Annotated in this window: 55 protein-coding genes, 5 tRNA genes and 3 pseudogenes (2 of these 63 running past the window's edge); 22 read left to right on the top strand and 41 right to left on the bottom strand. The window is 44.7% G+C overall.

Annotation, left to right across the window (positions count from 1 at the left end; genetic code table 11):
* The 11 genes and pseudogenes from gspD to OKC24_RS05185 form a co-directional block, all read right to left on the bottom strand.
* Window positions 1-1,287, bottom strand: partial view of a type II secretion system secretin GspD gene (gene gspD / locus OKC24_RS05235; RefSeq protein WP_130144513.1) — the 5' portion only. It extends 954 nt beyond the left edge of the window; the window shows 1,287 of its 2,241 coding nt (coding positions 1-1,287); its start codon is at window positions 1,285-1,287; its stop codon lies off the left edge, out of view.
* A 38-nt stretch (window positions 1,288-1,325) separates the two neighbouring features.
* Window positions 1,326-2,177 (bottom strand): type II secretion system protein N, encoded by an 852-nt coding sequence (locus OKC24_RS05230; protein WP_130144511.1) that lies wholly within the window; start codon window positions 2,175-2,177, stop codon window positions 1,326-1,328.
* Window positions 2,177-2,920 carry a type II secretion system protein N gene (gene gspN, locus OKC24_RS05225; protein WP_265464867.1) on the bottom strand — a complete coding sequence of 248 codons (744 nt, stop codon included), beginning with the start codon at window positions 2,918-2,920 and terminating at the stop codon, window positions 2,177-2,179. The genes OKC24_RS05230 and gspN overlap by 1 nt, the downstream gene beginning before the upstream one ends.
* A 167-nt stretch (window positions 2,921-3,087) precedes the next feature.
* A complete protein-coding gene (locus tag OKC24_RS05220) occupies window positions 3,088-3,414 on the bottom strand; it encodes an H-NS histone family protein (RefSeq protein ID WP_026253436.1) in 327 nt (108 codons plus the stop codon).
* A gap of 141 nt (window positions 3,415-3,555) precedes the next feature.
* A complete protein-coding gene (locus OKC24_RS05215) occupies window positions 3,556-3,984 on the bottom strand; it encodes an acyl-CoA thioesterase (RefSeq protein ID WP_130144507.1) in 429 nt (142 codons plus the stop codon).
* An 11-nt stretch (window positions 3,985-3,995) separates the two neighbouring features.
* Complete coding sequence (locus OKC24_RS05210) at window positions 3,996-5,189, bottom strand: heme biosynthesis protein HemY (protein ID WP_130144505.1); 1,194 nt, start codon at window positions 5,187-5,189, stop codon at window positions 3,996-3,998.
* A 6-nt stretch (window positions 5,190-5,195) separates the two neighbouring features.
* Window positions 5,196-6,035, bottom strand: coding sequence for a hypothetical protein (locus OKC24_RS05205; protein ID WP_265464866.1), 840 nt, complete (start codon window positions 6,033-6,035; stop codon window positions 5,196-5,198).
* Entirely contained in the window at window positions 6,032-6,802 is a 771-nt protein-coding gene (locus tag OKC24_RS05200) for a uroporphyrinogen-III synthase (RefSeq protein ID WP_131277328.1), read from the bottom strand. Before OKC24_RS05200 ends, OKC24_RS05205 begins: the two co-directional genes overlap by 4 nt.
* A gap of 5 nt (window positions 6,803-6,807) precedes the next feature.
* Window positions 6,808-7,725, bottom strand: coding sequence for a hydroxymethylbilane synthase (hemC, locus tag OKC24_RS05195; RefSeq protein ID WP_131277331.1), 918 nt, complete (start codon window positions 7,723-7,725; stop codon window positions 6,808-6,810).
* A 107-nt stretch (window positions 7,726-7,832) separates the two neighbouring features.
* Window positions 7,833-8,573, bottom strand: coding sequence for a LytR/AlgR family response regulator transcription factor (locus tag OKC24_RS05190; protein ID WP_005006948.1), 741 nt, complete (start codon window positions 8,571-8,573; stop codon window positions 7,833-7,835).
* A gap of 54 nt (window positions 8,574-8,627) precedes the next feature.
* A pseudogene (locus OKC24_RS05185) lies at window positions 8,628-9,782 on the bottom strand (sensor histidine kinase).
* Between OKC24_RS05185 and argH the strand changes: the two are divergent.
* Both argH and OKC24_RS05175 read left to right on the top strand, forming a co-directional pair.
* Complete coding sequence (gene argH / locus OKC24_RS05180) at window positions 9,773-11,203, top strand: argininosuccinate lyase (RefSeq protein ID WP_130144495.1); 1,431 nt, start codon at window positions 9,773-9,775, stop codon at window positions 11,201-11,203. The pseudogene OKC24_RS05185 and the gene argH sit on opposite strands and share 10 nt — an antisense overlap.
* A gap of 12 nt (window positions 11,204-11,215) precedes the next feature.
* Window positions 11,216-11,485 (top strand): oxidative damage protection protein, encoded by a 270-nt coding sequence (locus OKC24_RS05175; protein WP_130144493.1) that lies wholly within the window; start codon window positions 11,216-11,218, stop codon window positions 11,483-11,485.
* Between the two features lie 716 nt (window positions 11,486-12,201).
* Here OKC24_RS05175 and pgsA read toward each other — a convergent pair.
* The 3 genes from pgsA to uvrC form a co-directional block, all read right to left on the bottom strand.
* A complete protein-coding gene (pgsA, locus tag OKC24_RS05170; RefSeq protein WP_035361610.1) occupies window positions 12,202-12,789 on the bottom strand; it encodes a CDP-diacylglycerol--glycerol-3-phosphate 3-phosphatidyltransferase in 588 nt (195 codons plus the stop codon).
* 107 nt (window positions 12,790-12,896) lie between these two features.
* A complete protein-coding gene (locus OKC24_RS05165) occupies window positions 12,897-13,691 on the bottom strand; it encodes a thioesterase family protein (protein ID WP_130144491.1) in 795 nt (264 codons plus the stop codon).
* 158 nt (window positions 13,692-13,849) lie between these two features.
* Window positions 13,850-15,649, bottom strand: coding sequence for an excinuclease ABC subunit UvrC (gene uvrC / locus OKC24_RS05160; RefSeq protein ID WP_265464865.1), 1,800 nt, complete (start codon window positions 15,647-15,649; stop codon window positions 13,850-13,852).
* A 250-nt stretch (window positions 15,650-15,899) separates the two neighbouring features.
* On the opposite strand from uvrC, the gene OKC24_RS05155 reads away from it, so the two are divergent.
* Window positions 15,900-16,952 (top strand): AAA family ATPase, encoded by a 1,053-nt coding sequence (locus OKC24_RS05155; protein WP_131277337.1) that lies wholly within the window; start codon window positions 15,900-15,902, stop codon window positions 16,950-16,952.
* A 186-nt stretch (window positions 16,953-17,138) separates the two neighbouring features.
* On the opposite strand, the gene OKC24_RS05150 is transcribed toward OKC24_RS05155, so the two are convergent.
* The gene (locus OKC24_RS05150) at window positions 17,139-17,549 is read right to left on the bottom strand and encodes a PH domain-containing protein (RefSeq protein ID WP_171458881.1); all 411 of its coding nucleotides are present in this window, start codon (window positions 17,547-17,549) and stop codon (window positions 17,139-17,141) included.
* 460 nt (window positions 17,550-18,009) lie between these two features.
* On the opposite strand from OKC24_RS05150, the gene fadB reads away from it, so the two are divergent.
* Window positions 18,010-20,163: a fatty acid oxidation complex subunit alpha FadB gene (fadB, locus tag OKC24_RS05145; RefSeq protein WP_131277343.1), complete on the top strand. Its 2,154-nt coding sequence runs from the start codon at window positions 18,010-18,012 to the stop codon at window positions 20,161-20,163.
* A 12-nt stretch (window positions 20,164-20,175) separates the two neighbouring features.
* The gene (fadA, locus tag OKC24_RS05140) at window positions 20,176-21,348 is read left to right on the top strand and encodes an acetyl-CoA C-acyltransferase FadA (RefSeq protein ID WP_131277346.1); all 1,173 of its coding nucleotides are present in this window, start codon (window positions 20,176-20,178) and stop codon (window positions 21,346-21,348) included.
* 66 nt (window positions 21,349-21,414) lie between these two features.
* Here fadA and OKC24_RS05135 read toward each other — a convergent pair whose 3' ends face one another.
* From OKC24_RS05135 to tehB, 3 genes are all read right to left on the bottom strand, one after another.
* Window positions 21,415-22,251, bottom strand: a complete 837-nt coding sequence (locus tag OKC24_RS05135; RefSeq protein WP_131277349.1) for a DUF3037 domain-containing protein — start codon at window positions 22,249-22,251, stop codon at window positions 21,415-21,417.
* A complete protein-coding gene (locus OKC24_RS05130; protein WP_131277352.1) occupies window positions 22,248-22,811 on the bottom strand; it encodes a HipA family kinase in 564 nt (187 codons plus the stop codon). The genes OKC24_RS05135 and OKC24_RS05130 overlap by 4 nt, the downstream gene beginning before the upstream one ends.
* A 387-nt stretch (window positions 22,812-23,198) precedes the next feature.
* On the bottom strand, window positions 23,199-24,062 hold the full coding sequence (gene tehB, locus OKC24_RS05125) for an SAM-dependent methyltransferase TehB (RefSeq protein WP_131277355.1): 864 nt from the start codon (window positions 24,060-24,062) through the stop codon (window positions 23,199-23,201).
* A gap of 282 nt (window positions 24,063-24,344) precedes the next feature.
* Between tehB and OKC24_RS05120 the strand changes: the two genes are divergently transcribed.
* Both OKC24_RS05120 and OKC24_RS05115 read left to right on the top strand, forming a co-directional pair.
* Window positions 24,345-25,043 (top strand): YidX family protein, encoded by a 699-nt coding sequence (locus OKC24_RS05120; protein WP_130144475.1) that lies wholly within the window; start codon window positions 24,345-24,347, stop codon window positions 25,041-25,043.
* A gap of 279 nt (window positions 25,044-25,322) precedes the next feature.
* Entirely contained in the window at window positions 25,323-25,826 is a 504-nt protein-coding gene (locus OKC24_RS05115) for a hypothetical protein (protein ID WP_130144473.1), read from the top strand.
* A gap of 343 nt (window positions 25,827-26,169) precedes the next feature.
* On the opposite strand, the gene OKC24_RS05110 is transcribed toward OKC24_RS05115, so the two are convergent.
* The 10 genes and pseudogenes from OKC24_RS05110 to OKC24_RS05060 all read right to left on the bottom strand — a co-directional run bounded on the left by OKC24_RS05110 (window position 26,170) and on the right by OKC24_RS05060 (window position 31,119).
* On the bottom strand, window positions 26,170-26,919 hold the full coding sequence (locus OKC24_RS05110) for a hypothetical protein (protein ID WP_130144471.1): 750 nt from the start codon (window positions 26,917-26,919) through the stop codon (window positions 26,170-26,172).
* Window positions 26,920-27,180: 261 nt separating this feature from the next.
* On the bottom strand, window positions 27,181-27,687 hold the full coding sequence (locus OKC24_RS05105; protein ID WP_130144469.1) for a hypothetical protein: 507 nt from the start codon (window positions 27,685-27,687) through the stop codon (window positions 27,181-27,183).
* Between the two features lie 140 nt (window positions 27,688-27,827).
* A pseudogene (locus OKC24_RS20105) lies at window positions 27,828-28,363 on the bottom strand (class I SAM-dependent methyltransferase).
* Between the two features lie 108 nt (window positions 28,364-28,471).
* Entirely contained in the window at window positions 28,472-29,203 is a 732-nt protein-coding gene (locus OKC24_RS05090) for a hypothetical protein (RefSeq protein WP_265464864.1), read from the bottom strand.
* A gap of 20 nt (window positions 29,204-29,223) precedes the next feature.
* On the bottom strand, window positions 29,224-29,676 hold the full coding sequence (locus OKC24_RS05085; RefSeq protein ID WP_171457704.1) for a hypothetical protein: 453 nt from the start codon (window positions 29,674-29,676) through the stop codon (window positions 29,224-29,226).
* Window positions 29,677-29,830: 154 nt separating this feature from the next.
* Window positions 29,831-29,906: transfer RNA gene (locus tag OKC24_RS05080), tRNA-Phe, on the bottom strand.
* A 134-nt stretch (window positions 29,907-30,040) separates the two neighbouring features.
* A tRNA-Phe gene (locus OKC24_RS05075) sits at window positions 30,041-30,116 on the bottom strand.
* A gap of 134 nt (window positions 30,117-30,250) precedes the next feature.
* Window positions 30,251-30,326, bottom strand: a tRNA-Phe gene (locus OKC24_RS05070).
* 134 nt (window positions 30,327-30,460) lie between these two features.
* A tRNA-Phe gene (locus OKC24_RS05065) sits at window positions 30,461-30,536 on the bottom strand.
* A gap of 205 nt (window positions 30,537-30,741) precedes the next feature.
* Window positions 30,742-31,119, bottom strand: a complete 378-nt coding sequence (locus OKC24_RS05060; RefSeq protein WP_130144463.1) for a GNAT family N-acetyltransferase — start codon at window positions 31,117-31,119, stop codon at window positions 30,742-30,744.
* 98 nt (window positions 31,120-31,217) lie between these two features.
* On the opposite strand from OKC24_RS05060, the gene hisB reads away from it, so the two are divergent.
* The 5 genes from hisB (at window position 31,218) to hisA (ending at window position 34,666) form a co-directional block, all read left to right on the top strand.
* A complete protein-coding gene (hisB, locus tag OKC24_RS05055) occupies window positions 31,218-31,811 on the top strand; it encodes an imidazoleglycerol-phosphate dehydratase HisB (RefSeq protein ID WP_005006901.1) in 594 nt (197 codons plus the stop codon).
* Complete coding sequence (gene hisH / locus OKC24_RS05050) at window positions 31,811-32,428, top strand: imidazole glycerol phosphate synthase subunit HisH (protein WP_130144461.1); 618 nt, start codon at window positions 31,811-31,813, stop codon at window positions 32,426-32,428. Before hisB ends, hisH begins: the two co-directional genes overlap by 1 nt.
* Window positions 32,429-32,562: 134 nt before the next feature.
* Window positions 32,563-33,081: a DUF805 domain-containing protein gene (locus tag OKC24_RS05045; RefSeq protein ID WP_130144459.1), complete on the top strand. Its 519-nt coding sequence runs from the start codon at window positions 32,563-32,565 to the stop codon at window positions 33,079-33,081.
* A gap of 106 nt (window positions 33,082-33,187) precedes the next feature.
* On the top strand, window positions 33,188-33,865 hold the full coding sequence (locus OKC24_RS05040; RefSeq protein ID WP_130144457.1) for a 3'-5' exonuclease: 678 nt from the start codon (window positions 33,188-33,190) through the stop codon (window positions 33,863-33,865).
* Between the two features lie 69 nt (window positions 33,866-33,934).
* Window positions 33,935-34,666 (top strand): 1-(5-phosphoribosyl)-5-[(5-phosphoribosylamino)methylideneamino]imidazole-4-carboxamide isomerase, encoded by a 732-nt coding sequence (gene hisA / locus OKC24_RS05035; RefSeq protein WP_265464863.1) that lies wholly within the window; start codon window positions 33,935-33,937, stop codon window positions 34,664-34,666.
* An 81-nt stretch (window positions 34,667-34,747) separates the two neighbouring features.
* Here the strand turns inward: hisA and OKC24_RS05030 are convergent, their stop codons facing one another.
* On the bottom strand, window positions 34,748-35,494 hold the full coding sequence (locus tag OKC24_RS05030) for a hypothetical protein (protein ID WP_130144453.1): 747 nt from the start codon (window positions 35,492-35,494) through the stop codon (window positions 34,748-34,750).
* Window positions 35,495-35,701: 207 nt separating this feature from the next.
* Here OKC24_RS05030 and OKC24_RS05025 point away from each other — a divergent pair, with 207 nt between their 5' ends.
* Entirely contained in the window at window positions 35,702-36,604 is a 903-nt protein-coding gene (locus OKC24_RS05025) for a DMT family transporter (protein WP_130144451.1), read from the top strand.
* A gap of 208 nt (window positions 36,605-36,812) precedes the next feature.
* Here OKC24_RS05025 and OKC24_RS05020 read toward each other — a convergent pair whose 3' ends face one another.
* Together OKC24_RS05020 and OKC24_RS05015 are read right to left on the bottom strand one after the other, a co-directional pair.
* On the bottom strand, window positions 36,813-38,219 hold the full coding sequence (locus OKC24_RS05020) for an NAD(P)/FAD-dependent oxidoreductase (protein WP_171458883.1): 1,407 nt from the start codon (window positions 38,217-38,219) through the stop codon (window positions 36,813-36,815).
* A gap of 42 nt (window positions 38,220-38,261) precedes the next feature.
* Window positions 38,262-39,593, bottom strand: a complete 1,332-nt coding sequence (locus OKC24_RS05015; protein ID WP_131277364.1) for an APC family permease — start codon at window positions 39,591-39,593, stop codon at window positions 38,262-38,264.
* Between the two features lie 98 nt (window positions 39,594-39,691).
* Here OKC24_RS05015 and OKC24_RS05010 point away from each other — a divergent pair, with 98 nt between their 5' ends.
* On the top strand, window positions 39,692-40,051 hold the full coding sequence (locus OKC24_RS05010; RefSeq protein ID WP_005006884.1) for a transposase: 360 nt from the start codon (window positions 39,692-39,694) through the stop codon (window positions 40,049-40,051).
* 348 nt (window positions 40,052-40,399) lie between these two features.
* Here OKC24_RS05010 and OKC24_RS05005 read toward each other — a convergent pair whose 3' ends face one another.
* From OKC24_RS05005 to OKC24_RS04995, 3 genes are read right to left on the bottom strand one after another with little or no spacing between them, the layout of a single operon-like run.
* On the bottom strand, window positions 40,400-40,798 hold the full coding sequence (locus OKC24_RS05005) for a DUF4870 family protein (RefSeq protein ID WP_265464862.1): 399 nt from the start codon (window positions 40,796-40,798) through the stop codon (window positions 40,400-40,402).
* 26 nt (window positions 40,799-40,824) lie between these two features.
* Complete coding sequence (locus OKC24_RS05000; protein WP_131277367.1) at window positions 40,825-41,451, bottom strand: DUF1294 domain-containing protein; 627 nt, start codon at window positions 41,449-41,451, stop codon at window positions 40,825-40,827.
* 24 nt (window positions 41,452-41,475) lie between these two features.
* Window positions 41,476-42,426 carry a homoserine kinase gene (locus OKC24_RS04995; RefSeq protein WP_131277372.1) on the bottom strand — a complete coding sequence of 317 codons (951 nt, stop codon included), beginning with the start codon at window positions 42,424-42,426 and terminating at the stop codon, window positions 41,476-41,478.
* A gap of 113 nt (window positions 42,427-42,539) precedes the next feature.
* On the opposite strand from OKC24_RS04995, the gene hisF reads away from it, so the two are divergent.
* The 3 genes from hisF to OKC24_RS04980 all read left to right on the top strand — a co-directional run bounded on the left by hisF (window position 42,540) and on the right by OKC24_RS04980 (window position 44,287).
* Window positions 42,540-43,298: an imidazole glycerol phosphate synthase subunit HisF gene (gene hisF, locus OKC24_RS04990; protein ID WP_131277375.1), complete on the top strand. Its 759-nt coding sequence runs from the start codon at window positions 42,540-42,542 to the stop codon at window positions 43,296-43,298.
* A gap of 128 nt (window positions 43,299-43,426) precedes the next feature.
* Window positions 43,427-43,807 (top strand): hypothetical protein, encoded by a 381-nt coding sequence (locus OKC24_RS04985; protein ID WP_130144437.1) that lies wholly within the window; start codon window positions 43,427-43,429, stop codon window positions 43,805-43,807.
* Window positions 43,808-43,810: 3 nt separating this feature from the next.
* Window positions 43,811-44,287 (top strand): hypothetical protein, encoded by a 477-nt coding sequence (locus OKC24_RS04980; protein WP_213073139.1) that lies wholly within the window; start codon window positions 43,811-43,813, stop codon window positions 44,285-44,287.
* Window positions 44,288-44,529: 242 nt separating this feature from the next.
* Here the strand turns inward: OKC24_RS04980 and OKC24_RS04975 are convergent, their stop codons facing one another.
* Window positions 44,530-45,147, bottom strand: coding sequence for a hypothetical protein (locus OKC24_RS04975; RefSeq protein WP_130144435.1), 618 nt, complete (start codon window positions 45,145-45,147; stop codon window positions 44,530-44,532).
* Between the two features lie 106 nt (window positions 45,148-45,253).
* On the opposite strand from OKC24_RS04975, the gene OKC24_RS04970 reads away from it, so the two are divergent.
* Entirely contained in the window at window positions 45,254-46,252 is a 999-nt protein-coding gene (locus OKC24_RS04970) for an AraC family transcriptional regulator (protein WP_130144433.1), read from the top strand.
* 93 nt (window positions 46,253-46,345) lie between these two features.
* Window positions 46,346-46,788, top strand: a pseudogene (locus tag OKC24_RS04965) (aquaporin).
* 62 nt (window positions 46,789-46,850) lie between these two features.
* On the opposite strand, the gene OKC24_RS04960 reads toward OKC24_RS04965, so the two are convergent.
* A complete protein-coding gene (locus OKC24_RS04960) occupies window positions 46,851-47,096 on the bottom strand; it encodes a hypothetical protein (RefSeq protein ID WP_130144431.1) in 246 nt (81 codons plus the stop codon).
* Between the two features lie 64 nt (window positions 47,097-47,160).
* Window positions 47,161-48,249, bottom strand: coding sequence for a DNA/RNA non-specific endonuclease (locus OKC24_RS04955; RefSeq protein ID WP_130144430.1), 1,089 nt, complete (start codon window positions 48,247-48,249; stop codon window positions 47,161-47,163).
* Between the two features lie 271 nt (window positions 48,250-48,520).
* Here OKC24_RS04955 and OKC24_RS20100 point away from each other — a divergent pair, with 271 nt between their 5' ends.
* Window positions 48,521-49,195, top strand: a complete 675-nt coding sequence (locus tag OKC24_RS20100) for a hypothetical protein (RefSeq protein WP_130144429.1) — start codon at window positions 48,521-48,523, stop codon at window positions 49,193-49,195.
* Window positions 49,196-49,269: 74 nt separating this feature from the next.
* On the opposite strand, the gene OKC24_RS04945 is transcribed toward OKC24_RS20100, so the two are convergent.
* A complete protein-coding gene (locus OKC24_RS04945; protein ID WP_130144428.1) occupies window positions 49,270-51,150 on the bottom strand; it encodes a potassium transporter Kup in 1,881 nt (626 codons plus the stop codon).
* A gap of 124 nt (window positions 51,151-51,274) precedes the next feature.
* On the opposite strand from OKC24_RS04945, the gene OKC24_RS04940 reads away from it, so the two are divergent.
* Window positions 51,275-51,364, top strand: a tRNA-Ser gene (locus OKC24_RS04940).
* A 183-nt stretch (window positions 51,365-51,547) separates the two neighbouring features.
* A complete protein-coding gene (locus OKC24_RS04935) occupies window positions 51,548-52,753 on the top strand; it encodes a tyrosine-type recombinase/integrase (protein ID WP_265464861.1) in 1,206 nt (401 codons plus the stop codon).
* A gap of 120 nt (window positions 52,754-52,873) precedes the next feature.
* Here OKC24_RS04935 and OKC24_RS04930 read toward each other — a convergent pair whose 3' ends face one another.
* The 3 genes in view from OKC24_RS04930 to OKC24_RS04920 are tightly spaced (each overlapping or abutting the next) and all read right to left on the bottom strand, a layout consistent with a single transcriptional unit that may run on beyond the window.
* A complete protein-coding gene (locus OKC24_RS04930; protein WP_265464860.1) occupies window positions 52,874-54,298 on the bottom strand; it encodes a hypothetical protein in 1,425 nt (474 codons plus the stop codon).
* Entirely contained in the window at window positions 54,298-56,520 is a 2,223-nt protein-coding gene (locus tag OKC24_RS04925) for an ATP-binding protein (RefSeq protein WP_265464859.1), read from the bottom strand. Before OKC24_RS04925 ends, OKC24_RS04930 begins: the two co-directional genes overlap by 1 nt.
* Window positions 56,517-57,316, bottom strand: partial view of a DNA cytosine methyltransferase gene (locus OKC24_RS04920; RefSeq protein ID WP_265464858.1) — the 3' portion only. The gene runs 454 nt beyond the window's last position; 800 of the gene's 1,254 nt are visible here — the last part of the coding sequence; the start codon falls outside the window, past its right edge; its stop codon occupies window positions 56,517-56,519. The genes OKC24_RS04925 and OKC24_RS04920 overlap by 4 nt, the downstream gene beginning before the upstream one ends.

Genomic DNA, 57,316 nt, shown 5'->3' with positions numbered 1-57,316 from the left:
ATTGTCAAAATTGATCAAGCCAATCCCGCTGCTTAAATCACCCAGCGCCCACTGCACACCCAGCTGATCCGTATCGCTGCCTTCCACTTCAATAATCGCTGCCTCTATCAGCACCTGCTCACGGCGGGTATCCAGCTGCTGAATCGCGGATTCAACCTCCCGCATCAATGGCGGGTCTGCTTTCACCAGCAGAGAATTCTGTGTGGTATCTGCAATAATGCTGACCCCATTGGCGCTAAAGCTGCTGATGCTGTTTTCATTTGGATTGTTCGAACCTGAGTTCAGGTTGATCCCCGAAGAAGTTCCCATGGATGAGCTGTTGGAACTTGAATTCGAATTATTCAGCAGATTGCTGATGGCATTATTAGAACTGGATGATGAATTGGATGAACCAGAACTAGAACTGGATACTGCCTGCCCGCTTACCAGGCCTTGCAAAATTTCCGCTAAGTTTTTTGCGCTAGCATATTTCAGCCGGAAGACTTTCAATCCGCCTAAACGGTCTGCAGGCGGCACATCCAGCATCTCGATGGTCTGCCGGATGCGCTTCCGCGACTGCATGTCGCCTTTAATAATGATGCGGTTGGTGCGGTTGTCCGCAATAATGCGCACACGCGAGCCTTTTAAATCCTTTGAAGCGCCCGTAGAAGTCATGGCTTCCAATAGGCCAATCATTTCTTCAGCTTGACTGGATTGAAGCGTAACAGCCTCAATGTCATTCTGCCCCGTACCATCCAGATTGCGGATAATGGTTTCCAGCTGATATATGTTGCTGGCGCGGTCAGACACAATTAAAGCATTGGTGCCGCCTACCGCAGATAAATGCGCAAATTGCGGCATCAGCGGGCGTAAAGCAGGAATTAAGTCATTGGCGTTGGTATTTTCCAGCCAAATCACCCGGGTCACAATTTGATCCCCCGTTGCGCGGTGGCGGGAATCATAGGGAATGCCTGAGCTTTTCACATTGCTGTCCGGCACCAGCTTGACGGTATTGCCCGATGGGATCGCCACGACGCCATTGACGTTCAGCACCCCCAGAAACAAGTCGTAGACTTCACTTTTATTCAGCGGCTTGTTGGAAATCACCGTAACATTGCCGCGGACCCGCGGATCAACTGCAAAATTTTTTCCTGTAATATCAGCAACTTCATTAATAAATGCGGTTAAATCTGCATCCCGCAAATTGATTTTCCACGTCTGCGCGTGGCTTGCCGTGCTCACCATAGCCACCAATGGCGCTAAAGCATATGCCGCAAATACAGCACGATGATTATTTAATAAAGCCATGAACTCTTATGCTTCCCAACCTGCTAGGTGATGACACATCACTTAAAATCCTGCTGCACGGTCATCACTTGATCACCCCGTTTTATTTCCAGCTTCACCTGCCCTTCGCGGCGAGCCTGTTCTAATAATTGCACTTCTGTCTGGCCAGCACCGACACTCTGCCCATTCAGCGACATAATGCGGTCACCCGGCTGCAGCCCCAGCTTATTTCTCAATGCAGCCGGCGTGCGCGCCGTGACTTCAAACCCGCCGCCGGAAGATGCATTCACGCCCATTTCCTGCATATACTGTTCACGGTTTTCCTGCATGCGCTGCACAGCTTGCCCAAGCGCGCTTTGCGTTTGGCTGTTGCCTGTATAGCCTTGCTGTTGCGTATTGTTCATTTGCGGACTGGTGCTGCCACTGGGCGCGATGGGCTGATTCAATCCGTTTTCAATCCCTTTAAAGGCCAGCTCGCGCATTGCGCCATTTGCGCTGCGCAAAAATACTTTATCCCAATAGACTTCCGCCAGCGTATAAGATGAGCCTTCTACCGCCTCTCCCACTCGATAGCGCTCGGCTGTTTCATTGACTTTAATCACCGCTGACGAGTATTGGCTTGGATAGCCGACTACGACCCCCTGCAATACCATGTTCAGCTGTTCATCCGCACCGGATGCCCGCCCTGCTTCCTGAAATAAGGCAAAGGAGCTGATATTCGGCACTTGAGGCTGCTGCGAGCCGAGTTCAACCCGATCCATCTGCATGACTTGCGGCGGCGCCAGCACCAGCCACAGCATAGAAGCCAATTTCCAGCACAAACACATAATCAGCACGGCCAGCACAGCTGGCGCCAGACGGTCTGTATTTTTCCAGTTGTACTGCTTGAGCTTTTCAATCCAGTCATGCATTAGAAACCGCCTTTCAGCATAGGCTGACGGGTACTAATCACATAGGTGTCCAAACCGGCTTTGCCTTCATAAGAAGGAATATTCATTAATAAACGCTGCGTCAGCTGCACATCCAGCATCAATTCCGCATCCAGCTGCAAATTCATCATTTTTTGTTCCCGCGGATCACGGACATCAATCTGCAGCTTGCCCTGATCATCCGCTAATTTTCCAATCAGCGACGGAACATTCATCCGGTCTTGACGCTGCGCAAAGATATACAGAAGCTCTCCGCCCGCCCATTGCAGCTGGCCGTCAGCCTGGCTGAATCCTTGCTGCTTTGTATATTTCAGTGAAAGATCCTTAAGCTGAACCGCATTGTTCGGCCACTGCCAATCTGCGATGGACTTTAAGGTTTCCGGCGCAATCTGCCCATTGAGAGATTTGATGATTAAGGATTTACCCAAGCCGTATCCAACCGCACCTTGCAGCTGTGTATTGCCGCTGTGAATTTCGACATCTGCGCCCAACCGCATCAGCAGCAAATCCAAGGGCCGGCTTTCCCAGCTGATTGAGCCTTTCAGCTGGCCTTTGCTCCAGTCCGCTTGCCCGCGCCAAATATTGCCGCTGACATTTTGCAGCGTCTGATTATTTTTATAAAATTTTGAAATTAGCCATGCTGCTGGAACTTGCAGCATAACAAAAATAAAAAATATGATGACCGCGAATAACAGCCATTTTATTTGTTTTGGCTTACCGCTCATCCCGCCCCAACCAATCTTTCAATTTCTTTCCCGAAAACTTTATTTCTCTTATAAGCACATTATGCACACTTTTTCCACGCAGCCAATTCATAGGGATAAAAAAACCAAGCAGTACTGCTTGGTTTTTTTATCCTAGACTGCTTTTATGACAGCCCAATGACGCTGAGTTAAATTAAGAAGCTTTCCAGCTTAGCGCCTTTTTCCAATTCCGCAACCAGCCAGCGCGGCTGTTTACCGCGGCCGGTCCATGTATCATTTGGATTTGCTTTGCTGCGGTAACGCGGCTCTACTGATTTCCGCGTTGTTTTCTTACGCTTTGTCGCGCCTAGTTCTAAAATTTGATCAATGCTTAAACCGACATTTTCAGCAATCGCTAAAATTTGGTTATATGCATCTTCAACCGCTTGATCTTTTTTAGAAGCGATTAACGCTTCAGCTTCAACTTGAAGTTTTTTAAGTTCTTCAACAGATAAATTACTGATGTCTGGCATGATATTAATTCCTCAACAATGAATATGTATTATTTTGCTTTAAACTCGCTCATCATATTTACATTAATATAAACATTCAATATCAATATGGGGATTAAAAACCAGATTTCTATAGTTTTAACGAATTATTTTTCAGAATTTAAATTAAATAACATGCTGCGCGCGTAATTCAATTTGCTTTATTTTTTGACGGACCATTTCAGGCATAGCTATTTTCTGCATATTTACTTTGTCGACACATACAATAACTGCCTCTGCGGCTGCCGCTATTTTCTGCTGCTGCATGCTCCATATTAAATAACTCATTCGAATAGCGCTATTTCGAAGCTCTTCTACACGCACGCCTATTTTTAATTGATCTGGATAAAGTATTGGGCTGAAGTATTTACATTGATTCGAAGCAACAACGGTAAAAACATCCTGCTTAAAAATATCAAGCTCATCAAAATAGCAAATGCGCGCGCTTTCAATATAGCGGTAATACTGCACATTATTGACATGGCCAAATGCATCCATATCGCCCCAGGCCACATTTTGCTCAAAAATCACCGGACATTCAGAAATATTAATCATTTTATTTTTCACTATATTTTAATTTCTACAAAATTTGCATTATTTTCAAAAATTAAATTTAACTGTTTAATCAAATCTTCCTGACCTGACAAATTCGATTTAATTCTTAAATAACTCATTAATACATCATCAGGATACTGGTTCAGCAATAAAGCCGCCTCTGCAGCGCGCCCGGTTGCCATATACACATGCCATTTGGCAAAACTGAAGACAGGCAATGCTGGATATCGGCTTTCCCAAGCATTAATCCGCTGTTCAATTTGTTCGTAATCAGGATTCTGCTTCAGCAATTGCTGCTGGAACCACAAATAGAAAGCATCTTGATTAAACTGCTCTGACAACAAATGCACTGCGAGCTGTTCATGCAATGCGCTCATTTCCGGCATGCGAGAAAGCACTTTCAGCCATAGCAGCTTAATATGGAAGGTGCGGTTATAAATTTGATCATTCAATGCCTCATACCGCTCTTTCAGCAGCTGCAAACTGTCTGGGTCTGCCTGATCAAATGCCGCCAGAAGCTGTTCCAGCCATGCCTGTTTGGTTATTTCATCCAAATGCCCATATTTTGTGGAGCGCAAATACATCCATGGAAACTGCAGCGCAAACTGCCCCCATAGTGCGGTTAAACGCTGCTCATACGCTGTGCTGACATTCTGCAGCCAAGGTGAAAGTTCATGCTGATTGAGAAACTCTAAATGCGTTAAGGCTTTTTCGCCATCCTGCTGCGCCAGGTAAACTTCAATCCGCTGCAGTTCCGCCAATTCAAAAGCCATAGGATTGGCATCCTTTAATGCATTCAGCGCATCATTATATTGCTGGCGCATCCAATATAAGCGCGCATCCATAATCCCTTTCAGCAAACCGGATTCAGCAAATGCCTGCTGAATAAACTGACGCTGGTCCTGTGCCGCATTTAACAGCCAAATGACCGCCAATTGCTCATAGGGATGCAGCTTGCTGAAACTGAAAATATTTTCCCGCTTACGCTGTTCTCTGCTTAAGTAACGCTTAATGCCCAGCCAGGCCATTTGCCCAGTAAAACTTAAAAGCGCTAATATAATAAGAAAAAACCAGATATTGGTTTGAATTTGCCATTCGCGCCAATAGATATAGACATATCCGGGACCATAGCCAAAACTGAGCACACTAAATAACGCAACAGCCAACAAACTGATAAATAAATACGCGAGTAAAATTTGCTTCATATGCAATTATCCAATTAAAGCCCGTGTATTTAAACTTGGTACCGGATTGGCTGAAATTTTCTTCAAATCATTTAAATGCTGAATAAAATTCTGTGTTTTTGCATCCGGCAGCTGCTTTAAAATCTGAATTGCTAAAGCTAATTCCTGCTGAAAGGCAATATATTGCCCTTTCTGCAATTGCTGCTGAGCCAGCAATAAACGCAGCTGTGCTTCTTTTAAAATGATACTGCGGTGCATTAATACTGCATTTGGCTGCTGTACCGATTCAATTTGAATCCAGCGCTGCCAAAATGATTTACCTGCTTGCGGCGCCGGCTTTTGATATTGCGCTTTAATTTCCCCACCAATTTCACGGTCGAGCAAATCCAGCACTGCTTTCATTTTATTTTGCTGTTCATTATTGGCATTAATATATTGCATTACCGTATGCCGATCTTTATCAATCACTTGGTGCAAGCTGCTTTTCAGCGCCGGCGCAAGCGGGTATGCATTTATATTCAAATTCAGCTGATTCAATTTTTCCAAAGCCAGCGAATATTGCTGCTGCTGCAAAGCGAACTCAATTAAATCGAGCTGCTGCGCAATTAAAACCGTTGGCTGCAGCGCCGCGGCGGACTGTTGCGCCAAGGCTGGTTCCTCATGCTCTGCATCGGACGAAAGCGCTGTCTTGCTGAACTGCCGGTTTAAAGCAGCCAGCTGATCATTCAAACTGGCCGTTCGCTGCTCCAGCGCATTTTGCTGCTGCATCAGCGCATCCTGCGCCGCATTGAGCCGATATAAATCAAAACTGATTTTTGCAATCCACAGAACACTTAAGGCCAAGGCCAGAACAAGCAGTTTTTTCATGAATTTCCTTGCACAAGCGCTATTTGCTTCAAAATGGATTCCTTCCGCAAATCATTTAACTGATAAATAGAAAAATTATATGGATGAGCTTGCCTATAATGCTGCAGCAGATTAAATAAGCGCTCGCCCAGCACAAAAAAATGCGCTTGATTCAGCACATCCAGATGCGCAGCAATCAGCCTCAGCCAGTTCAGCCAGCTGGCTTCACTGGTCACGAGCATGCAGTAGCCCTGCAGTTCTAAAAGATGTTCCATAAGAATTCTAGGAGCTTGCTCTGGGCACTGCCGCCGGTACAGCACAAAATTCAGCAGCTGAACGCCTTTCTTGCGCAGTGTATCCATCATGAATTGCCTGCCGCCTTCGCCGCGCCAAAAGGCCACTTTGGCAGTATTGTCCAGCTGATGCAGCACAGGCAAATCCAGCATGCCTTCAGAGGTTTCCACCAGCGGCACATGACTGCTTAGGCCATAAGCCTGTAAAGCTTTTGCAGTTGCTTCACCGACGGCAATCCACTGTATGTGCAAAATATTGACCTGCGTTAGGCCTGCGCGCTTTAAGCCTTCCATGCCGTATTGCACAGCAGAAGGGCTCACCGCCACAATCACCTGGACAGATGCCAGCGCTGCATACAGCGCAGCTAAATCTGCCGACCAGGGCATCGGTGACAGTTCCAGCAGCGGCAAGTCCAGCACATCAATCTGCTGCGCCTGCAGGAACTGCGTTAAATCAGCTGCCCGGTCGGCTGGCCGCGTGTTTAAAAAAAGCATGCAGATTAATACAGCGCCTTCAGAAGCTCACCTGCCCCTTGAGCGACCAAATCTTTCGCCAAAGCCACACCAAGCTGTTCAGCCTCTGCCGCTGCGCCCATAGATTCAGCTTTCAGCAAAGTTGCGCCATCAACGCTGCCCACACGGCCTTCTAAATGAATTTCCCCATTTTGCAAAGTTGCGTAGCCCGCGATCGGTACTTGGCATCCGCCTTCCAAATACGCATTGAAAGCGCGTTCCGCCCGCACACACACATCTGTCTCAGCATGCATAAGCGGGAAAATCAAGTCCAGTACAGCTTGATCTGCATCTCGGCATTCCAGGCCCAAAGCCCCTTGCCCAACTGCAGGCAGACTGAGTTCAGGCGCAATCGTATGGCGGATGCGTTCCGCTAAACCTAAACGTTTTAAGCCGGCGCTTGCCAGAATAATGGCATCGTAATTTCCAGCATCCAATTTAGCTAAGCGTGTACCGACATTGCCTCGCAAATCAATGATCTGCAAATCCGGGCGCTGCTTTAAAATTTGGCATTTACGGCGCAGGCTGGATGTGCCGACTTTCGCCCCTTGAGGCAAATCATCAAAATGGCGGTAAGTATTGGATACAAAAGCATCCAGCGGGTCTTCACGCTCACAGATCACGGCCAAAGCCAAACCTTCAGGCAATGCCATCGGCACATCCTTCATGGAATGCACAGCCAGATCGGCGCGGCCATCCATTAAAGCCGCTTCCAATTCTTTAACAAATAACCCTTTGCCGCCAATTTTGGCCAATGGCGTATCTAAAATTTTATCGCCCTGTGTCACAAAGGTCACCAACTCAACCTTTAAGTCCGCATGCAGCGCTTCCAGACGGGCTTTAATATGCTCTGCCTGCCACAGGGCCAGCGGGCTTTGACGAGTTGCGATTTTCAGGGTTTTCATAAATTTTAAACGGCTGTAAGAATAAACATTATTCTAAACTTATCTTGCCGATATTAAAATGCAAGTAAATTTAAGAAAGATGACAGCATTTATTCTTTTCTGCAGCTTTACAATTTCTGAATCCGCTCGCGCAAATTCGGCAAATGCCTTCGGCTCACTGCAAGGCGCTCCTCAAGCTCGCGGCAGCGCACTTGGTATTGCCCTGAACTGACCACTTCCAGACCATCCAAATAATTGACTGAAACCAGCGCATTGCGGTGAATGCGGATAAACTGGTCGCCAAATTCTGTTTCCAGGTCTTTCAATGTTTCATCAATCAGGACACTGCCGTTTTTATGGCGCACGGTGACATATTTTTGATCTGCTAAAAAATAATACACATTTTCAACAGGCACCAATTCAACACCGCGATAGGTCTTAGCCGCGATTTGATGGCGGCTGATTTTAAGTTCTTCCATAGTTTCTTTTTGTTTTAGACAGCTCACCTGAGCTTGGGTTAATCTTATTAAATGATCCAAAACCTGCTGCAGTTCCTGCTGCATCACCGGTTTAAGCAAATATCCTTCTGCGTTTGATTTGAATGCATCCAATGCGTGGTGGTCATATGCAGTGCAAAAAATGATTGCCGGCATCGGTTCAAGCTGGCGCAAGTACTGAGCGCAGGCCAAACCATCCATTTCCGGCATTTGTATATCCAATAGCACAACATCGGGCTCAAGGCTTCTCGCTAATTCAACCGCCTGCTGTCCATGTGTTGCATGCCCCGTCACTTGGTGCCCCAATTGAGTGACTAAACGCGACAAACGCTCTAATGCAAGAGGCTCATCATCACAAATCAGGATGTCCATTTCTCCTCCTTACTCAGCTACCATCATTTTTTTTATAGATTAACTGCGCTGTTTTTACTTATATCGATATTGCACTACAGTCGTAAACATCCCTTCTCCTGCAAAGCTTTGGAATGCTGCAGATGAACCATAATACGCTTTCAGCCGCTGCTGCACATTTTCTACCGCAATACCATGTCCTTGACGTAAAGCTATTTTATCCTGTGCGTATGGGTTAGTAATGACTATATTGACTTGATTTTGCAATATTTCAATCAATATGCTTATCGTACTCTTAGTTAGAATTTTTTCAACTCCATGAAAAATACTATTTTCCACTAAGGGTTGTAAAGTTAGCAGCGGAATTTGTACACGCGCGTACATTTCCGGATTAACCAATTTCCATTCAACCTTTAAGCGCTCTCCCAGCCGGATTTGCTCAATGGCTAAATAACGCCGGCATAAATCAATTTCATCACTCAGCGGCACCAGCTTCAGTTCCTGAAAACTGGCGCGGAACAGGCGCGATAAATTCAGCAGCATTTCTTCGGCTTTATCTGGATCTATACTGATGAGGCTGATGGCGCTGTTTAAGCTGTTAAATAAAAAATGCGGATGAATGCGGGCCTGCATGGCCTGAATGCGGGCATTCAGTTCACTGTTCTGCTGCCGGCTCCATTGTTCACGCAAATATAAATAGCGGAAGCAAAATGCGCCCAGCAGCATGCCAAAACTGAGATTCATGCCTGCGCGGCTGAACACAGTTTCCCAGCTGAGGCCAGCAAAGCTGAAGCTCTGCCCAAAATACATTAAAATATTCAGAACGAGTGTGGTGCCCAGGACAATCAGCTGTAGCAGCAAAAAGCCCAGCAGCAAGGTCAATTTCAAATTTAAAGGCGATAAGCGCTGATCAAAATATTCAGCAATCGCCGCAAAAGCCAGCAGTACCCAATTAATAAATAAAATATGCTGCATCAAGCTGCTGAAGCTTAAATTTGACCATGACTGCGCCTGCGCTAAAGCCAGCACCAGCGCCAAAATATTGCCGGCAGTAAACAGTTCAAGGACATACTGCCAGCGTCCGATTCTGCTGGAAAAAAAAGAAACGTCCATTTGCCCTCACTGCTCAAAAAAGATTGATGAACTTGCACTTCGGCAATAGGGTTCGAATTTGCTATACTCTTGGGCAGTTCTACTGCTTTTTATCTTATTGAGCCGACATGACCACATCTTCTAATTCCTCAAATCCGTCACCAGCCCAAACTTCGGGCATGTGGGGCGGCCGTTTCTCTGAAGCAACTGACGCTTTTGTTGCTGAATTTACAGCATCTGTTCAATTTGACCAACGCTTTTATAAACAAGATATTGCAGGTTCTATCGCGCATGCAACCATGCTTGCCAAAGTTGGCGTATTAACCGAACAGGAACGCAATGACATCGTTAACGGCTTAAATACGATTAAAGCTGAGATTGAAGCAGGCAATTTCGAATGGCGCATCGACTTAGAAGATGTGCATATGAATATTGAGTCGCGCTTAACGCAGCGGATCGGCATAGCCGGCAAAAAACTGCATACAGGCCGCAGCCGCAATGACCAAGTGGCAACAGACATCCGTTTATATGTGCGTGATGAAATTGATGCCATTTTGCAATTGCTTGAAAAACTGCAAAAAGGCATTTTGGGCTTGGCTGCAAAAAACACCAATACCATTATGCCGGGCTTCACCCATTTGCAAACCGCGCAGCCTGTGACATTTGGCCACCATTTAATGGCGTGGTTTGAAATGCTGGTGCGTGACTCTGAGCGCTTGATTGACTGCCGCAAACGCACCAACCGCATGCCATTGGGTTCGGCAGCGCTTGCAGGAACCACCTACCCGATTGACCGCGCCTATACAGCGGAACTGTTAGGCTTTGAAGCCGTTGCAGAAAATTCGCTGGATGCGGTGTCTGACCGTGATTTTGGCATTGAGTTCAATGCTGCGGCATCGCTCATCATGATGCACATGTCGCGCATGTCTGAAGAAATGATCCTTTGGACATCTGCACAATTTAAATTTGTGAACATTCCAGACCGCTTCTGCACCGGCTCTTCAATCATGCCGCAGAAGAAAAATCCGGATGTGCCTGAGCTGATCCGCGGTAAAACCGGCCGTGTGTATGGCGACTTGATGAGCCTGTTGACCCTGATGAAAGGCCAGCCTCTGGCCTACAACAAAGACAACCAAGAAGATAAAGAGCCTTTGTTTGATGCCATTGATACCGTCCGCGGTTCACTCATGGCATTCGCTGACATGATTCCTGCATTGGTTCCCAACATTGAAATCATGCGTGAAGCGGCGCTGCGCGGTTTCTCTACCGCCACCGACTTGGCGGATTATCTTGTGAAAAATGGCGTTGCGTTCCGTGATGCGCATGAAATTGTGGGTAAAGCGGTCGCGCTAGGCGTGCAAGAATCCAAAGATTTGTCTGAACTGAGCCTTGAGCAGCTTCAGCAATTCTCAGACTTGATTCAAGCCGATGTCTTTGAAAAAGCGCTGACACTTGAAGCGTCAGTCAATGCCCGCAACCACATTGGCGGGACTGCGCCAGCTCAGGTAGAAGCCGCCATCGAACGCGCTTATGCCCGTTTGGAAAAACTTTACGCTTAAAGGATGGGCGCCATGACTCGACAAATATTTTGCCGCAAGTATCAAAAAGAAATGGAAGGATTGGATTTTGCGCCGTTTCCCGGTGCAAAAGGCCAGGAGTTATTTGACTCTGTGTCCAAAGAAGCTTGGCAGGAATGGCTGAAGCACCAGACTACGCTGATCAATGAAAAGCGTTTAAACGTGTTTGAGCCGGATGCGAAAAAGTTTCTTGAAGAACAGCGTGAAAAATTCTTTAACAATGATGAGTCATTGGAAAAAGCTGAAGGCCTGAAGCCTGAGTAAAATTTAAAGCAGTGCTTGAAATTTTACGCAAGACAAGCAAAGCGCGTAGTTTTGATTGTCAAAAGGGAATCTGAAAAGATTCCCTTTTTAGTTTAGGAGCACTGCTCTGCCATGCTGCAAGACAAAAAGCTCCGCTGTGCGCAGGCTTTAATCTGAAAAATCCCCATCCTTGGGGATTTTTTATGGGCTGCCTTATTGTTCTGCAAGGCAAGCGAAGCGCGCAGGTCCAAATGCCATCAAGGAATCTGAAAGGGCTCCTTTTTTATTAAGCAAAATACTGCACCGCCTGAACACAAGATTAGTCATTTTGCACCCAACCCTTTGAAACAGCAGAATGCTTAAGTTTTTTAAAGTCTGGCCATCCCTTTGCACAGCATTCTTAAGCTGAGGGGAGTCATAGAATTTTTATCAAAATAAGGAAATGTAAATCTGCGCTACATTCTCCCAATAAAACGCAGCATTACAATACAAGAACCTACATGATTTTGGCTTTGCGAGTCCCTATAATCAGTTTCAAGAAGATGGAAACATCTTCGGATAATAGTGATAAGTATCCCCCGATTTTCTTCCCAGATTTCCCCCAAAATCTGGGAATTTTTTTATTCTAATGCCTGCAGATTCTGCAATCTTTTACTTGAGTCAATAGCCAGCCAGCATCTTTAAATATTCAAGGCGGCATAAAAAAACCCCATAAAGGGGCTTTCAAAGCTTAAAACTTAAGGCTGCTTCAAATACGGCCACGCTGCTTTTAAATAAATAAACATTGACCATAGCGTTAAAATCACTGCGGTATACAGCAACGCATAAGCCAGCATTTCCAGCGGCGGCCAATTCAGCAGAAAGACGGAGATTGCAATCATTTGGAATGCTGTTTTGTATTTGCCCACTGTTGATACCGCAACACTGGTGCGCGCGCCCAATTCCGCCATCCACTCGCGCAGCGCAGACACGGTAATCTCACGTGAAATAATCACAATGGCGGCAAAAGCCATAGAAATCGTGGGCTGCCATTGTACCAGTACAATCAGCGCCGCCGCTACCATCAGCTTATCTGCAACAGGATCCAGAAAGCGGCCAAAGGCTGAAGTCTGGTTTAAGGTGCGCGCCAAATAGCCATCGAACCAATCCGTAACCGCAGCCACTACAAAAATCCCCGTCAGCAGCATATGCCGGCTCATGCCGGCATCATGGCCTTCAACTCCCATGGCTGGCGGCCAATAGGCCACAAGCAAAAAAACAGGAATTAAAGCAATACGCGCTAAAGTTAAAATGTTTGGAATATTCAGGATTCGACCTGCAGTCATAGACACCGCCAATGTTTCCCCTTCATGCACGATGCAAATGCACAATATATTGAGGATTTACCCTTCGTTAATTCTGTTCACTTTATACGAAATGACCTAAAGTGTCACTAGGCAAACACGGTAACTGTTTGCCGTGAAATTGCGATCAGCCGGCCTTCTGCATCCCATAAATGCGCATATTCCGTCGAATAGCCGTCTCCAGCATAGTCGGTAAATACTTTATATTTAAACCAATCCTGTACCTGATGCTGCAGCGGGTGCACATAGGTCAGATGCCACGTCAGCGAACTGGCTGGCGCCATGCGCGTATACATCGGCAGCACACCGGGCGGCCACATATCGAAGGCCACCATTAATTCCGCCACCGTCATTTCCCGGTTTTCATGCCACACAGGATCAAAACGGAACCAGCCGCCAAAATCAGGCTGCTGGGCTGCCGTACAAGGATACTGCCCTTCCGCCCACGCCATTTGCATCTGCTTAAAGCATTCCGGCGCCAAAGGATGATGCTGCGCGATCTGCAAGTCTTCAACAGCAGGATAATCTGGCGCTGCCCGCTCATGGCTCACCTGAATAGATGATTCGCGCTGCGCGCCAAAGCTGGCCAGTAAAATGCTTTGCACCGCGCCACCCTGCCAAAGCCGGACTTCCACGGTGGTCACAGATTTTCCTTCACGCAGGATTTCCGCAGTCAGCTTCACTGAACTTAATTGCACAGGCCCGACAAAGGTCACACTGGCACTGAGCAAGCGCTTATGCTCATCGGCCACCGCCAGCACGGCTTTCTGCATCAGCATGCCCGCCACCAAGCCGCCATAAATCGTGCGACCCTGCAGCCAGCCTTGCGGGATATCGACTGTATCTGACTGCCGAATCTGTTCATATAATGCGGTTAATGACATGCTGCTTTCCTGCTGAACGCCAACGTGATGGCCGATATGCTATCTTTATTGGAATGGCTGCTGATGTAAATGTTCAATGACCCATGGGTCATTGAGCATTTTAGCCAAGCGCTTCCATTTTCAGCACAGCGCTTTAAGTTCGCCTGCGCTCAGGCAATTTATTCATGCAAAATTTTATAAATGGTGCGCGCCATCACCTCACCCAAACCTGGCACCAGTTTCAATTCATTTTCTGAGGCTTTCAGCACGCCTTGAATGCCGCCGAAGTGGGTCAATAAGTCACGGCGGCGTTTCGGCCCCAAACCCGGAATAACTTCAAGCACTGAAGAACCGCGCTTTTTATCCCGCTTAGCGCGGTGTTTGGTAATGGCAAACCGGTGCGCCTCATCACGTACCTGCTGAATTAAATGCAACGCTTTGTGGTCTTCAGGCAGCTGAATTTTCGTGCCATCGGTAAAATGCAGCGTTTCAAGGCCTGGCTTGCGCCCTTCCCCTTTGGACACCCCGATCATAAACGCATCCAGTTCCAGTTCCCGCATTACCTCCATCGCCATATGCAGCTGGCCTTTGCCGCCGTCGATCAGCAGCAGGTCAGGCAGCATGGCTTTTTTATAGCGGCGGGTCAGCGCCTGGCGCATCGCCGCATAGTCATCGCCTTCGGTAATGTCATTGATGGAAAACTGGCGGTAATCGCGCTTGCGTGCGCCGCCTGCATCAAACACGACGCAGGAAGCAACCGTGGCTTCCCCCATGGTATGGGAAATATCAAAACATTCAATGCTGTCAATGGGCCTGCCCGCCACCTGTTCCAGCTGATGAAAGCGTTCATTCAATTCAAAATGATTGGCCAGCTTGCCTTTAATCGCATGCTGCACATTCATCTGCGCCAGCTCTAGCCATTCAGCGCGGGTTTCACGCACACTGTGCTTAATTTGAATCTTTTTCTCAAAGTGCTGCTGCAGCGCCTGCTCCAGCTCTTTGCGGTTGACCGGCTCAACATTCACAATCAATTCAGCTGGAATCTCATCCGCCACCTGAAAATAAAAGTTGGCGATGAAATCTGACAACATTTGCGCCAGATCATCACCCAGCATATCAGGGAAATAGCTTTTACCGCCCAGCATCTTGCCATTGCGCACATGCATAATCTGTACGCAGGTCACCCCCGCATGGTAGGCAATGGCAATAATATCCGCTTCACCTTTGACCTTGTAAATCGCCTGCTGCGCCTGCACATCCCGCAGCAGCGCCATGCGATCACGGTAAAACACCGCTTTCTCAAACTCCAAAGCCTCGGCCGCCTGCTCCATTTTTGCAATCAGTTCTTGATTCAGCTCTTTGGTATCCCCTTGCAAAAAACGGATCGAGTTATCGACATCATTTTTATACTCTTCAGGGCTAATCAGTCCCACACACGGCGCTGAGCAGCGCTTGATTTGATACTGCAGGCACGGGCGCTTGCGCTGTGAAAAATAGCTGTTTTCACACTGGCGCACATTGAACAGCTTTTGCAGCACCAGCAGCGTATCGCGGGCATTGTAAGCGCTCGGATACGGTCCAAAAAACTTGCCGGCCTGATGCTTGCCCTTGCCGCGGCCTGACGCAATGCGCGGATAAGGCTGATCTGCGGAAATGAAAATATAGACGTAAGACTTGTCGTCCCGCAGCATGATGTTGTAGGGCGGCCGGTGCAACTTAATCAGATTCTGCTCCAGCAGCAACGCTTCGGTTTCAGAACGGACGACTAAGGTTTCGATGTCATAAATGCGCGCCACCAACGCCTGCGTCTTCGGATGCTCAATGGTTTTGACAAAATAGCTGGAGACGCGGTTTTTTAATTTTTTTGCTTTGCCCACATACAGCAGCTCGCCGTCCTTGCCCAGCATGCGGTACACGCCCGGCAAAGTCGTCATATGGGCTAGAATTTTTTCAATATGTTCACGCGCGTTTTCGTTCACTGGCGGCCTGTCTTCTGCTGATTCACTGCATTGCTGCGTCTATGCTACATGATGTGATGGTTTAAGGCGGATTTTCAAGCATTCCCTCCTGAATTTTACGGCGCTGGCAATAACATGATTGCTAAAAGCTATTATTGAAAAAACTGAAGTTTGCTATGCTCAAAGCGTGCGGAATGTATTGTTGATGCGCCTGTTTTTTGATGGCTCTTTTCCCAGCCAATCCAGTTTTAAACCCAAGGAATCAAACGGAATGAACACAGCCAATCCAGCCCTCCATGCCTTGAAGCCCAGCACTTCAACACACAGCGCATCGGAAAAAGACCGCTTGATTGGCAAGCCGCGCTTTCATTTTGAACCGCAGGCGGTAATACAAAGCTTAAGGCAGCGGATTATTGGACAGGATGCGGCGCTGAATGAAATTGAAAAAATGCTGCAGGTGGTTAAAGCGGATTTTTCCAGCCCCGAACGCCCGCTGTCGGTGACCTTAATGCTGGGCCCAACCGGGGTCGGCAAAACCGAAACTGTGCGTTTAATTGCTGAAGCTATTTATGGCCGTTCAGACGCCTTTTGCCGCATTGATATGAACACCTTGGCGCAGGAACACTATGCCGCAGCCATTACCGGCGCGCCTCCAGGCTACGTCGGCTCGAAAGAAGGCCACAGCCTGTTTGATGAAGCCGCCATAGCAGGCTCACATACCCGTCCGGGCATTGTGCTGTTTGATGAACTGGAAAAAGCCTCGATTGAAGTGCTGCGCGGCCTGATGAATGTGCTGGACACCGGCACGCTGACCCTGACGGCGGGCACCAAAACCATTGATTTCCGCAACTGCATGATTTTCATGACCAGCAATATCGGCGCGCAGGCAGCGCAGCTGTATTTAGATAAATTGAATTTCCTGCCTAAAAAAATGCAGGATCTGTGTTTAAAGCGCGTACCGACCCAGCGCATTATTGAAAAAGCCATGCAGCGTAAATTCGATCCTGAATTTCTCAACCGCATTGACCGCGCCCTGCACTATCGGCCGGTGCAAAATGATGCCTTGCCAAGGCTGGTCGAAATTGAACTGGAAAAACTCAATCAGCGCCTGCAGCATCAAAAACGCAGCCTTTCCTTAACAGAAAGCGCCAAAGCGCATTTTTGCCAAGGGCATGACATCCGCTACGGCGCCCGGCATTTGGCGCGCAGAATGCGCACCGAGCTTGAACCGATTTTGGCCGTATATTTTCTAAACTACCCCGAGCAGGCCACACTGCATATAGACTGTTCAAACCGTCAGCTGACGGTAAAATCCTCAGCCTGAACAAACAGCAGATTTATTGGCCCAATCCGCAGCAACAGGCCTGATCCATATGTTATGAAGCCTGTGATCAGCAAATCGGTCAGATATTCCTGTCAAGGATAAAACAAGCAGAATGGTTAAATACAGCGAATCAAGAATGCTGCTTTCATGTATGGATCAGGCACTCCAATTGCTGAAATAGATGCGCTAAATCTTTGACATCAATAGGCTGGTGAAACCCTGCTTGTCTTTTGGGGAAACCAGTACAGATTTAATTTTTCCATCTTTCAGATAATCAACTTTCAGACGGTCAAGGGACAGCGCAGGTGATGAAACAGAGTTGGACGTCGGAGAAACCCCCTGAATATCAGCCATAGGAATATTCCTGTTCAGCCACATGCAGCGAATATTCAATTGCCCATTAGCCACTGTATACCGCGTCGTCCAGACCGGCCACCAGATCATTGCAATAGTCAGCACATAAACCGCGGTATGCTCCGGATACTCTTCCATTGTACCCTTCGCATACATGGTCAGCAGCAGCTGTATCAACATACCCGTCAAACAGATTACGAACCCCATTACCCACCAGTCAATTTTACTTCGAAATCTTTGCATAGCCGGAAACCATAATTTTTCAACCCTTATTTTTGCAGTGTAAATTAATCCCATATTTTTTTCATGGATTAATGCTCAACAATGCAAAACTAATCCTCATAAAAAATGCGCCGCAGGGTACTTTGAGCCGCAATTGACTTTTCTGACTGCAAATAAATATCCGTCTACAAAAAAAAACAGTCCATTGATGGCATAAATAATGCCGTTACAAATTTTAAAATATCTTCTGAAACAATCAGTTTCCATACACTATCTGTTGCAGATGCAGGCATGGTGCAGTTCAACAGCCGTTGATGAGAAAAAAAATTGATGACCCTTGCGTCACGGCTTGATACAACTTGTTATGTTCTTTTTAGATATAGTTATCGTAAGATTAGCGAGGCAAAAAGTGCGCAGGAATCGCGTACTCACCGCTTCAAAACATCAACTTAGAAGTCCTCCAAAATAAAGGAGATCAGGCATGATCCACGCTGGCAATGCCATTACCGTCCAAATGCTTTCGGACGGAATTGCAGAATTCCGCTTTGACTTACAAGGTGAGTCGGTCAACAAATTTAACCGTGCAACAATTGAAGACTTTAAAGCTGCAATTGACGCTGTTAAAGCAAACGGTGACATCAAAGGCTTAATCGTTACTTCGGCTAAATCTACATTTATCGTTGGCGCAGATATTACTGAATTTGGCGCAAACTTCGCTCAAGGCGAACAAGCGATTGTGGATTGGGCATTGCCTGTTCACGACATCTTCAACGCATTTGAAGATTTAGAAATTCCTAAAGTTGCAGCGATCAATGGCATGGCATTGGGCGGCGGCTTTGAAATGTGCCTCGTGTGTGACTATCGCGTGATGTCAGAAGCGGCTCAAGTCGGTCTTCCTGAAATCAAACTGGGCATCTTCCCTGGTTTCGGCGGTACGGTTCGTTTAAGCCGTCTGATCGGTATCGACAATGCAGTTGAATGGATGGCGATGGCTAATCCTAAAAAACCAGCTGCTGCGCTGAAAGACGGTGCGGTTGATGCGGTTGTTGCTGCGGACAAACTGCAAGACGCTGCAATTGACTTGGTTAAACAAGCCCTTGCAGGCCGTGTAGACTGGAAAGCAAAACGCCAAGAAAAACTTGACCCAGTTAAATTGAACCCAATCGAACAAATGATGGCGTTCAACTCGGCGAAAGGTGCAGTTCTTGCAAAAGCAAATCCTGCTCAATACCCTGCGCCTAAACTTCTTCTTGACTCATTACAAGCAGGTGCAAGCCTTCCACGTAATGAAGCACTTCAAGCTGAAGCGGCTGGTTTTGCAAAAGCAGCCATTACACCACAAGCAGGCGCACTGATCGGTTTGTTCATTAACGATCAAATCGTGAAAAAAACCTCTAAGCGCTACGAAAAAGGCGCGCACCCTGTAAACCAAGCTGCTGTGCTTGGCGCAGGCATCATGGGTGGCGGTATTGCTTACCAAGCAGCCAGCAAAGGCACGCCAATCATCATGAAAGACATTGGTAACCCGCAACTTGCTTTAGGTATGAAAGAAGCAAATGGTTTACTGACTAAACAAGTTGAACGCAAGAAAATGAAACCTGCGCAAATGGGTGAAACTCTTGCGCGCATTCGTCCTTCATTAAGCTATGACGAGTTTAAAGAAGTGGACATCGTGATTGAAGCTGTAACTGAAAATCCAAAAGTGAAAGGCATTGTATTGTCTGAAACTGAGAAAAAAGTTCGCGACAACACAATCATTGCATCAAATACATCTACGATTTCAATCACGCGTTTGGCTGAAAATCTAGAGCGTCCTGAAAACTTCGTGGGCATGCACTTCTTTAACCCAGTTCACATGATGCCATTGGTAGAAGTGATCCGCGGTGAGAAGACTTCTGCAGAAGCGATTGCGACCACTGTGGTTCTTGCTCAGAAAATGGGTAAAACACCAATCGTAGTAAACGACTGCCCGGGCTTCCTTGTAAACCGTGTGTTGTTCCCTTACTTCGGCGCGTTCGACCTTCTTCTTAAAGATGGTGCTGACTTCCAGCAAATCGACAAAGTAATGGAAAAATTCGGCTGGCCTATGGGCCCTGCTTACTTGATGGACGTTGTTGGTATTGATACTGGCGTTCACGGTGCAGAAGTCATGGCTGAAGGTTTCCCTGACCGCATGAAGCCTGACTTCAAAGGTTCAATTCAAACCATGTACGAAGCAAAACGTTTGGGGCAAAAGAACGACGTTGGTTTCTACAAGTACGAACTTGACCGTAAAGGCAAAAAAGCCAAAGTGGTTGATCCAACGGCTTACGAGCTTGTTGCATCTGTTGCAACTGCAGAAAAACGCGAGTTTGATGCTCAAGAAATCATTGACCGCATGATGCTTGCATTCTGCAACGAAACTGTCCGCTGCCTAGAAGACAACATCGTAGCAACTGCTTCTGAAGCTGACATGGCGATGATTATGGGTGTAGGCTTCCCTCCATTCCGTGGCGGCCCTGCACGTTACATCGACCAAACAGGTGTTGCTGAATACGTTGCGCTTTGCGACAAATACGCACACTTAGGTAAGGCTTATGAAGCGCCGCAAATGTTGCGTGACATGGCTGCTAACAACAAAAAATTCTACGGTTAAGGAGCAACGTGAATGGCTACTTTAAATCCACGTGACGTTGTCATCGTTGATGGCGTACGTTCAGCAATGGGTAAAACCAAAAACGGTATGTTCCGCAATGTACGTGCTGACAGCTTATCGGCTGAATTGGTTCGTGCTTTAGTTGCCCGCAACCAGTTTGACACCAATGAAGTTGAAGACCTGATCTGGGGCTGTGTAAACCAGACTCTAGAGCAAGGTATGAACATTGGCCGTAACATTGCGTTATTGGCTGATTTACCAAAAACTGTTGCAGGTCAAACGGTTAACCGTCTTTGTGGTTCATCTATGCAGTCTATTCATACTGCTGCGGCTCAAATTGCGACCAACCAAGGTGATGTGTTCATCATCGGTGGTGTAGAGCATATGGGTCACGTGGGTATGATGCACGGCATCGACCTGAATCCTGAAGCATCTAAGCATTATGCGAAAGCATCGAACATGATGGGCTTAACTGCTGAAATGTTAGGTCGCATGAATGGCATTTCGCGTGAAGAACAAGATGCGTTTGGTGTTGAATCACACCGCCGTGCTTGGGCTGCAACTCAAGAAGGCCGTTTCAAAAACGAAATCGTAGGTGTTGAAGGTCATGATGCCAATGGCTTCAAAATCCTATGTGACATCGACGAAGTAATTCGTCCAGACGCTAACCTTGAGTCATTCAAATCATTACGTCCTGTATTTGATCCGAAAGGCGGTACAGTCACTGCGGCAACATCTTCAGCTTTGTCTGATGGTGCTTCTGCAATGTTGCTGATGTCTGCTGAACGTGCTCAAGCATTAGGTCTTAAGCCACGTGCTGTAATTCGCTCTATGGCGGTTGCAGGTTGTGATGCTGCAATCATGGGTTACGGTCCAGTTCCAGCAACACAAAAAGCACTTAAACGCGCTGGTTTAAGCATTAGCGACATTCAAACATTTGAATTGAATGAAGCTTTTGCTGCACAAGGCTTGTCTGTCATGAAAGGCTTAGGCATTTATGAAAAACAAGACTTGATCAACTTAAACGGTGGCGCAATTGCTCTGGGTCACCCATTGGGTTGTTCTGGTGCACGTATCACCACGACATTACTTAACGTAATGGAACAACAAGATACGCAAATTGGTCTTGCGACTATGTGTATCGGTTTAGGTCAAGGTATCGCGACTATTATCGAACGTGTTTAATCCTTAATTAAACACTGAGATAAAAAGAACCCCGCTTATTGCGGGGTTTTCTTTACATAAAAATTATTAATAAATATGTAACTTATTTGATAATGAATCAGCCAATTTAACAGATTCATTTTCCATATAAATATGTACAGGAATTTCAGACTTCTTCAAAATACTAATTGCATTATCAAAAGCATGCTGAAGCTTCTTATCAGATGGTGAACTAACCATATAATAAATCTCAAATAACTCATTACTTTTAGAAATACTAGTTACTTTACCTAACCAACTTCTAGCTTTATCCTTAATACCCTCAGATGTAGTTAAATCAAAAGATAATGCCTCCAAACAATGTAAAGAACCATTTTTTAGAGTATGTTTGAAATTTAATTCATCATCATTTGTACTTATTGTATATGGTTTAACTAGAGATAAAATTTTTCTATTTTGGAGATCTTTTTTAAATACTCTCCATACATCATCATCTGATTTATGATCATAAATATTTTTTTCTTCATATTTCATAATGTATTTGTCAAATAAATCATCAAATGTTTTTTCTATATTAATTGATACACCTGAGCCAACAACTTCCCATTGAATACTACTATCATCATGCGGAATAATGTCTAACATCAATTTTTCTAATTTTTCAGAATGTATTAAACTCAAATTTTTTGAATTATTTTTTTCAAATATATTTTCTATATGCTTTAATTGTTTTTTTAACTGAATACTATTAACATCTGGAAATGTTTTTTTAATGCGACGACTAGTAGTTTTACATTTTAAATTTGAGTAATTAATTGATGGCGCAACAACACTTAATCCAACATTAATAAACTCACCAGTTAGGATATCATGTACATATTTAATTAATGCAAATTCATATTTAATAATAGGTTTAGTGTTCATTTTAAAACTTCCCTAATAAGAAAAAGCGCTTGATCAATATTATTCCTAAGAGATTTTATGAAGGTTAATACTTCATCAACCTTATTCTCACAATTAACTAACCATTCAGGAGGAATAGAATTTTTATATTCTGCTAGACGCTCATCAGTTAAACCCTTCCAGAATATAATAAAATCAGAAACTTCTAAACTCTCAGTTTTTCCTTTAAGACTAGAGAAAAAAATATGCTTTTTGACCTCGGGTGATTCCATATAACCACCTTCCCATGGCTCTAAATCCCAAGAGAAAACTTTAGGTCTTAAACTTAAATCATGATCAAAAATCGCAAATGTTGACCCATTGGTCAAACAATTTGGATTACCAATTTTTCGATCAGGATTCTTAATCAACATATCAAAGATAAAAATTTCTAATGCAGATTGCAATTGCTCTTGAGTAAGCGTTAATAAAGGATTCGTTAACGTTGTAAAAGATGGAGGCAACCGCTTTACACCAAAAGCAAATGGTTTACTTTTAGTGATCATATACTTTAAGGGAGGGTCAATATTAATTGCACCCACAAAATCATCCGTTATCTGGACTAACTTATAGACTCTGGAATTGGTAAATTTAAATCACATGCCAAAAAATTAGCAAATGCTTCAATAATCAAAGTAAAAAGACTTTTCTTCACAGCCTTCTGCAAACTTAGTTACAACTTCAACATTTTCAAAATTAGATAGACTATAACCATCTAAGAGACATGGTTTGGTCTTCCCATTGGCCATAGGTTTATGAAACGTCATAGCAACTACTGAATCAAACATTATTATACACTAATATTATAAACACCCCATTAGTGATCATTTTAGTGTATTTCTATCTTTAAATGTATGTTATCTATCCAATTTTTTGAAATATTTTAGCTTCATAAATTAAATATATAGGCACTACCATTACCCTTGACTCTATATCCTCTGCGCCAACAACGTCGCAAAATGCTGTTTAATCCGATTGCCCTCTGCATCAGCCCGATGCAACTCACCAATATTTTCATTGTATTTCACAATGTTCCAACCCTCGTACAAAGCACTTAACTCTCCAGTTTTAAAAGCAAAAGGAAAGTCTGGCTGCGCAGGAATATCATCGGTATCCATCGCACAGACGATCAAGTTAAATCCATTTACATTTGTGGCTTGTTGCATCTGTGCAATCAGCGGTTTCACCGTTTTAGCTTGCAAAAACATCATCACCACCGTACAGCAAATAAAGTCATATGTGCCTGTAATGCTTAGGTCAGCATTTAAATCACGCTGTTGTATATGAATCTTTTGAATACCTTCGGCATCTATAATCTGCTGTAGTTTTTGCAAACTTTGCGAATTCACATCCCAAGCATCCACTTCAAAGCCCTGCTGACTTAAGTACAGCGAATTTCGCCCTTGTCCACAGCCAACATCCAAAGCCTGACCGCCGTGTAAATACGGCGTAGCAGCAAAAAATTCTGAATGTGTGGGTGAAAGCTGATATTTCTTATAAAAATAATCCTGCGGGGTACAGTAAAATTGCAGCTGACACTCTATGTCATCACTGGTCGAAACAATTTTGTGCCATGCTTGAGGCTGAATAAACGGCGGCTGTTGCTCCGCACTAAAGATATGCTCAGACTGCACCACACCTGCCTCATCTAAAAAAGCAAACGTCAATTCACCTTGATAAATCTTTAACTTTGCCCAAGTGCCCGCTTTGGTATTGTGTTTATTTTTAAACCCTTGTGGAATGGTCTGGGCTGTCCACACTGGAAGTTCTTTATAACAAATTAAGTCTTGCATCAGCCGATTTCCCACCTTGTTATGACGTATTCTCTAGTCCATAGTTTTTATCGAAGCTTGTATGATCATATCCAGTTCCTACTCAAATGAACATTCATTCGAGATCTGGAAATAGCAAATAGATAAGAAAAAGAATCTGTCGCCCCACTGCATTGAGCGGCTCATAGAACTTTCATTACTTTAAACTTTTGAGCTTTGACGCCTTTTTGAACATTTTAATGATAGGCTTAAAGACAATAAAAATTCAGCTTAACTATATTTCAAATAATTCGGAGTCTATCGATGTTTGCATCACCTTTAAAAACCATCATTTGCTTAGGCGTCATGGGAACATTATTCACAGGCTGCGCCACCAAAACCCTGATAACCAAAGACAATAAAACCTATACCCGTACCAACAAAGTCACCCTGATCGAAGACCAAGTGGTGGCTTTTGGCAAACCTGCTCAGCCTCTGCCGAATTTACCTGCGCATAGTTTAGTGATTGCAGGACAGCAAAAAAGCTATGTCCTTACCCAAGGCGGGCCTCAATTTGTCAGCTTAATTGGGAAACTGGACCCGAAAAATATTCAAGTTACCCGAGAACTGAGTTTCTATTCAGAAAAGAATGATGGTCATTTTACAGGAACCCTGCCGCTGTCTTATGTGAAGCTCAAAGAAGACATCAGCAAGAAAGATCTGGAATTTTTTATTGAAAATGGCGCGAAGGAATGTTCGAGTTCCAGTGATGAACGCATGTTGGCGCAGCGTTTCTGTTTCGAGATCAAACTGGCAGGTGTGGTCTATCCTGCGGCGAACAATTTAGCGTCTTTAAAAGCCTTGAGTAAGCCTTATCAGGTGAGCATTTATACCCATCACGAGGAAAGTTATAAATCCAAGTCAGGCATGAATCCTTTTGAAAAATTAGTGCTGTTGCCTTTTGCCGTGGCAATCGACGTGGTCAGCCTGCCGTTCCAAGCAGCCGATAAAATTTTTGACTGACAGTCCTATATCCATTTTGCAAAAAATAAAAGCCCCTCAGCATTAGGGGCTTTTATGTTCAGTGATGAACAAGAGCTAATAAATAATATGCAAACACCTGTTTAAAAAATAGACAGTCAAAGTGTAACGGTCCGAAACATCATGTTATGCCTCTGTAAATATAGTTGATTATTCACACAATTTTAGCCTGCTCCATAATCAATAGCCTAAATCCATGTTTCATAAGCATTAACATAGCCAACTCTCTCCAACCGAATCATAAAATTCAGGATGCTACCTATGAATGCGATGAAAACTGCTATGGCGATTGCTCTAGTTGCAGGCACAACTTCTGCTATGGCTGCAGAAGCTGCTCCAGCGGCGAACCCGCTTGCGCAAGTTAAAGCGGATGCAGTTAAAACAGCTTCTGCTGTGAAAACAAATACTGCAGCTGCTGCTAAAAAAGCAGCAGCTAAAACTGTTGCCGTAAAAGATGCAACTGTTAAAACTGCTGTAAACGTGAAAGACGCTGCTGCCGCTGAAACAGCAGAAGTTAAAGACGCAGCTGTTAAAACCGCTGTAGATGTGAAAGATGCCGCTGCCGCTAAAACCGCAGAAGTTAAAGACGCTGTTGCAACTAAAGTTGAGGCGGTAGAAGCGGCTGAAGTGAAAGCTCCAGCAATGACTGCTGAAGCCCAAAAAGCATGTGCTGAAACATGCGCAGAAAAAACAGCTGAAGCTGCAAAAGCGCAAACTGAAGAAAAAAAAGGTTTCTTCTCTTGGTTCAAGAAAAAAGCGGCTTAATTTAAACGCTGCTGTTCAAAAAAGACGCCTGAAAGGCGTCTTTTTTTATAATCGCGGTTCAGGCAAACTGCCGGCTCAATTCTAAAATCAATACTGGCTGCGGGCATCTTCAAAAATACTGCCCCGTCTTAGCTTGAAGCATCACAATCTGCTCTGTATTGTGCCAATCATCCATTGTATAAAAACAGGTGCTGAAGAAAAACCGGCACACGCCTGCGCAATATCATGTATAGCAGAAGCATTTTTCAGAATTTCACCGGCCTGGCGCAAATGAATAAAGGTTCAGCAGCCCTCATCTCAAATGCCATAATGAATACTGCAGGCTGCCTTATGGAAAGGCGGATTAAAGCTTCTCTGCAATCTCTTTGCGATTCTGCACACTGACCTGCTTCATTTGCTGATTCAGCGCCAGTATCTCCTTGTAGAGCGCATTAAACTGCGCCAAAGGCGCATCTTCATAAAACATAAAGGTCTTCCCGCGCTGTTCCCACTTATTGTTTTTCAGCACTGCAAAAATTGCATCGGCTTTGGCCAAACTTTGCTTCTCCAGCTCAAACAGCGCATGCGCATCATCGCTGTGCTGGCTGTCTCTCAGGCTCTGCGCCAGCTGATGGCGGTATTTGCTTTTAATCGGCAAATTCTTGGCCTGCTCCAAACTGTTTTGTTCAAATTGCTGCATTTTCTGCTCATAGCTCTCCACTGCCGCATGCACATTTTTCAGCATTTCTTCAGTTGCTTGATAATTCTGCTTTTTATCGGCTGCGAGACGGTCAATATCTAAAAAATGATCCCAATCCTGCGCTTTAAGTTCACGGATATAGGCATTTCTGGCCTCAGCGCTTTGTATCATCTGCGTCAGCACAAAATTCGCCATCACCTGATAATCGCCCTGCAGCCGCGGATCTGCAACATCGACTTGAATAGGTTTGGATGTATCTTTGGCCTGAGCAAAAATCTGCTCGGTTTTTTCCAGCAGCACAGTTTGATAGGCCTGCAGCTGACCTGCTTCTTTTTGCTGCGCACGGTATTGATAAAACAGCCCGCCAAAGATAATTACGGTAGCAGCAGTTAAAATAATAAAGATACGTGGCATAAAACGCTCCGAATCCAGTTTATTTACAGTTTAAATCTAAAATACACAAATGGCGAATAAATAAGCAGAACCCAGCTTTACCGCTTTTAAATTCAAACTTTTTCTCGCACAGCATCGGTTTTGAATTTAAAAAAATCCGCCTAAAAAATTTGAATTCAAAACGCAAACTCCCTGAAATGACGCAAAAGTCAGGCCTGAAAATTAAAAAATCCGCACATTCATTGCGGATTTTCACGTTTTGAATTTAAAACCATTGCGCGCTTACTTGCGAGGCAGGCCTTCCAGCATTGAACGGTCGATAGTGCCTAAATTGATTTGCTCGCGGCTGATTTGCACATTGGCGGCATCACGGTTGATGCCAAATGGCTGAAGCATGATGTAAAGGCCATTGCGCGGATCCGAAGACTGCAGGCCGCTGGCGATATTCAAGACATGCTGCTGCAGCGCTGGCGGCAAACTGGATAAATTCGGCGACGGCTCTGCTGGCAAAATATCTAGATTGGCCACAATTGAAGGATCGACCACAAATGACTGCGTGCCTTCTTCAATTTGCATTACCCGGTGCTGCAGCGCTTTGCGGCGCGCAGTTTCCTGCTGGTACGGCACCACGCCGGTTTCTTCACGCAATTCGGGTTCAGCCATAACGGTCAGCACAGGCAGGCGCACAGCCTCTTGATGCTCCTGCGGCGACTCTGCAGCAAATGCAGACACTGAAACAGCGCCTGCCAGCGCAAGAACGGTATAGCTCAGCGGTTTAGGGAGATTCATATCACTGTACTCAAATCAAATACGGAAAAGATAAAACATCTTATGAATAGCTGTAATTGTACAATAAACCGCCATGCACATCGTTTTTCTCAGACCAACGGCACCAAAGCGCCACAGCAAAAAATGACCGCAGGCAAAGCTTAACTTTGCGCCTCAGCGCACAGGCCTGCCCGCAGCAGCACAGGAAATTGCACAGCATAAGATGACGCCTCTTGGCTGAGCTTAGAAATATGCCTCCAAGGGCGCCAGTGGACTTTGATTATGCTGTTTTACATAATGCTTTAAGCCAGACCATATATTGAAATAATTCAACAGCTGCGGATCTTGCGCTTCGATCAGGCCATAGCCAACGACCGCCAAACAGCCTTTAGGCTTCAGTACACGGCGCACTTCGGCATAAAAATGCATCAAAATTAAACCAGTGGATGGCTTACGGCACAGTAATTAAATCTGCGCTGTGATCGGGAAGCCCCGAATGTTCTGCCGAAGCGGCGCGGCAAATGACATTCTGCAGCTGCGGCGCCAGCCATTGAGTAAATTGCCCCGAGCCTGCACCGCAGTCCCAAGCCAGCTGGCGTTCAGGCACGTATTTTAAAACCGCCTCTAAAATCTCTGCAGAATAATCTGGGCACGCCTGCTGATACAGCTGGCTGTTATCCGAAAATAAGCCTTTCATTACCGGGATTCATAAGCATATTTTTCAATCAGTGTAACCCAGCAACGGTCAACTGCACTACGATTCAAATGGAGGCCCCAAAGAGCATATTGAAAAACCTTCAGCCGCTCAATTTTGCGGAAGAACCTGCTGGATGTAAAAACTGGTTTGCGCAATAGGCTCCATCTGGTCATTCATTTGGTAGTACTTGACATCATAATGACCGGGATTCCAGCCCGAAACCAGATAAAAACTGACCCAATTTTGCTGATTTTCACTGACTTTGCGCGGTGTAAACAGTAAAATTTCACCTGTATCACGCTGTGTCCAGCGCACCATCACCTGTACATTTGGCGGCACTTTGCCAAACGTATCAAAATGCGCGTATAGCGGCTGCTTCGCATAAATTTCACGAGGCAATACATCTGCCGGGTTCAGCTGAGACTGTGCCGTAACATAAGCCTGCCCAATCAGCTGCTGCTGCGGATCATTCTTGGCCTGCGCAAACTCATTCAGCATCTGCTGTGCAAACTGCTGCTTATTTCTAATTTGATCAAAGGCATAATCAGGAAATGCTTGCTGCAAATACTGCGCGAGCTGCTGTTCAGAAGCATGCTGAATCAGACTTTGAACTTGCTGATATTGGCTTTTGAACTGCCGCTGAGCCTCTGCAGAAGGCATTGACTGCATTGAATCAATGGCCAAGCCAGAAACAGGATTGCCATCCAATGGAGAACTATTCATCGATGGCTTATTTGGCACTGACAGTCCTGTGCTGTCTGCATTGAAATAAGCAGCAGCATAACCCAGCGCAAAGCACAGCGCCCCTACCGCACTGTATTTAACAAAATGCACAGTCATTAGATTGAATTAAATAATGATCAGGAATTGCTGCAGCGTAAAGTTTCTAATGTAGCTGCTGAATTAAACTCACCTGATGCGTATGCAGTACCCTTGTTGCTGAGCTGATTCAATGTATAGCCTGAACCCGTCAACAGCTTAAGGGTGCCTGTAACGCAGTAGCCGGTGATTTTATTGCTGTTTTTCATTGATGCAACGCAGCCAGCATTGGTCACAGCATAAAGCGTCTGTCCAGCATTCACACTGCTTGAACAGGCTGCTGTGATTACTCTATCCAATGATGACTCACACGATGTGCAATTGCCATTTTCACAAAGTTTGGCCGCATTTTCACTCTTGCATTCATAAGTGACGCCATTTTTAATAATGGTTTTAGAATAAGACGAGTTGACATTATCACCACTTCCGCCGCCGCCACATGCACTCAGCAGTACACTGCAAGGAATACCCAAAAGAAGAAATATTTTTTTCATGTTCATAAACTTAACCTTTCTTTTTAATACTTTATTTTTTAGCCAATGGGCAAATGATAAAACTGATTTTAGCAGTTAAATCGCTTAATTTATCACCACTATAAAACATCAGATAAAAAAAAGCCCCAAACAATGTTTGAGGCTTTTTTGAATATGGTGGCGAGACCCAGGATCGAACTGGGGACACACGGATTTTCAATCCGTTGCTCTACCTACTGAGCTATCACGCCGATGCGGTGTATTAAGCCGTAATTGATGGCATTAGTCAATCTAAATCATCAATATTTTTACTGAGTGCGTTTTTTTTAAGCAAAAAAAATCCCTGATGGGATCAGGGATTGAAAATTTAAATAAGTTTTAAATATGGTGGCGAGACCCAGGATCGAACTGGGGACACACGGATTTTCAATCCGTTGCTCTACCTACTGAGCTATCACGCCGATGCGGTGTATTAAGCCGTAATTGATGGCATTAGTCAATCTAAATCATCAATATTTTTACTGAGTGCGTTTTTTTTAAGCAAAAAAAATCCCTGATGGGATCAGGGATTGAAAATTTAAATAAGTTTTAAATATGGTGGCGAGACCCAGGATCGAACTGGGGACACACGGATTTTCAATCCGTTGCTCTACCTACTGAGCTATCACGCCGATGCGGTGTATTAAGCCGTAATTGATGGCATTAGTCAATCTAAATCATCAATATTTTTACTGAGTGCGTTTTTTTTAAGCAAAAAAAATCCCTGATGGGATCAGGGATTGAAAATTTAAATAAGTTTTAAATATGGTGGCGAGACCCAGGATCGAACTGGGGACACACGGATTTTCAATCCGTTGCTCTACCTACTGAGCTATCACGCCGATGCCGCGTATTAAACAGTTTAAGTGTGATAACGTCAAGCATCGGTTTCGATTTTTGCTTCATTTGTTTACTTTTACAGCAAAAAACCCTGATTTGCTTATTTTTTGTTTAAATCTCAAGGCATTATTCAGCTTCGCATCTTATTTAATGTGGATTTCAGCACAAAAAAAGCAGCCCGCAGGCTGCCTGAATGCAAAATCAGATTCAGATTTTATCCAAATGCGCCAAGCAGCGGTGAATGGCGCCGCAGCCCGGTTCAAAATTTTTCACACCTTTTTCTTCTTCTATACGGCACGCTTCACTGACCAGCCTTTCCGCGACCCCGCGGCCGCGGTTGGCTGGGTGCACCACAATATATTCCAAGGTCTTGCTTTCACCCTGCCCCGTGCACCAAATCGCGCCGATCAATTTAGTATTAAATTCTGCGGTATAAACTAAGGTATACTGAGCTAAGTTTTGCTCTAGTTGTTCAATGGCATCTGCACCGTCGCTAAATTCAGGACTGGTGTCGTACAGTCGCTCAAGCTGGCTGCGCACTTCATCATTTTCCAAAGAAGTATAGGCATGTACGGTAATAGGCATTGATAAACCCTCCTGAGCAATCTAATATGCGGTGACTTTTCGTCACAGCGAAAAACATTTTTACATCAATCATTTTGACGTATTTGAGGAACGTGTCTATGACCGACCGTATCAGTGAAGTGGTAAGAAACACTAACGAAACCAAAATTCGAGTTCGCGTGAATCTTGATGGTTCTGGTCAAGGCACTTTAAACACTGGTGTTCCATTTTTAGATCATATGATTGATCAAATCAAGCGCCACGGCTTGTTTGATATCGATATTCATTGCGACGGCGACCTCGAAATCGACGATCACCACACGGTTGAAGACTGCGGCATTACTCTGGGCCAGGCCTTTGCGAAAGCGCTAGGGGATAAAAGAGGCTTAAAGCGCTACGGCCATTTTTATGCGCCGTTAGACGAATCTTTAAGCCGCGTGGTGGTGGACTTGTCCGGCCGTCCAGGCTTATTCATGGACATTCCGTTTACCCGCTCCATGATCGGCCGGTTTGATGTCGATCTATTTTCTGAGTTTTTCCAAGGTTTTGTGAACCACGCTTTAATGACCCTGCACATTGACAATTTGAAAGGCAAAAACAGCCATCACCAAATTGAAAGCGTCTTTAAAGCTTTTGCTCGCGCGCTGCGCATGGCTTGCGAAGTTGATCCGCGTGCGGAAGGTAAAGTGGCTTCAACTAAAGGAACATTGTAATGACCCGTATTGCCCTTCTTGATTACGGCATGGGAAATCTGCACTCTGCGGCCAAAGCTTTAGAGTATGTGGGCGCAGCGGTTGATGTAACCAATGATCCGAAGCTGATTGCGCAAGCAGACAAGATTGTATTTCCAGGCGTCGGCGCCATGCGCGACTGCATGCAGGGCATGCATGAAGCAGGCATTGATGAAGTGGTGCGTAAAGCAGCCTTCAACAAGCCCGTACTGGCCATCTGCGTAGGCATGCAAGCCTTAATGCAGCGTTCCGAAGAAAATGGCGGCGCAGAGGCGCTGGGCATTTTTGAAGGTGCAGTGAAGCGCTTCCCGGACATGGATGGCATTAAAGTGCCGCATATGGGCTGGAATCAGGTGCATCAGGCTGACCCTAGCCACCCGATGTGGAAAAATATTGAACAGGATGCGCGTTTTTACTTTGTGCACAGCTACTATGTCGAACCGAAAGATGCAGGCATTGTGGCTGCAACCTGTGACTATGGTTTAGAGTTCTGCACCGCCATTCATCAAGAAAACTTATTCGCCACGCAGTTCCATCCAGAAAAAAGCCATACAGCTGGCCTGCAATTGCTGAAAAACTTTGTGGAATGGGATATTTAAACCCGCTTCACTCAAAAAGCCCGCATCATGCGGGCTTTTGATCTCTTGGCGGTTTATTCTTTAATCTGCAAGCAAAAACAATTATGATTTGAACACTTATTAAATATTCCAATTAAAAATCAGAGGTCAGAATAATGAATAACACTGTAAATGATTCCCCCCTAAGCGCTGCAGGACGTTTTGGGCGATTGTCCTATTTAGGATGGAATGGCCTGCTGGTGCTTGTCATGATGGTGCTTGGTATTTTTTGTGCAATTGCGCTTCCGGGATTTTCACCAAATATGGAGCAAGGCATGTCTGTGTTTGCCATGCTGCTGCTGGGCATTGTATATGTCACCATGATTTACTTTAGCTTTATTTTTGCTATCCGCCGTTTGCATGACCGCAACCACAGTGGCTGGCTGTCTTTGCTGATGCTGGTGCCGCTTGCAAACTTAGGTTTAGCGCTGTATTTAATCTTTGCCAAAGGCGATGCGCAGGAAAATCAATTTGGCCTGCCAAGAGCCACTCAAACCTGGGAAAAAGTTTTAGGCTGGTTCTATGTGCTGATTTTTCCAATCGGGATCTTGGCTGCAATTGCTGTCCCTGCGTACCAGGACTACGTTCAGCGCGCGCATCAGGCACAAATATCCATTCAGCAGCAAGCAGAATAAATACGGCTGCAGCCGATTAAATTTAAAACCTGCGCCCCGCAGGTTTTATTTTGCCTTTAACCTGAAAAACAGCTAGTCTGCCTGAAAAGATGCCATTTTGATTCAAATGAATGATCTCCGCGCAGCCGCGCTTCCCAGCAAAGAACAGATTCAAGCCTTGCCGCGATTTCAAAATTTGCCGGCTCAGAATATTCAGGTCATTCAGAATTTAGCGCAGTGCCGCGCCATTGAAGCGGAATTAAAAACCGCTGCCCTGCTGGGCTTTGATACCGAATCAAAACCTACATTCAGCAAAGGTGAAATCGCGACTGGCCCGCATTTAATTCAGCTGGCGACCCATGAGCGCGCTTATCTGTTTCAAGTCAGCGATGACATTCTGGATTTTTTAAAGCCTGTATTTGCCAGCCGCGGTCAAATCAAGGCCGGTTTTGGCCTGAAAAATGATGCGCATCTTTTCCGTAAAAAAGGTATTGAACTCAACAGCGTGATTGAACTGTCCAAATGCTTTAAATCTTTTGGCTTAGACAATCCGGTCGGGCTGAAAAATGCGGTTGCGCTGCTGTTTCAGCAAAACTTTCCCAAAAGCAAAAGTGTCAGCACATCCAACTGGGCCAGAAAACACTTGACCGATCAGCAAATTGCTTACGCCGCTGCCGATGCTTACGCGCCGGTATTGATTTTTGAAGAACTGCTGCGCCTCGGCCTATTGCCCAAAGACATTCCGAATACCGCCTTAAAACTGCGCAGCCGCCCGAATAAAATAAAACCGCCATCTGACGCTTAGAAATCTGCCAATATTTTGCTAAGATGGCGGGCAATGAATTCATTGAAAGATTGAGCAAGGAGCGTAAGCATGCTGATCATCCCTGCAATTGACCTGAAAGATGGCAAATGTGTCCGTTTGAAGCAAGGCCGTATGGAAGACGATACCGTATTTTCTGACGATCCTGTTGCAACTGCGCAGCATTGGGTTAATGAAGGCGCGCGCCGCTTGCATTTGGTCGATTTAAACGGCGCTTTCGCAGGCACGCCAATCCATAAGCCTGTGGTTGAAGCCATTGCCAAAGCGCAGCCGGAATTGCCGATTCAAATCGGCGGCGGCATCCGCTCACTTGAAACCATTGAACATTATCTGGATGCAGGCGTTTCTTTTGTCATTATCGGCACAAAAGCCGTGCAGAACCCTGAGTTTGTAGAAGAAGCCTGCAAAAAATTCGCCGGCCGCATCATTGTCGGCATTGACGCCATGAATGGCATGGTGGCGACCGATGGCTGGGCCAATGTCACTAACGTTAAAGCCACGGATTTGGCGAAGCGTTTTGCAGATGCCGGCGTATCCAGCATTGTTTACACGGATATCGCCCGTGATGGCATGATGCAAGGCGTCAACATTGAGCAGACCGTCAATCTTGCAGCCTACTCAGGCCTGCCTGTCATTGCTTCTGGCGGTGTGACCAACCTAGATGACGTCCGCAACTTGAAAGGCCAGTCAGGCATTTTAGGCGCCATCACGGGCCGAGCCATTTACGAAGGCACGCTCAACCTTCGTGAAGCGCAGTCGCTTTGGGATGACCAAGCCATCTAAAGCACGGCGGCAGTCTAAGGAGGCCTTCGGGCCTCTTTTTTATGCTGCTTTTTTCCTCATGTCTTTTAATGCTTTATCTATTTACTTGAAAATAGGTTTATGCAATTGACGTGAATATACTGTTCCAATAGTCCATTTCTTTTGCAAATCTGCCCGAATTTGCTGAGCCAATTCCCCGTGATTGGTTTGTATCGCCCATAAAGCATATTCAGATAATTTTTCAATATCTTGAGATTTTGTCGCAATAATAAAATTTTGCCGCGCGCTTTCCTGCTGATTTAATTGGTGATTCGCCAAAGCGCGGATTAACGCAATTTGTTCAATGTTATAATTGGGGTCAATCGATTTGATTTTATCCGTGATTGCTAAAGCTTGCTGCGCCTGTTGATCCTGCAGATATGCTGTCGCCCATTGTTCTAAGAAAGCAGGATCATTTTCAACAAGGCTTGTGTGCTTCTGCCTTAAAATAGCAATTGCTTCGCTGGCCTTGCCAGACTGTATTAAATACTCGGCATATCTAACGGCATTTTCAACGCTTGGAATGTTTTCATACTGCGTTTTGGCTTGATTGATTGCACGATTCGGCTGCAAAACATGCAGGGCTTTTTTACTCAATATATGGGCTTGATATGGCATTCGCGATTGCGGCAAATACACCGCCATCAAATACACGATACTGCCGAAAAACGGAAAAACAAATAAAATCCACAACCAGAAAAATGGCTGCCCATTGCGAATCGCATGAATTGCAAAACAGAGTGCGATCAGTACGTGAACCCCCACCCCCAAAATAGAAAAATACTGGAAGTACCAAGATAATCCACCCATCAAACAACCTCTTGAATCTATTCTTTTAATCTTTGTTTTATGCTCAAAGATTATACGTGATTGTAAAATTCGAAAGTAGAACTGCAGATTAATTTTTTTATGCTTTGCCTGACCATGGATGGATATTCATAAGCGCCATGAAGTGCAAGTTCATCAGGCACATTCAATGCTAATATTGCGCTCTCCCTCAGTCATAATCCGCTGTACATGCCTCAATTTGCCTCCACGCTCAACTCTAAAACACCGCAGCTCGCTCTGATCCTCATCACCATCATTTGGGGCGGCAGCTTCCTGACGGTGCAGTTTGGACTGAACTACAGCACGCCCATTTTGTTCGTTGCTCTACGCTTTGCGGCTGCCGCCCTTGCCGTCAGCCTGCTTTCCCTGAAAGATTTAAAAAAATTCAATGCCAGCGAAATCTTTGCCGGATTTTGCATCGGCGCAGTGATCGCCATCGGCTACGGCACGCAAACCATTGGCCTGCAAAGCATCAGCAGCAGTGAATCTGCATTTCTAACTGCGCTCTATGTGCCATTAGTGCCCGTTTTACTTTGGCTCTGCTTTCGGCAAACGCCACACTTCATGACCTGGCTGGGTGTCATTTCTGCCTTTGCCGGCCTGGCCTTTTTAACAGGCAATGGTTTTGGCGCCATGCAGCTGAATTTTGGCCAGCTGATTACCCTTTTGGGTTCGGTTGCAATTGCCTTTGAAATTATCCTGATCAGTTATTTTGCAAATAAAGTGAATTTACGCAGGGTCACCGTGCTGCAGCTGGCATTTGCCTCAGTGCTGTGCTTTTTGATTGCGCCTTTCAACGGAGAGACTCAATTGCCAGCCTTTGAGTGGCCGCTGCTGGCGGTACTCTGCGCCTTGGGAATTGCCAGTGCAGTCATTCAATTGGTCATGAACTGGGCACAGCGCATGGTCAATCCTTCGCAAGCCGCCATTATTTATGCCGGCGAACCGGTATGGGCCGCCATAATAGGGCGCATTGCAGGCGAGCGCCTAGCACCTTGGGCATTAGCCGGCGGATGCCTGATGGTGCTGGGTGTCATACTGAGTGAATGGCGGCCTCAGTTTTTAAATAAAGCCAAGGATGTCAGCCCTTAGGCGCATCCTGAACTTGGACTGCGGATGATCCATTCATCAAGATTCTGTTTATGAGGAATTGGCGCCTGCCCAGAAGAAAGAAAATCTGACTGCCCATTTGCCGCCTATCAGGCATCAAAAATGTGCCTGGAATAATGCCTTTTCAAAAGCGTTTGGGACAGCGTGAGTTCCCTTGAAATAACGCTGTCCCGCTGAATCCACATAATTGTCAGAATGACACCATTTTTCCAGGATTGACCATGGCGCCCAAGCTATAGGCGCTTTTGGCGAGAGGCACCACCACCGGCGCCAGCGTCCGGCCAAACGGAATATCCTGATGCTGAATACTGCTCAGCATTTTAAAATCATCGGCTTTGCCGCAAAAATCATCGGCGATGGCTTTGCCAATGCGCACCGTTTGCGCCACGCCATGGCCGCTCCAGCCTTGCACCGCATAAATCGGATATTTGCCATCTGATTTGCGGCTGTCGGCAGCGCCATTCATGGTGAGGTCTGTTGTGCCGCTCCAGACAAAATCGAGTTCCACCTGCTTTAACTGCGGGAACACATGCTGAATGCGCCCCAATAAATAATCATGGGTTTTCTCCGCGGTCCAGCATGAGCCCGTTCCCTCCCCTCCAAACAGCAAGCGGTTTTGGGATACGCCGCGGTAATAGTCAATCTGAAACTGCGTATCATAAACCGGCGCATCTGAAGGCAAAATTTCGCTTAAATCCATTTCAAGCGGCGCCGTGGTGCACACGTAGGTATAAAAAGGAATGGTGGTCTGATTGTGTTCTTGAAGCAATTTAAAGGCAGCATGATGCACCCCGATCACCGCGCTTTTACGCGCTTTGATCATTCCGCCACTGGTCAGGACATAAATGCCGTCCTCACGCTCTTCGACCGATAGCACTTCTGTCTGCTCATACACTGTGCCGCCGTTTTGACAGAAGCCATATACCAGTCCGCGGTTCAATGCCAAGGGGTGAATCTGTCCGCCCAATGTATCCAGCAAGCCTCCGGAGTAGTTGTCAGATTTCACGTATTCAAACAGTTCGTGCTTGCCCATAATGTGCGTATGGTCTTCGCCCAAATATTTGCGCGCATCGGCCCCTGCCGTGAGGGCAACCAAATGCCCCGGATGCACGGCGGCCGTAATGTGGCTGCGTTTGCGCTGCACATCCAGCCCATAGGCATCGCTGATTTGGTCAATTAACACCATCGCTTCGGTCGAAGTAAAATGCCAAAGCCTTTTGGCCTCTTCATGGCTGAAATGCTCAATCATTTCAGCGGCCTCCCAGCGCGCCAGACCGGGTGTCAGCTGCCCGCCATTGCGCCCTGAAGCAGCGCTGCCAATCCGGTTTTTTTCCACCAATACCGTCTCCACCCCCTGCTCTGACAAATGCAAAGCCGCAGAGCTTCCGAGCAGGCCTGCGCCAATCACCACAACATCACATTCAATGTCGGCCTGCAAAGCCTCAAATTCATGCCAAGAGGCCAGTGAACTTTCATAATAGTTGGCAGGAAAATCGAACTGGCCCCGCACTGGATTGAGCCAGTTCCACTCCTTGCCTGTCTGCACATTGACACTGTTTTTAAATTCAACATCTGCAACAAATTTTGGCTTCATCATCATCTTATTTACTCTCTTCAATTCAATTTTAAACGTTCAAACTCAGTAAGCGCTGCCAATCGCAATACTTTGTTTTTTTAATTTTTTATAGGCAAACAGCAATATTCCAACAGCAAGCCAGATGCCGCCGCACACCAAAGCATTGTGTTCTAGGCTCATCCAAAGGCACATAATGGCTGCGACAGAAATGATGGGTAAAATTAAGTTCAGAAACAGGTTTTTCAGCCCTTGGCGCTGGCCATCGCGCACATAGAATTTCATAAAGACTGAAAAGTTCACGGCGGTAAAGGCTATTAAGGCGCCAAAGCTGATCATGCTCACCACTGTGGCTAAATCAAGGGCAATCGCCGCTAAGGAAATAACACCAATCATCAAAACCGCATATAAAGGTGTGCCCAGCTTGCTGTGCACTTGGCCCAGTGTCCCCTTATGGAAAATGCCATCACGCCCCATAAGATGCACCAGACGTGAAGCGCTGGCATGGGTCGCAAGGCCTGAAGCAAAGGTATTCATAATCTGGGCGCAGAGAAAGACCGATTGAAATAAAGCGCCGCCGACATACAGCACAATCTCAGGCAAAGCCTCATCCGGGTTGTTAAAGCGGACATTGCTTGGAAAATACAATTGAATAAACCAGGACGCGCCCAGAAAAATCACTCCGCCGATGAGCGTAGTCAGCATCACAGCGCGCGGAATATTGCGTTTTGGATCGCTGGTTTCATGCGACATTGTGGTCACGGCATCAAACCCCAAAAAGCTGAAACACAGAATAGAAGCGCCTGCAATCAGCGGCAAAACCGACGTATCGCCATTCCATAATGGGGCCATGGTTAATACATGATCATAGCCCTGCCCGCTGCCTATTCCTTGAATCACCAGATAAATAAAGAAGCCCATCAGCAGCACCGGCGCGCAGACAAAAAGCATGCTGAGATTGGCTAAAATATTGATGCGGAAGCAATTGATCAGTGTCACTAGCCCTGTAAACAAGACCACCCATGCCCAGTACGGCACACTTGGTATCACCGCTTCTAAATAAATGCCGGCCAGAAGCGCATTGACCAGCGGCAGCATGATGTAATCCAGCAGCGTGCACCAGCCCACAAAAAAGCCTGCCTGCGCACCGCATGATTCAGCTGTATAGGTATAGGCAGAACCCGGTTTATCCGAATGCCTGCTGAAGCGCGCATAGCTGAATGCAGTCAGCAGCATGGCCCCTAGCGCCAGAAGATAAGCCAATGGCACTCGGCCATCAGTAATGCCTGACACAATGCCAAAAGTATCAAACACCACCATTGGGGTCATATATGCAATACCAATAATGACCACTTGCCATAAAGACATTTTTTTGAAAGAAACTTGCGTTTTTTCCATAATGCCACCTATTTATTCATTTTATTAAAGTTAATTATTTTTTTGCAACAACTATGCCATATAATATAAAAAATATATTTTAAGCTGGATCAGCATAAATGCCGAAATACTCATTAGAGCTGCGGAATGCAGCCATCCAGATGTACAAAAAAACCGACTATAAAGTTGCCGTTTGCAAAGAGTTTAATATCTCCCGGGTGACCTTGGACGCATGGATCAAGCTGGAAGAAGAAACTGGAAGCCTGCATCCAAAAACAGGAAATAAACGGGGTGCGCCAAGCCATATTAAAAACTGGAATGAATTTCAAGTATTTGTAAAAGAAACAAAATTTAAAAACATAAGTGACTTGATCCCGCTTTTTGAAACACGCTTTGGCTATCCTGTTTCTTATGCAGTTTTGGTGCGCGCCATTCACCTTTTAGGCCTGCGCAGGCGCCGTGGGCGCTTTTATGGATAAGCGGTTTTTTTAACTCCAAATACCCTCCGCTTAAGAGCCTGAATTAATCAATTTAAATGTACAAAAATGTAAATTCATTTTTAATAAAATGTAAATAAAAAATATTAAAAACGTAATGTTATTTATTTAATAAAGTAAATTAAATATATTAAAAATGTAAATTTATATTATTAAAAACGTAAATTATAAAAATTTAAAACGTAAATCCTGTTTCTTCAGCCTCACCACAAAGGCGCACTCCATTGCTTCAATCTGGCGCAAGGCTGGAACAGCAGGGCATAAAAAAGGCAGCCAAAGCTGCCTTTTTCAAATTTTACAGCGCCCCAAAGGGCGGCATTCAGCAAATGCTCACTCTGATTGATACATCGGCTGATTGTCATTTACACGGATCAAGCCTTTAATGGCGCGGTAAACAATCCAAATCCAAGACAGGCCAATCACCGCCACACAAAAGGCCGATGCGCCCAAAGCGACGTCAGCGAAGGCATCGGGATTTTCCCCGGTAAAAAATAAAAAAAAGAACGGCACAAAGGCAATGATGTTCCAAAACAGATACCACCAGAAAGTGCGGATTTGCCATGTAAAGTGGCTTTCAAAAATAGATCCTTGCACATCGCTGCGTTTTACATAGTTGATGATCAGCGCTATAACAGCCAACAAACCTGCAGAAAAAATTGCAACGATATAAAGCACATATAGCGCAATCGTTAAGCTGCGGTTCGGATCTTTATCAATGGAATAATTCATGCGCCCTCTCTATTTTTATGCGTCTCTTAACTTTTAAAAGGATTAAATGGCGAAATCAGCCACAAAATCAATAATATGTTAAAAGCTATAGTACAAAAATAAATTTGCCGGAACGGTTGTTTTTGTGTTTTATGACGCAGTCTGTGCTGCGCCAGCCAAGCGGCCGGCCAGCCGCCCAAAAAAGACAGAATATGCAGGGTATTTTCCGGCACACGGCGGTTGCCCAATTGCGCAGCTTCCTTATCCTGCGCATAGAACCAGTAAGTCGCCGCATTGACCAGGCTGATCGCCAGCAGCGCGGTGCCTTTCAGCAGGCCTGCAAAGCTCAAAACAGCCAAAGCCAAAATGTAGGCTATGCAGAGGATTTGCATCGGCGAGGTTTTCTGTGGCATGCGCACGATATTGTCTTTCGCCCGTTTGGGCTTCGGCTGGATTTGCGAAGCTTTTAAATAGGTGACCTGCTGCGCGCGGTGCCGGCCGCGCTCATCCAGAATAATCAGATATTCTAAAGCGCAGCCGACAATCGGGCGCGGCCCAGGCCGGGCAAAATCTTTGATATGCAGAAATACACGCTCTTTGCTGCTGTCAGTAGGCTGAATAAAGCCATAGCCTTTGTCATCAAACCATTCGATTAAGCGGCCTTGATCGCGCATATTTTCTCCTTTAAATGATTCAAATTAAGCGGTGACAAACTTCAGGCGTTCGATCAGCATATCGCGCATTTCCGCTGGGTTTTTCTGCAGAATATCGCCGCCAGTCCGGCCTTCAGCCGCATTTTTCTGCGCCACCTGCAGGCGCATCATCCAGAACCGCCCCGCCGCCATCGCCAAATACAGTTCCAGGCACGCTTTTTCATCCGCTGTCAGCGGGCGCACACTCTCATAGGCATTTAAGAATGCCACCGCTTTGTCTTCATTTAAGGTGACGCTTGGATATTCTGTGCAGAAGTCATTTAAGGTAATGGCAATATCAAATAGCCATTCATCTTTATTTAATTCATAAAAATCTAAAATGCCTTTCAGCTCATCGCCATCGAATAAGGTATTGTCGCGGAACAGATCTGAATGGATAAAGCCTTTGGGGCGGTTCGGATACATTGCCGTCAAGGCATCATAAACACCCAGCAGATTATTCAGCAGCATGGCGTCTGCATCGTTCAGGCTCGGCTTCACCTCACGCGAGACCTGACGCCAATAGGCATGGTCACGGTAAAACGCGCGCTCTAAAGGAAAATCCTGCAGCGCCACATGCATTTTGGCCTGGGCCACGGCAATGGCTTGCGCCTGCGCAAGTGACGCTGGCATAGGATGCTCTCCCTGCATTCGCGGCGCAATCTGCGCAGGTTTGCCTTTTAGCGTGTGAATGGCTTTGCCCTGATAGGATAAAGGCACCGGCACCGCCAGCCCCGCTTGACCCAAATGCTCCAGCACTGGCACCAACTCGCCGGCGCCTTGCTCATCCATCTCTTCAAAGATCGTCAGCACATACTGCTGGCCATTTTCACAGACAATAAAATAGTTGGTATTTTGAATTCCGCCTTGAATCGGAATCAGGTCAGCCACATTTAAACCATACGGCGCTGTGAAGTCCTGAACTTCCTTTAAAGTCAAAGTGGTATAAACCGACATAGAAAACCTGCGAAAAATCTTACTTAAGTTTGATAGAATACCCGCTGAATCTGCCAAGGTGTAGCGCTTGAGCGGGTGAGTTTCATAATCGGCTGTAATTATTGGAAAAAATTATGCTTGCTAAACGTATTATTCCTTGCCTCGACGTCGACAACGGCCGCGTGGTGAAAGGCGTTCAATTTCTTGATATCCGTGATGCAGGCGATCCAGTAGAAGTAGCGCGCCGCTATAATGAACAAGGCGCAGATGAAATCACCTTCTTGGACATCACCGCGACCTCCAGCGGCCGTGACACCACTTACCGGACCGTTGAACGCATGGCGGAGTCGGTTTTCGTGCCGCTGACCGTCGGCGGCGGCGTGCGTAAAGTCGAAGATATCCGCTTATTGCTGAATGCCGGTGCAGATAAAGTCAGCATCAACTCAGCGGCCATTTATAACCCTGAATTTGTGCAGGAAGCGTCGCAGCGTTTTGGCGCGCAGTGCATTGTTGTGGCCATTGACGCCAAAAAAACCGGCGACAATAAGTGGGAAATTTTCACCCACGGCGGCCGCAAGCCCACAGGGATTGACGCGATTGAATGGGCCGTGAAAATGGCGGAATTTGGCGCAGGAGAACTGCTGGTCACCTCTATGGATGCGGACGGCACCAAAGCCGGCTATGACTTGGAACTGATGCGCCACATCAATGACCGCGTCACTATTCCGACCATTGCCTCCGGCGGCGTAGGCAACTTACAGCATTTGGCGGACGGCATTTTAAAAGGCGGCGCAGATGCAGTTCTAGCTGCATCTATTTTCCATTTTGGCCAATACACCATTCCAGAAGCGAAAAAATATCTGGCAGAGCAAGGCATTGAAATGCGCCTTTAATTCACGGCAGCATAAGAATTTGATTTCAAAGAGCGCTTCAGCGCTCTTTTTTATTTTAAATAGAAATTCATACTTAAACTGTTGACGATATAATAAACACAATAAAATGAATATCTTGAAACTAAAAAATGCCTATCACTTCAAAACAGATAGTTGAGTTTTTTATACTTGCGGCCATGGGCGCCGCACTTTATAGCGGCGTCACGCTTTACCATCATTGGAAATATAAACAAGCGTTACAGTCTCCGAATCAAATTCGCCATTGCGGCAAATTCATTGAGCAGACAAAAGTGGTGCATGAGCGTTTTGGCCGATCAGACCGCGTTGAACATATCTATACGTTTTCAAATGAACTGGGCGTTTCATTCAGCTTTACCGGCAGCAGGCCAGTGATTAAACAACTTCCGCGATTAACAAGCTTGCAGCCAGAGCAGCCTATTTGTTTCCAATACACGCTCACCGCTCAAGAGCGAAATGGACGATTCTTTACACTGACTAAAATTGAATAGAACATGTATTTAAACACCGCTTTATTTGCCATCGCCTTCTGCGGCCTAATCGTATTTGGCCTGCTGACTTATGTATTGAAAATCAGGCAGGAAACACAGGGCATCATGGTCATACTGATAATCGCAGGCTATTTATATGCTTATCTCTTCGGGCTAAATCAATATCGTGAAATGCGCTATCAAAAAGCACTGGATTCACATCAGCAGCAAAGCCAATGCGCTGAATTCATCCGGCTGGTTAAATTCAATTGGGGCCGGAAAAGCAGCCATGAAACGGCTGTTCAGTTCCGAATGGATGAATATCAATTTATCGAATTCAATGCTGATCCGCCTGCTTTAAAACATCTTCCGCAGATGGCGCAGCTTCAGCACAGCAAGCGCTATTGTTTCCGCTATGCAGGGGATATCAAAGACTGGAACGGGCGCTGGATGATGACAGCACTGCAAGCTGATCAGCAAAATACATCAATGCCGCACTGAAAGAAAAAACAGCAGGCAAAAAAAAAGGAGTCCTTAGACTCCTATAAACCAAGAAAATTACAGCGCTCGGTTATCTTAAATGACCAGTGAAATATACAAACAGTTTCACGGAGACAGGTGAATGCCTCCGATTAAGCGACTATAAAATAAACACCGCTTCGAAATATTGACAATAAAGCCGCAAATTATTGACCAAACACGACAAGCTATCCTGCGTCATGCCCTTTTCCGGCAGAAATTCTTTAAGCGGCGGCATTTTCAAGCATTGCCGCTTTCTTCTCGACCCATTTTGCAGGACGGATGCGGCTGACTGCCCAATTTAAGCCATCGGACAGCGCCTTCGGCAAAGCGATGCCCAGCGGGTTTAATTCCTGCAGTTCTGGCGATGAAATTACCCGGGTTCCCAAGATGTAGTCAAACCACGGCTTAGTAACACACCAGTTGGCATCCTGATTGGAATTCATATGATGATCATAATGCCATGGAATTTTCTTCATGGCCCATTCAGGCTCTAAATGCGCACGGCGGTGAATATAGTAATAATTTCCGGCAGCATACAGTACAGACAGGCTCATGCCTTTAGAAACCGGATAAAACAACGGCACAAAGACGCCTGCAACCACCGCCAATGAAATGATTTCATTTTTGGTGCGCCAATTGCTGAATCCTTCCACATAGCCATGATCATGAAAGTCCGTTTTCCGCACCTCACGGTGATGTTCCCAATGCGACTTCATGCTGTCCGGCACAGGGCTGTAGCGCGGCTTGCCGGCACGGTGCGTGCCGTGCAGGATGTACTTATGCGCGACCCATTCAAATCCATTCGCAATCACTAAACCCGCGATAAAACCTTTCAACATATGCGTTCTCCCTCTATTCAACTGACTATAGAGAATGCAAAAGACTAGATCTTGACCTGTTTTTTGAATATTATTGACAAATTACGACAATATTTAAAAATAAAAAATGCAGCAGCTTAAGAATTATACCGGCTCAGTCTACGGCGGCCTTGGACATTTGCTTTACGCGTTTTATCAGTCGCAGGGGCTGGCTATTCCAGAACAGCTGGCGCGGGTGCAAAATTTAGAACGCTTTGATTATATCTTATGGCGGGATTTGCTGACGGCGCTGGATCAGCAGCTGCAGCGTCCAGCACTGGGACTGCAAATTGCCGAACTGGTTCAGCCTAAACATTTAGGCATCATCGCCTATATTGCCATGTCCTGTGAAAATCTGGGAGAAGCCCTGCACCGCTATCATGACTTTCACCGTTTGGTTTATGACGGCTCACCGCTGCAGGTCTCGGCAGAAAATGGCCTGCTCTCGATCCGCTGGTCTGACTTGCCTAAAAACATGGCGACTCAATTGACCGATGAAGTTGCTATTGCCTTGATGGTCGGTTTTTTAAAGCATTTTATGGACTTTAAAGATATCAGCCTGCACGAAGTGCATTTTCAGTCTGAAGCTCCTAAACATGTAGCGCTGTATGAACAGTATTTCCGCTGCAAAGTGCGCTTTTCCCAGCCCTGCTCGCAAGTGCTGATGCCGGTGCAGGAACTGTCAAAACCGTTTTTTCAGGGCGATCAAACCCTGCAGCTGCTGCTGACTCAGCAAGCCCATGCGCTGCTGGAAAAACTGCCGAATACCACCCAAACCGACCACAGGCTGCAGCAAGCCATCTTAACAGGGCTGCAGAAAAATTTATTTCAAATTGAACATATTGCCACTCATCTGAATATTTCTGTGCGCCAGCTGCAGCGCCATCTGCAGCAGCAAGGTACGACCTATCAGCAGCGTATGCAGGAAATCCGCTGCATGATGGCTGAAGAATATTTGCGCGACCCGCATTTAAGCCTGCAGGAAATTTCCCTGCTGCTGGGATATTCAGAACAGAGCGCTTTTCAGCGGGCATTCAAGCAATGGCAGCAGCTGACACCGCAGCAATGGCGGCAGCGCAATCTGTAGGCTGCTGGAGTTCCCTTTCTCTTCATGCCATTATTCCGGCATAAATAACCAAATAAATTCAGTAAATTATAAAAAACAGCTCTTGGAGCGTTTATAAATAAATACTTTGCAGAATTAATTGGCAGCTTTTGGCTGGTCTTTGACGGCTGCGGCTTTTCCTGAGCTCGGCATCGGCTTCGCCGGAGTCACACTGGCACTTATGCCCTTGGCCACATTTCCGGCGGAGATTTCAACCCTGCCGTCAGCATTAGCTGACGGGCTGTCGGGGGCGCCTGCCGGTTTCGCACCTATTGCCATGGGTTTGGCATTAACGCTTATTCATTTCATCAGCATTCCAGTCACCAATACGTCCGTAAACCCTGCGCGAAGCGCTGGCGTCGCTTTTTTTTGCAGAAACTGCCGCCTTAAGCTCGCTTTGGCTGTTGTGGGCTGCGCGCATTATTAGCGCTGTGATGGGCGCGCTGATTTATAAATGTGGCCCAAGAAGGCTAAGCTTCAAAGCACTAAAGCCTTCAAATGGGCCATGCGTCCCATAAAAAAAGCGCATTCCATGGCGCTTTTTTTATTCCATGCGGAATGTTTTTATACAGAATGGATTTTAAAGAAATGGATTTTCAATTTCCTGTCCCTGTTCCCGCGGCACAGTTTCAGGCAAATCCGCCTCGCCTTCCAGCGCTTTTACGACATCATTCAGCACAGCCTGCAGCGCTTTGGCGGCTTTTAATCCAGCCTGATCTTTGGTGAGCTGCAAATTGCCGTACAGGCTGACGCAATCAGCAGCATTTTCAACGGTTAAATCATGGATTGCATGTGACTCTGTGCCATGTTCATAAGGCTTAAACATAATTTTCCCTTATCTTGTTGTTATCAAATCTGCACCGCATTCCTGCCATCCTAATGCAGGAACATTATTTCAACAACTGCAGAATATATTGCAGCAGCGCTTCTATCAGCTGTTTGACAATTGCATCCTGTGCAGAAGCATCCAGCCCAGATGCAGTATCCTGGTTTTGCGCATGAGAAGATGTCCCCCCTGCGGATTTAAATTGCTTCTGCATGGCCTGCAGCGCGCTGTTATCTACCTCTTCCGCACATTGGCTCTCAGCATCCCAGTGCGAATAGTCAATCGGCTTGGCCGCTTTCACGGCCGTCGCCTTTAAGGGCAAATTATAGGTATTGCGTTTCTGTTCTTCTGTCAGCTGCGGAAACAGATTGATGCCCAGCTGCTCTTCCAAATAGCAGACACTGACAATTTTCACCTGCAGTGAATTATCATTTGGCGCGTAGTAGGCGCCGATTGCGCCTGTTTTTGGCAAATATACCGCCTTATAAGTGGCGGTCGGTACAATCACGCCTCTGCCAATGGTTTTAAGCTTTTTCGCAGCAAACACGGGGCCTGAAACAATATAGACATCCTGCTTTTGCCTCGTTGCTAAGGCGCGGACAGCTTCTTCCAGCTCGCGCCAGACCTGCTGATTATTTTTGGGCGCCTGCGGCACCATATTGGCCAAGGAAAAACTGTCAAACTGCGCGTCTTTAGTCGGCATGTCGGCATTCGGCGCCATATGGCCGCGGTCATAGCCTGAAGCGCGGTAATCCGACAGCAGCGCCCGATGCTCTTGCGCTACGCGGGGTTCTTCATGGAAACTGTCTTCCCGCGGGATTTTCTGGCTCAAGCGCTCTGGTGTAAGCGCTTCCGCCACCCACAGTGGCGTTTTTGAAACGCCTGAATACATGACATTAAAGCCGTTGAAGCACAGCGGATAACTTTGCTTATTCAGGCTGTCTTTCATTAAATACGGCGGCACATCCCGGTAAAATTGATCCAGACATGCCGAATTGGATGGCGTTGCCGATGCAACAAATTGCTGTATTTTTTCTTGTCCAAATGCAAAGGCAAAACTTCCTGCAGCCACTACGCCTAAAATCATTTTGACGCCATTTTGATTGAATAATCGGGTCAAAATCTGCCCTGAACTGCTTTTCTTTTTGGCCATTACCACAACATTTACATTTAAAAAGAACTATTTTTCACGAGCTTAGCAAGCGCCCTGCAGGAAGTATACGGAGCTTTTTTTGCTTTGATTAACAATTATGCAAAAATTGTCCAACAATACAGCAGTCGGTGTAACAAATTGTCGCGCATGTATTGAACTTTATACGCGCGATTGAAGACTTTCGGTGTGTTTCATTGCAACTGGCAGAATAACTATGACAAGGTAAAACGACGAAGGATATGCAAAAGAATTTTATTATTTGGGAGTCGTTATGCATTCTAAGACGAAAGCGAAAGCAAAGATCATTGGTTTAGGCCTCATCTCCGGCTTAATGAGCGCCGCGGCCATGGCAGAGCCGCCGATTCAGCCGGGCGATACGCTGCAAAGCCTGTCACAAGTGAAAATCACCACCACCGTCAACGGTCAGCAAGGCTCTATTCAAGAATTAGTGGCCAGCGGCCAAGTGCGTATTGCCGATGCCGCAGCACAGCAAGCCAGCATCGCCCTCGGTGAGCCCGCACCTGCCGGCGCACAACCCTTAGATGCTGCACAGGCCAATCAAGCTGCTGTTGAGCAGGCATCCGCTGATGCCATGGCGCCAGCCGAACTGAATAATACCCAAGCTGCTAATGCCAATTCTGGCGCCGATCAAGCAAACCCAGCAGCAGCTCAGGATCCGCAAAACGCACTGAACCTAGAGCCAGCCGAGACTGAAATGCAGGCGCCTGCCAATACAGCCGCCGCTGCGCCGATTCTGTCCTCTTCTTCAGCAGCCCCAGTGAATGCGGAGGCTCCTGCCAATAGCGACAGCATGTCAGGCGCCGCACCAGAACTGCCGGATGCCAATGCAGCAGCTGAAGCTTCGCCCGAAACACCAGTGTCTGACACGGCAATTCAAGCCTCTCCCGAAATGCCGCAAGCTCCAGCAGAGGATGTTGCGCAATAGATCAAAAGTTCAGATTTGAACAATAAAAAACCAGAGGCGTGCTCTGGTTTTTTATTGCTTTGATTTGGCGCGCGCTAGATCTCTATCTGACTGCCCAGCTCCACAACGCGGTTGGTTGGAATCTGATAGAAATCACTGACTGGACTGGTATTGCGCTGCATGGAAATGAACAGCTTTTCACGCCAAGGCGACATGCCTTCCCCTAAAGTATGAATAATGCGGTCGCGCGAAATAAAGAAGCTGATTTGCATTAAATCATACTCAAAGCCTAATTCTGCATAGGCTTTTTCCAGCGCCTCTGGAATATTCGGCTGATCTTTAAAACCATAATCCAGGGTAATGCGGTAAAAACGGTCATCCAACTTTTCGACCCGGCAGCGTTCCGCATCAGACACATAAGGGATATCCCGTGTCATCACAGTTACCATGATATTGCGCTCATGCAGCACCTTATTGTGCTTAATATTATGCAGCATGGCATGCGGTACAATATTTGGCGTGCCGGTTAAAAAAACCGCATCCCCAGGCACAAACTTGGTTTCATTGCTGAAGCCGATGCTTTTGATAAATAAATCAATCGGCAATGAATCTTTTTCCAGGCGCTTAAAGACCAGCGCTCGGCCATCTTTCCAAGTCATCAAAATCGTGAACAGCACTGCGCCAATTAAAATTGGCACCCATCCGCCTGAAAGAATTTTCAGCGAGGTTGAAGCGACAAAAATAAAGTCAAGCAATAAGAACGGCACTGCAAAAAGCGCGACTTTCCATAGCGGCCAGCGCCATAAGCTATAGGCCAATACGGATATTAAGATCGTGCCGCACAGCATCGTCATAGTCACTGCAACACCGTAAGCGCTGGCTAAATTTTCACTGTTTTCAAACAGCAGAATTAAAATCAGCACCGAGATATACAGCGTCCAGTTAATGAACGGCAGGTAGATTTGCCCGCGCTCTACATCTGAGGTATGGCGCACCGTCAAACGCGGCAAATAGCGCAGTTGAATGGCCTGATTCACCATCGAAAATACGCCCGTAATGACTGCTTGAGAAGCAATGACCGCAGCGGCTGTCGCCAAGCCAATCATTGGATACAGCGCCCAGTCTGGAATTTGCATATAGAACGGATTTGCCAATGCTTCCGGATTGCGCAGCAGCAGCGCGCCCTGCCCGGCATAGCTCAGCAGCAGGCAAGGCATCACCACAATAAACCATGCCAATTTGATTGGCATGCGGCCAAAATGCCCCATATCCGCATATAAAGCCTCGCCGCCCGTCATGGTTAGAATCACAGCGCCCATGGTCAAAAAGGCCACATAAGGCTGATTGACCACAAAACTGAACGCCCAAGCTGGATTGATCATCAACAGTACATGCGGGGTCTGCAAAATGCTCAATATGCCGAAGAAGCCAATAGACATGAACCACAGCAGCGTGATTGGGCCAAAAAATTTACCCATAGTGCCTGTACCGTGACGCTGGATTAAAAACAGCCCCGTCAGAATGCCAATCGACAAGGGTTCCAGCCACTGGTTAAAGATGGGCGTCGCAATGCTTAAGCCTTCAATCGCAGACAGGACTGAAATTGCAGGCGTAATAATGCCGTCGCCAAAGAACAGCGATGCGCCAATAAAGCCCAATGCAATTAAATAAACCTTTTTTTTGTCACTGATCAGCGTGGTTCGAAGATTCAACGCCAGCAAAGACATAATGCCGCCTTCGCCGTTATTGTCTGCGCGCATAATAATGGTGACGTATTTGAAGCTGATCGACAGCATCATGCACCAGAAAATCAGCGACAGGATACCCAGCACCGACGCTTCTGAAATGGCTAGATGCGCAGTGAGGAAGCATTGGCGCAGCGCATACAGCGGGCTGGTGCCAATATCTCCGAATACCACACCTAAGGCTGCTAAGGTAATCGCAGGCAGTGCGGCTTTTTGTGCAGGACTTTGCATATTTATGTCTTCAATTTTAGACAGTATTTTTGCGAATCATATCATCAAGGCAAAAGTTTTTCTCTAAATCAATTGTTTCAGCTTGGCAGTCCGGTATTTTTTAGTTATTATCCACCGCGCATATGGTGAGGTGTCCGAGTGGCTGAAGGAGCACGCCTGGAAAGTGTGTATACGTTTGCGCGTATCGAGGGTTCGAATCCCTCTCTCACCGCCATATTTTATTCTCATGATGGTTCATGAAGTCTTAAAAAGCTTAAATCTAAAGGATTTAGGCTTTTTTTGTGTCTGATAGTATCAACTTTATCTGTTGCAATCCCGATATAGTCGGGGGTATAACTGGGGGTACAATAATTTACCCCTATTTTTATACCCCCAGATTTCTACGGAAACCGCTGCAATGCTTACAGATGCTCAGGTCAGAAAAATTAAGCCATCAGAAAAAAAAGCAAAATATGCTGATGAAAAAGGCATGTACTTGGAAGTAACGCCTTCTGGCGGTATGCATTGGCGGATGAAATTTCGCTTCAATGGTAAAGAAAATATCTTCAGTATTGGTTCATATCCTGAAACCACGCTTGCGCAAGCCCGCCGCGCCAGAGATGAAGCGCGCTTAAGGCTTAAAGATGGGATCAATCCCAATGAGGCCAAAAAGCAAAAAAAATTGCATGCCGATGAAAATACACTTTTTAAAGCGCTTGCAATGGAGTGGATGGAAGACCGTAAAGCCGTCATTAAAGAAACTACATACCTCCGTGATCTCTCCGTATTTGAAAAGGATTTGTTCCCAGCTTTAGGCAATATGCCTATTGATCAAATCAAAGGTAAAGATGTACTCGCCTGCGCCAAAAAAATTGAAGCTCGCGGCGCATTAGAAATGGCTAAGCGGTCTATCCCTCTAGCTGGCCGCATTTTTCGTTTTGCTATCCGTAAGGGGCTTATTGAGAATGACCCTACACCGCACTTAGGAGAGGCCTTAAAACCGCGGAAAACAAAGCATATGGCACGCTTGGATATTTCAGAGTTTCCTCCATTTCTTGAGCGTATGGACCGTTATCACGGCAATCCAATGATCAAGACAGCCATTCAATTGATGACTTTAACTTTTGTACGTACTGCCGAACTCAGAATGATGGAGTGGAATGAGATTGATTTTGATAATCATTTATGGAGAATTCCGGCAGAAAAAATGAAAATGGCACAACCTCATATTGTTCCATTATCTAGACAGGCTCTTGAACTAATTGAAGGATTACGACCTCTTACAGGCAATAAGCAATACGTCTTTTATAACCACAGCACGGCAAAACCCATGAGCAGCAATGCTCTGCTCTGTGTAATACGCACGATGGGCTATAACGGTAAAATGACAGGCCATGGCTTCCGTGGACTCGCTTCAACGACGCTACATGAACAAGGCTATATGCATGATGCAATTGAAATTCAATTAGCACATAGAGTAGGTAATGCTGTTTCTCAAGCGTATAACCATGCACAACATTTAGAATACAGAACAAAGATGATGCAGGAATGGTCAGATTTTATTGATAGCTTAAGGGACAAAATCATTCAATTCCCTAAACATAAAATAATTAATGAAAAATGATTATTTGTGACAAATAATCAGTTTCAAATACAAGAGAGCTTTTTTAAGATAAATCATATACAAGGCTTATATACGATTTATCTTAACTATGAAACCCTATAGCTTTTATATCAATAGGTCTTAAAGATACAGCAATCCCTGCCTATTTGCATGACGTGCAAATTTGGATTGAATGTCTGCAAGCAATGCAGATCTTAATCGAAATATTACTTCAACTTCATCTAAGCTTTTTTCTAAAACTTCAACAGACTGGCTCTGCTCATCGGTCGTAGTGTTTACTGAGTTAGTAGGTATTTTTACAACGACTTTAGTTTGAAAAGTTCTAAAATCAATTACTAATGCAACATTATTCCCTTGATACTCAAAAACAGGAGAAATATAAATGGCTTCCGATCGTTTATCTATTAAATTATAAGCTATTTCAGGAATAAGTATTCCATCCACACATTTAGAATGTTGAATTTTCTTTTGTACATAATCACAAAGTGGATCAATTCGCAATTGAACTTTTTGTAAATATTGATTAATTTTATCTCTCTTATAAACACTACATTTTTTTGATTGTTGACTAGCACTAAGTTCATCAAATTTTTTCTCATTATCTTTTAGTTCAGCATCATTATACTTACGTACAGCATTTTTTAATTGATCCTGATCAATAACATTAGAAAAAAAGGTAGAAGCATCATTATTATTTAAAGCAATCAAGCTACCAGGGTAATCATTATTTAAATGATCATGATTTTGAACCAATAATTTAGTATTAATTTTAAAATTCGGAACTATTGTCTTATCTAAACTTTCTAAATTAAGTTTCTTATCTGCTTTATAAAACCGAGTTTCAAGCTCATCCATAAATACTTGATGTATCACTTCAAAAGCACTATTAATACGTGTGGTGGTATCTGCATCAGAAAAATACTTACCTAAACTAGCCTTGGAAAATTGGGTAAACATTTTTCTAGTATCGTCAGACCAAGTTTCATATTGACCAAATTTTGGGAAGAATATCGATGCAATTTCGTTGGTGACCTGATGTACCGTTGATTCCCAATTCAAGATACATTGCAACTCTGGATATTTATCTAACATTTCTGCAAGTTCTGAGCCTAAATCTTGAAAATCCGTACTTTTTACTTCACCATCCAAGCCAAAATAATTAATTTTATCTAAAAAAATAGTAGCTATAGGCTTTTTACTTTGAAGTTTTTCTGCCTTAAAGAAAGTATCAAATTTATCAAACAATTTAGGATCTCGTGACCAAATAACTAATAAATAAGGATGAGAAATTGTATGAATTAATCTATTTACTCGACTTTGTAATTTCCTAAAATCATAATGTTCTGGAATAGTATCCCCTGACAAATTAACATCTAAAAACAATATTCTAATATCATCAAAACCTTGCTCAGGTAGGTTTTCTACACTTCCATCAAAATATGTAAATGGAACTTTATTTTTAGAAAAATAATTCATTAAAGGCAAAGCTTGTACTATCTGATCATCCACGATAACAATTCGCCCATTTTGTGGTAAATCAGCCATTAATTAAGCACCTTTTCTTTATTAAAACGCAACACAACCAAAGCACCACAATGAAATTCTTCAGGTATATCAAACTCTGTATAATCAGGGAAAAGGATATCTCCTTTTTGTTTAAACATAGCCTCTTGTGCAATATGCAGACCTAGTCCCATTCCGCTATTTCTAGGTTTGTAAGAGACAAAAGGCTCTGTAATCGTGTCCATACAGATCTCATTAAAACCAGGACCATTATCAGCAATTACTACATAGCCATACTTATCGTCTTCTTCAACATTAATAAATATCTTTTTAACCCCCTCAAAACCATTTACATCATATTTTTGATCTAACCAATATATTGAATTATCAATTATATTTATTAAAACCATAGAAACTAATGATCTAGAATACTCAACTTTTATATCAGCAGCATCTTCATAATTATAAATCACTTCTATTCTATGTTCATCTTGCCTAAATTCTATATCTAACTTTAATTCATCTAAAGCAAAATTAATTGATTGTAACTTTAGTGGCGAAGCTTTAATAATTTTTACATAACGATCTACTATTTTAGATAATTTTTGGACATTATCTAAAAGCTCATCTGAAACATGTTGTTGTTCAGCTATTCTATTAACTAATCGAACTCTCTTTTCAACTTCATGGACAACAACTGCTAAACTTAATCCAATCCCCGCAGCATTTAAAAGAGTTTCTTTAACACTTTCTAAATCTTTATCGAGCTTATCAAAGTAAGTAATAATCTCTTTTTTTACTTTTACATCAATTTCTTGTTCTTCTACATAATCGATTGCTTCCAAGATAACTTGATTAGGTGTTTGCTTTTTCCCCGAGTCTAGTGATCTTTTCAAGTTTAGTTTATCAACATACCTTAGATTTTCAACCAACGTAAGAACATGATTTAATGCTTTTTTTAAGTTCAAATAGGCATCATTTTCAACAAAACCTTCTCTATTAGTTTTTTCAAACAAATCACTACTATTTGCTCGATCCAATTGAACTGCTGCAACGACCAAACTGTTACTTAATCCTTTCGTAGGATTATTAAAGCGACGATTATCTAAACCCAACCAATCATTTTCAGGCTCACCATAATCATACACTCTTAAACCATCTCGAAAGACTTTTACTCCAGTATGGGTTTTTAAATATTTTTTAAAAGCAGGAATGTGTTCTATAGATCCCAATCGTAAAACTGATGTTTCTAGCTCAAAGATATATCCCTCAAATGTCACTTCTCCAACTTTTGCACTTGATTCAGATAAATTTATATATTGCTTTGATTCCTCATCATATAAGTTACGATAAGAGTTTAAATAGGAGTTATTTTCTAGTGTAAGATGTTTTTTATTTATTTTATGCTGAATGCTTTCATAAGGCATAAACCAATAATTAAAACTAGTAATTTCACTACCCTTTATTTTTACCTTAAATTTAAAGAGAGCTTGCTTTCTTATATCATCCCATGCTTGCACTCCATCTAACCATTCTTTATTTTGATTGAGAATTAAATCAACTTTAAATTCCTGATTAGTTTTTTGAAATGGTGATTGAAGTGAGCTAACTGTGCGAGCTAACTCCTTAACCATAGTATGATCCCATCGAGTCTTTAAGGTTTTTATAAATATAAACGTACCATGCAATTTAATTTGATCACTAGGAAATTCCTCATCTAAATTTAGAATATCTCTTAAATTTTCTTCTGTGAAAAATAAAGGTTCTTCTTTTTCTTCTACTTTTATTGGGAAATCTTTTAAATATTTAACATCTTCAATATCACTCCAATCTATTTCAACATGAACTTCTTTAAATCCTTGTTTTTTAGTAATTAAAGTGATTTTATCACCCAGTTTATGAACACCAAATCGACCAATCCCTTTCTCACCTATAGGAAGGCGTTGATAAACAGGAGAAAGCTTAGGTTTTTTATCTTCATCTAATTTAGAATCACTTCCCGGTTCTAGCCAAGCATTTTTGACTATATCAATATCCATACCATTACCATTATCTAAAATAGTAATGCTGCCATTTTCTCTATCCATAAAATTATCTAACTCAATTTTACAGAAAGTCGCATCTGCGTCATAAGCATTTTTAATCAGCTCTACAACGGCAATATGTTCATTTTTAATTAGTTGATCACCCAACTGGGCTAATAATCTAGCTCGCGGCTTAAATTCAAATTTTTCTTTTTGATTTTCTGAAGTTTCTTTTGTCATTTAAAATTACTCTTTAATCGTTTTGCAATCTGATATGCTAATAAAACAGGTACGGCATTACCTATTTGTTTATATGCACTTGTACGACTCGGTTTTCCTGACTGACTTTCAAAAAAATAATCATCTGGAAAAGTTTGCAATCTAGCTGCTTCTCGAGGTGTAAGTGAGCGATTTTGTTCAATATCAGGGTGAATATAGTGATGGCCGTCTTTTGCCATATGTGCAACCACAGTATGTACAGCTGTTAAATCACCTGATACCACTTTAAACCGATCAGTAAAAGCTTCCCTAACTTTATGGCTTTTTAATCTATCTGGCAAGTCATTATAATTTAATCTCTTTTTATGTTTATTCCATATATCTACAGCTATACGATAAATTTCTAAATCTTGTTGTGTGTTTGGTCTAGCTTGATGCCAAGTCACAGGCAAATCTGTTCTAATATTTGCTTGGTTTAACCAAGAATGAGCTTCTTTTGAAACTACACACGGCAAATGAGAACCTTCACCAGCTTTAATTTTTGGAAGATTTGCAAGTAAATCCGACACTGTAGCATCTGCATTCCATATTGGTAATTCTGGGTAGAAATTCTTACTTTTAATCCCCTTCTTACCAACCAAGATAATTCGCTTTCTATTTTGCAGCACACCATAGTCTGTTGCAGTCAAAATTTTATACTCAACTGCATAACCAATCGAATTAAACAGTGCTGTGACTTTTTCAAAATATGAGTCGCCATTTTCATCTTTTGCTGAAAGTAATCCCAGAACATTTTCAAAAACGAAATATTTAGGCT

Origin of the sequence: Acinetobacter entericus (genome assembly GCF_026168575.1) — a bacterium.
Lineage (GTDB): Bacteria > Pseudomonadota > Gammaproteobacteria > Pseudomonadales > Moraxellaceae > Acinetobacter > Acinetobacter bouvetii.
This window is presented reverse-complemented; position numbering and strand designations above follow the sequence as displayed.

Excerpts from the sequence above, each read along its gene's own strand:
- OKC24_RS05105 (WP_130144469.1), bottom strand. The coding sequence starts at position 27,687 with ATGAATCTCCCTAAACCGCTGAGCTATACCGTTCTTGCGCTGGCAGGC.
- OKC24_RS05040 (WP_130144457.1), top strand. The coding sequence starts at position 33,188 with ATGAATGATCTCCGCGCAGCCGCGCTTCCCAGCAAAGAACAGATTCAA.
- gspN (WP_265464867.1), bottom strand. The coding sequence starts at position 2,920 with ATGAGCGGTAAGCCAAAACAAATAAAATGGCTGTTATTCGCGGTCATC.
- OKC24_RS05200 (WP_131277328.1), bottom strand. The coding sequence starts at position 6,802 with ATGCTTTTTTTAAACACGCGGCCAGCCGACCGGGCAGCTGATTTAACG.
- OKC24_RS05175 (WP_130144493.1), top strand. The coding sequence starts at position 11,216 with ATGACTCGACAAATATTTTGCCGCAAGTATCAAAAAGAAATGGAAGGA.
- OKC24_RS04925 (WP_265464859.1), bottom strand. The coding sequence starts at position 56,520 with ATGACAAAAGAAACTTCAGAAAATCAAAAAGAAAAATTTGAATTTAAG.
- OKC24_RS04995 (WP_131277372.1), bottom strand. The coding sequence starts at position 42,426 with ATGTCGGTTTATACCACTTTGACTTTAAAGGAAGTTCAGGACTTCACA.
- OKC24_RS04935 (WP_265464861.1), top strand. The coding sequence starts at position 51,548 with ATGCTTACAGATGCTCAGGTCAGAAAAATTAAGCCATCAGAAAAAAAA.
- OKC24_RS05205 (WP_265464866.1), bottom strand. The coding sequence starts at position 6,035 with ATGAAAAAACTGCTTGTTCTGGCCTTGGCCTTAAGTGTTCTGTGGATT.
- OKC24_RS05155 (WP_131277337.1), top strand. The coding sequence starts at position 15,900 with ATGAACACAGCCAATCCAGCCCTCCATGCCTTGAAGCCCAGCACTTCA.
- hisH (WP_130144461.1), top strand. The coding sequence starts at position 31,811 with ATGACCCGTATTGCCCTTCTTGATTACGGCATGGGAAATCTGCACTCT.
- OKC24_RS05110 (WP_130144471.1), bottom strand. The coding sequence starts at position 26,919 with ATGCCACGTATCTTTATTATTTTAACTGCTGCTACCGTAATTATCTTT.
- OKC24_RS04945 (WP_130144428.1), bottom strand. The coding sequence starts at position 51,150 with ATGCAAAGTCCTGCACAAAAAGCCGCACTGCCTGCGATTACCTTAGCA.
- OKC24_RS05015 (WP_131277364.1), bottom strand. The coding sequence starts at position 39,593 with ATGGAAAAAACGCAAGTTTCTTTCAAAAAAATGTCTTTATGGCAAGTG.
- OKC24_RS05190 (WP_005006948.1), bottom strand. The coding sequence starts at position 8,573 with ATGGACATCCTGATTTGTGATGATGAGCCTCTTGCATTAGAGCGTTTG.
- argH (WP_130144495.1), top strand. The coding sequence starts at position 9,773 with ATGACCACATCTTCTAATTCCTCAAATCCGTCACCAGCCCAAACTTCG.
- OKC24_RS05085 (WP_171457704.1), bottom strand. The coding sequence starts at position 29,676 with ATGAAAAAAATATTTCTTCTTTTGGGTATTCCTTGCAGTGTACTGCTG.
- OKC24_RS04955 (WP_130144430.1), bottom strand. The coding sequence starts at position 48,249 with ATGGCCAAAAAGAAAAGCAGTTCAGGGCAGATTTTGACCCGATTATTC.
- OKC24_RS05165 (WP_130144491.1), bottom strand. The coding sequence starts at position 13,691 with ATGTCATTAACCGCATTATATGAACAGATTCGGCAGTCAGATACAGTC.
- OKC24_RS20100 (WP_130144429.1), top strand. The coding sequence starts at position 48,521 with ATGCATTCTAAGACGAAAGCGAAAGCAAAGATCATTGGTTTAGGCCTC.
- OKC24_RS05090 (WP_265464864.1), bottom strand. The coding sequence starts at position 29,203 with ATGACTGTGCATTTTGTTAAATACAGTGCGGTAGGGGCGCTGTGCTTT.
- OKC24_RS05025 (WP_130144451.1), top strand. The coding sequence starts at position 35,702 with ATGCCTCAATTTGCCTCCACGCTCAACTCTAAAACACCGCAGCTCGCT.
- hemC (WP_131277331.1), bottom strand. The coding sequence starts at position 7,725 with ATGAAAACCCTGAAAATCGCAACTCGTCAAAGCCCGCTGGCCCTGTGG.
- OKC24_RS05045 (WP_130144459.1), top strand. The coding sequence starts at position 32,563 with ATGAATAACACTGTAAATGATTCCCCCCTAAGCGCTGCAGGACGTTTT.
- OKC24_RS05030 (WP_130144453.1), bottom strand. The coding sequence starts at position 35,494 with ATGGGTGGATTATCTTGGTACTTCCAGTATTTTTCTATTTTGGGGGTG.
- OKC24_RS04975 (WP_130144435.1), bottom strand. The coding sequence starts at position 45,147 with ATGTTGAAAGGTTTTATCGCGGGTTTAGTGATTGCGAATGGATTTGAA.
- OKC24_RS05020 (WP_171458883.1), bottom strand. The coding sequence starts at position 38,219 with ATGATGAAGCCAAAATTTGTTGCAGATGTTGAATTTAAAAACAGTGTC.
- OKC24_RS05150 (WP_171458881.1), bottom strand. The coding sequence starts at position 17,549 with ATGCAAAGATTTCGAAGTAAAATTGACTGGTGGGTAATGGGGTTCGTA.
- OKC24_RS05135 (WP_131277349.1), bottom strand. The coding sequence starts at position 22,251 with ATGAACACTAAACCTATTATTAAATATGAATTTGCATTAATTAAATAT.
- OKC24_RS04960 (WP_130144431.1), bottom strand. The coding sequence starts at position 47,096 with ATGTTTAAGCCTTATGAACATGGCACAGAGTCACATGCAATCCATGAT.
- OKC24_RS05215 (WP_130144507.1), bottom strand. The coding sequence starts at position 3,984 with ATGATTAATATTTCTGAATGTCCGGTGATTTTTGAGCAAAATGTGGCC.
- fadB (WP_131277343.1), top strand. The coding sequence starts at position 18,010 with ATGATCCACGCTGGCAATGCCATTACCGTCCAAATGCTTTCGGACGGA.
- OKC24_RS04930 (WP_265464860.1), bottom strand. The coding sequence starts at position 54,298 with ATGGCTGATTTACCACAAAATGGGCGAATTGTTATCGTGGATGATCAG.
- OKC24_RS04980 (WP_213073139.1), top strand. The coding sequence starts at position 43,811 with ATGTATTTAAACACCGCTTTATTTGCCATCGCCTTCTGCGGCCTAATC.
- hisF (WP_131277375.1), top strand. The coding sequence starts at position 42,540 with ATGCTTGCTAAACGTATTATTCCTTGCCTCGACGTCGACAACGGCCGC.
- OKC24_RS05000 (WP_131277367.1), bottom strand. The coding sequence starts at position 41,451 with ATGCGCGATCAAGGCCGCTTAATCGAATGGTTTGATGACAAAGGCTAT.
- fadA (WP_131277346.1), top strand. The coding sequence starts at position 20,176 with ATGGCTACTTTAAATCCACGTGACGTTGTCATCGTTGATGGCGTACGT.
- hisB (WP_005006901.1), top strand. The coding sequence starts at position 31,218 with ATGACCGACCGTATCAGTGAAGTGGTAAGAAACACTAACGAAACCAAA.
- OKC24_RS05120 (WP_130144475.1), top strand. The coding sequence starts at position 24,345 with ATGTTTGCATCACCTTTAAAAACCATCATTTGCTTAGGCGTCATGGGA.
- tehB (WP_131277355.1), bottom strand. The coding sequence starts at position 24,062 with ATGCAAGACTTAATTTGTTATAAAGAACTTCCAGTGTGGACAGCCCAG.
- OKC24_RS05210 (WP_130144505.1), bottom strand. The coding sequence starts at position 5,189 with ATGAAGCAAATTTTACTCGCGTATTTATTTATCAGTTTGTTGGCTGTT.
- OKC24_RS05115 (WP_130144473.1), top strand. The coding sequence starts at position 25,323 with ATGAATGCGATGAAAACTGCTATGGCGATTGCTCTAGTTGCAGGCACA.
- OKC24_RS04970 (WP_130144433.1), top strand. The coding sequence starts at position 45,254 with ATGCAGCAGCTTAAGAATTATACCGGCTCAGTCTACGGCGGCCTTGGA.
- OKC24_RS05005 (WP_265464862.1), bottom strand. The coding sequence starts at position 40,798 with ATGAATTATTCCATTGATAAAGATCCGAACCGCAGCTTAACGATTGCG.
- OKC24_RS05010 (WP_005006884.1), top strand. The coding sequence starts at position 39,692 with ATGCCGAAATACTCATTAGAGCTGCGGAATGCAGCCATCCAGATGTAC.
- OKC24_RS05230 (WP_130144511.1), bottom strand. The coding sequence starts at position 2,177 with ATGCATGACTGGATTGAAAAGCTCAAGCAGTACAACTGGAAAAATACA.
- OKC24_RS04985 (WP_130144437.1), top strand. The coding sequence starts at position 43,427 with ATGCCTATCACTTCAAAACAGATAGTTGAGTTTTTTATACTTGCGGCC.
- OKC24_RS05060 (WP_130144463.1), bottom strand. The coding sequence starts at position 31,119 with ATGCCTATTACCGTACATGCCTATACTTCTTTGGAAAATGATGAAGTG.
- pgsA (WP_035361610.1), bottom strand. The coding sequence starts at position 12,789 with ATGACTGCAGGTCGAATCCTGAATATTCCAAACATTTTAACTTTAGCG.
- hisA (WP_265464863.1), top strand. The coding sequence starts at position 33,935 with ATGCTGATCATCCCTGCAATTGACCTGAAAGATGGCAAATGTGTCCGT.